The organism is Mycobacterium florentinum, from assembly GCF_010730355.1.
Taxonomy (GTDB): domain Bacteria; phylum Actinomycetota; class Actinomycetes; order Mycobacteriales; family Mycobacteriaceae; genus Mycobacterium; species Mycobacterium florentinum.
In genome coordinates, this window is sequence record NZ_AP022576.1 from 459,497 (window position 1) to 515,474 (window position 55,978).

General features: G+C 66.4%; 54 protein-coding genes (2 of these 54 cut by a window edge). 20 read left to right on the forward strand and 34 right to left on the reverse strand.

Annotated features, from left to right (window positions below; translation table 11 throughout):
* On the forward strand, positions 1 to 787 hold the 3' portion of the coding sequence (locus G6N55_RS29445) for a PE domain-containing protein (RefSeq protein WP_085220218.1). The gene continues 8 nt to the left of window position 1, outside the view; only the last 787 of its 795 coding nucleotides appear in the window; its start codon lies beyond the left edge, outside the window; it ends in the stop codon at positions 785 to 787.
* A 5-nt stretch (positions 788 to 792) separates the two neighbouring features.
* On the opposite strand, the gene G6N55_RS02260 is transcribed toward G6N55_RS29445, so the two are convergent.
* A complete protein-coding gene (locus tag G6N55_RS02260) occupies positions 793 to 1,977 on the reverse strand; it encodes an acyl-CoA dehydrogenase family protein (RefSeq protein WP_085220217.1) in 1,185 nt (394 codons plus the stop codon).
* A gap of 112 nt (positions 1,978 to 2,089) precedes the next feature.
* Between G6N55_RS02260 and G6N55_RS02265 the strand changes: the two genes are divergently transcribed.
* Together G6N55_RS02265 and G6N55_RS02270 are read left to right on the forward strand one after the other, a co-directional pair.
* Positions 2,090 to 2,473 carry an NYN domain-containing protein gene (locus G6N55_RS02265; protein WP_085220216.1) on the forward strand — a complete coding sequence of 128 codons (384 nt, stop codon included), beginning with the start codon at positions 2,090 to 2,092 and terminating at the stop codon, positions 2,471 to 2,473.
* Positions 2,470 to 3,441 carry an NAD(P)H-dependent flavin oxidoreductase gene (locus G6N55_RS02270; RefSeq protein ID WP_085220215.1) on the forward strand — a complete coding sequence of 324 codons (972 nt, stop codon included), beginning with the start codon at positions 2,470 to 2,472 and terminating at the stop codon, positions 3,439 to 3,441. The genes G6N55_RS02265 and G6N55_RS02270 overlap by 4 nt, the downstream gene beginning before the upstream one ends.
* Here the strand turns inward: G6N55_RS02270 and G6N55_RS02275 are convergent.
* Positions 3,422 to 3,733, reverse strand: coding sequence for a DUF4333 domain-containing protein (locus G6N55_RS02275; protein WP_232078905.1), 312 nt, complete (start codon positions 3,731 to 3,733; stop codon positions 3,422 to 3,424). The two genes, G6N55_RS02270 and G6N55_RS02275, sit on opposite strands and share 20 nt — an antisense overlap.
* A 207-nt stretch (positions 3,734 to 3,940) precedes the next feature.
* Between G6N55_RS02275 and G6N55_RS02280 the strand changes: the two genes are divergently transcribed.
* The gene (locus G6N55_RS02280; RefSeq protein ID WP_085220214.1) at positions 3,941 to 4,396 is read left to right on the forward strand and encodes an MBOE_33420 family protein; all 456 of its coding nucleotides are present in this window, start codon (positions 3,941 to 3,943) and stop codon (positions 4,394 to 4,396) included.
* Positions 4,397 to 4,401: 5 nt separating this feature from the next.
* Here G6N55_RS02280 and G6N55_RS02285 read toward each other — a convergent pair whose 3' ends face one another.
* The 12 genes from G6N55_RS02285 to G6N55_RS02340 form a co-directional block, all read right to left on the reverse strand.
* A complete protein-coding gene (locus tag G6N55_RS02285; protein WP_085220213.1) occupies positions 4,402 to 5,058 on the reverse strand; it encodes a CAP domain-containing protein in 657 nt (218 codons plus the stop codon).
* Positions 5,059 to 5,078: 20 nt separating this feature from the next.
* Positions 5,079 to 6,533 (reverse strand): MCE family protein, encoded by a 1,455-nt coding sequence (locus G6N55_RS02290; protein ID WP_085220212.1) that lies wholly within the window; start codon positions 6,531 to 6,533, stop codon positions 5,079 to 5,081.
* Entirely contained in the window at positions 6,534 to 7,667 is a 1,134-nt protein-coding gene (locus tag G6N55_RS02295; RefSeq protein WP_372517626.1) for a virulence factor Mce family protein, read from the reverse strand.
* Between the two features lie 8 nt (positions 7,668 to 7,675).
* Positions 7,676 to 8,965 carry a virulence factor Mce family protein gene (locus G6N55_RS02300; protein ID WP_085220210.1) on the reverse strand — a complete coding sequence of 430 codons (1,290 nt, stop codon included), beginning with the start codon at positions 8,963 to 8,965 and terminating at the stop codon, positions 7,676 to 7,678.
* Positions 8,962 to 10,233, reverse strand: a complete 1,272-nt coding sequence (locus tag G6N55_RS02305) for a virulence factor Mce family protein (protein WP_085220209.1) — start codon at positions 10,231 to 10,233, stop codon at positions 8,962 to 8,964. Before G6N55_RS02305 ends, G6N55_RS02300 begins: the two co-directional genes overlap by 4 nt.
* Positions 10,230 to 11,258, reverse strand: coding sequence for a virulence factor Mce family protein (locus tag G6N55_RS02310; RefSeq protein WP_085220208.1), 1,029 nt, complete (start codon positions 11,256 to 11,258; stop codon positions 10,230 to 10,232). The genes G6N55_RS02305 and G6N55_RS02310 overlap by 4 nt, the downstream gene beginning before the upstream one ends.
* A 39-nt stretch (positions 11,259 to 11,297) precedes the next feature.
* Positions 11,298 to 12,647: an MCE family protein gene (locus G6N55_RS02315; protein WP_085220207.1), complete on the reverse strand. Its 1,350-nt coding sequence runs from the start codon at positions 12,645 to 12,647 to the stop codon at positions 11,298 to 11,300.
* A gap of 4 nt (positions 12,648 to 12,651) precedes the next feature.
* Entirely contained in the window at positions 12,652 to 13,503 is an 852-nt protein-coding gene (locus tag G6N55_RS02320; protein ID WP_085220206.1) for an ABC transporter permease, read from the reverse strand.
* A gap of 9 nt (positions 13,504 to 13,512) precedes the next feature.
* Positions 13,513 to 14,286, reverse strand: a complete 774-nt coding sequence (locus G6N55_RS02325) for an MlaE family ABC transporter permease (protein ID WP_085220559.1) — start codon at positions 14,284 to 14,286, stop codon at positions 13,513 to 13,515.
* A gap of 314 nt (positions 14,287 to 14,600) precedes the next feature.
* Complete coding sequence (locus G6N55_RS02330) at positions 14,601 to 14,807, reverse strand: ferredoxin (protein ID WP_085220205.1); 207 nt, start codon at positions 14,805 to 14,807, stop codon at positions 14,601 to 14,603.
* Positions 14,804 to 15,211, reverse strand: coding sequence for a nuclear transport factor 2 family protein (locus G6N55_RS02335; protein WP_085220204.1), 408 nt, complete (start codon positions 15,209 to 15,211; stop codon positions 14,804 to 14,806). Before G6N55_RS02335 ends, G6N55_RS02330 begins: the two co-directional genes overlap by 4 nt.
* Entirely contained in the window at positions 15,208 to 16,473 is a 1,266-nt protein-coding gene (locus tag G6N55_RS02340; protein ID WP_085220203.1) for a cytochrome P450, read from the reverse strand. Before G6N55_RS02340 ends, G6N55_RS02335 begins: the two co-directional genes overlap by 4 nt.
* Before the next feature lie 160 nt (positions 16,474 to 16,633).
* Between G6N55_RS02340 and G6N55_RS02345 the strand changes: the two genes are divergently transcribed.
* Positions 16,634 to 17,803: a LuxR C-terminal-related transcriptional regulator gene (locus tag G6N55_RS02345; protein WP_085220558.1), complete on the forward strand. Its 1,170-nt coding sequence runs from the start codon at positions 16,634 to 16,636 to the stop codon at positions 17,801 to 17,803.
* A gap of 3 nt (positions 17,804 to 17,806) precedes the next feature.
* Here G6N55_RS02345 and G6N55_RS02350 read toward each other — a convergent pair whose 3' ends face one another.
* Both G6N55_RS02350 and G6N55_RS02355 read right to left on the reverse strand, forming a co-directional pair.
* A complete protein-coding gene (locus tag G6N55_RS02350) occupies positions 17,807 to 19,330 on the reverse strand; it encodes an aldehyde dehydrogenase family protein (protein ID WP_085220202.1) in 1,524 nt (507 codons plus the stop codon).
* A 4-nt stretch (positions 19,331 to 19,334) separates the two neighbouring features.
* The gene (locus tag G6N55_RS02355) at positions 19,335 to 19,736 is read right to left on the reverse strand and encodes an SCP2 sterol-binding domain-containing protein (RefSeq protein ID WP_085220557.1); all 402 of its coding nucleotides are present in this window, start codon (positions 19,734 to 19,736) and stop codon (positions 19,335 to 19,337) included.
* Between the two features lie 263 nt (positions 19,737 to 19,999).
* On the opposite strand from G6N55_RS02355, the gene G6N55_RS02360 reads away from it, so the two are divergent.
* Both G6N55_RS02360 and G6N55_RS02365 read left to right on the forward strand, forming a co-directional pair.
* A complete protein-coding gene (locus tag G6N55_RS02360; protein ID WP_085220201.1) occupies positions 20,000 to 20,392 on the forward strand; it encodes a limonene-1,2-epoxide hydrolase family protein in 393 nt (130 codons plus the stop codon).
* 53 nt (positions 20,393 to 20,445) lie between these two features.
* A complete protein-coding gene (locus G6N55_RS02365; protein ID WP_085220200.1) occupies positions 20,446 to 21,648 on the forward strand; it encodes a TetR/AcrR family transcriptional regulator in 1,203 nt (400 codons plus the stop codon).
* Positions 21,649 to 21,659: 11 nt separating this feature from the next.
* Here the strand turns inward: G6N55_RS02365 and G6N55_RS02370 are convergent, their stop codons facing one another.
* The 5 genes from G6N55_RS02370 to G6N55_RS02390 are packed head-to-tail and all read right to left on the reverse strand — an operon-like array spanning position 21,660 to position 28,284.
* Positions 21,660 to 22,430 carry an SDR family oxidoreductase gene (locus G6N55_RS02370; RefSeq protein ID WP_085220199.1) on the reverse strand — a complete coding sequence of 257 codons (771 nt, stop codon included), beginning with the start codon at positions 22,428 to 22,430 and terminating at the stop codon, positions 21,660 to 21,662.
* A complete protein-coding gene (locus G6N55_RS02375; RefSeq protein WP_085220198.1) occupies positions 22,427 to 23,497 on the reverse strand; it encodes a 3,4-dihydroxy-2-butanone-4-phosphate synthase in 1,071 nt (356 codons plus the stop codon). Before G6N55_RS02375 ends, G6N55_RS02370 begins: the two co-directional genes overlap by 4 nt.
* A gap of 19 nt (positions 23,498 to 23,516) precedes the next feature.
* Positions 23,517 to 24,587 carry an alpha/beta fold hydrolase gene (locus G6N55_RS02380; RefSeq protein ID WP_085220556.1) on the reverse strand — a complete coding sequence of 357 codons (1,071 nt, stop codon included), beginning with the start codon at positions 24,585 to 24,587 and terminating at the stop codon, positions 23,517 to 23,519.
* A gap of 24 nt (positions 24,588 to 24,611) precedes the next feature.
* Positions 24,612 to 27,146 carry an FAD-binding oxidoreductase gene (locus G6N55_RS02385; RefSeq protein WP_085220197.1) on the reverse strand — a complete coding sequence of 845 codons (2,535 nt, stop codon included), beginning with the start codon at positions 27,144 to 27,146 and terminating at the stop codon, positions 24,612 to 24,614.
* Positions 27,147 to 27,174: 28 nt separating this feature from the next.
* A complete protein-coding gene (locus tag G6N55_RS02390) occupies positions 27,175 to 28,284 on the reverse strand; it encodes an LLM class flavin-dependent oxidoreductase (protein WP_085220196.1) in 1,110 nt (369 codons plus the stop codon).
* Between the two features lie 212 nt (positions 28,285 to 28,496).
* Here G6N55_RS02390 and G6N55_RS02395 point away from each other — a divergent pair, with 212 nt between their 5' ends.
* Genes G6N55_RS02395 through G6N55_RS30295 form a run of 4 tightly spaced genes read left to right on the forward strand, consistent with a single transcriptional unit; the run spans position 28,497 to position 34,915 of the window.
* Positions 28,497 to 29,438, forward strand: coding sequence for an enoyl-CoA hydratase (locus G6N55_RS02395; RefSeq protein ID WP_085220195.1), 942 nt, complete (start codon positions 28,497 to 28,499; stop codon positions 29,436 to 29,438).
* Between the two features lie 15 nt (positions 29,439 to 29,453).
* Positions 29,454 to 30,686, forward strand: a complete 1,233-nt coding sequence (locus G6N55_RS02400) for an acyl-CoA dehydrogenase (RefSeq protein ID WP_085220194.1) — start codon at positions 29,454 to 29,456, stop codon at positions 30,684 to 30,686.
* 8 nt (positions 30,687 to 30,694) lie between these two features.
* Positions 30,695 to 31,774, forward strand: coding sequence for an acyl-CoA dehydrogenase family protein (locus tag G6N55_RS02405; RefSeq protein WP_085220193.1), 1,080 nt, complete (start codon positions 30,695 to 30,697; stop codon positions 31,772 to 31,774).
* A 6-nt stretch (positions 31,775 to 31,780) separates the two neighbouring features.
* Positions 31,781 to 34,915, forward strand: a complete 3,135-nt coding sequence (locus tag G6N55_RS30295) for a long-chain-fatty-acid--CoA ligase (protein ID WP_085220192.1) — start codon at positions 31,781 to 31,783, stop codon at positions 34,913 to 34,915.
* Between the two features lie 7 nt (positions 34,916 to 34,922).
* Here G6N55_RS30295 and tpx read toward each other — a convergent pair whose 3' ends face one another.
* Positions 34,923 to 35,420, reverse strand: coding sequence for a thiol peroxidase (gene tpx, locus G6N55_RS02415; protein WP_085220191.1), 498 nt, complete (start codon positions 35,418 to 35,420; stop codon positions 34,923 to 34,925).
* Positions 35,421 to 35,528: 108 nt separating this feature from the next.
* Between tpx and G6N55_RS02420 the strand changes: the two genes are divergently transcribed.
* Together G6N55_RS02420 and G6N55_RS02425 are read left to right on the forward strand one after the other, a co-directional pair.
* The gene (locus tag G6N55_RS02420; protein ID WP_085220190.1) at positions 35,529 to 36,479 is read left to right on the forward strand and encodes a GlxA family transcriptional regulator; all 951 of its coding nucleotides are present in this window, start codon (positions 35,529 to 35,531) and stop codon (positions 36,477 to 36,479) included.
* Between the two features lie 17 nt (positions 36,480 to 36,496).
* The gene (locus tag G6N55_RS02425; RefSeq protein ID WP_085220189.1) at positions 36,497 to 37,252 is read left to right on the forward strand and encodes a DJ-1/PfpI family protein; all 756 of its coding nucleotides are present in this window, start codon (positions 36,497 to 36,499) and stop codon (positions 37,250 to 37,252) included.
* Here G6N55_RS02425 and G6N55_RS02430 read toward each other — a convergent pair.
* The gene (locus G6N55_RS02430; protein ID WP_085220188.1) at positions 37,249 to 37,728 is read right to left on the reverse strand and encodes a nuclear transport factor 2 family protein; all 480 of its coding nucleotides are present in this window, start codon (positions 37,726 to 37,728) and stop codon (positions 37,249 to 37,251) included. The genes G6N55_RS02425 and G6N55_RS02430 overlap by 4 nt on opposite strands.
* Before the next feature lie 58 nt (positions 37,729 to 37,786).
* On the opposite strand from G6N55_RS02430, the gene G6N55_RS02435 reads away from it, so the two are divergent.
* A complete protein-coding gene (locus tag G6N55_RS02435; protein ID WP_085220187.1) occupies positions 37,787 to 38,554 on the forward strand; it encodes an SDR family oxidoreductase in 768 nt (255 codons plus the stop codon).
* Between the two features lie 6 nt (positions 38,555 to 38,560).
* Here the strand turns inward: G6N55_RS02435 and G6N55_RS02440 are convergent, their stop codons facing one another.
* Genes G6N55_RS02440 through G6N55_RS02450 form a run of 3 tightly spaced genes read right to left on the reverse strand, consistent with a single transcriptional unit; the run spans position 38,561 to position 41,869 of the window.
* Positions 38,561 to 39,313 (reverse strand): YqjF family protein, encoded by a 753-nt coding sequence (locus G6N55_RS02440; protein WP_085220186.1) that lies wholly within the window; start codon positions 39,311 to 39,313, stop codon positions 38,561 to 38,563.
* 27 nt (positions 39,314 to 39,340) lie between these two features.
* Entirely contained in the window at positions 39,341 to 39,997 is a 657-nt protein-coding gene (locus G6N55_RS02445) for a hypothetical protein (RefSeq protein WP_085220185.1), read from the reverse strand.
* Between the two features lie 30 nt (positions 39,998 to 40,027).
* Complete coding sequence (locus G6N55_RS02450) at positions 40,028 to 41,869, reverse strand: fatty acyl-AMP ligase (protein ID WP_085220184.1); 1,842 nt, start codon at positions 41,867 to 41,869, stop codon at positions 40,028 to 40,030.
* A gap of 96 nt (positions 41,870 to 41,965) precedes the next feature.
* Between G6N55_RS02450 and G6N55_RS02455 the strand changes: the two genes are divergently transcribed.
* The 3 genes from G6N55_RS02455 to G6N55_RS02465 all read left to right on the forward strand — a co-directional run bounded on the left by G6N55_RS02455 (position 41,966) and on the right by G6N55_RS02465 (position 45,412).
* On the forward strand, positions 41,966 to 42,343 hold the full coding sequence (locus G6N55_RS02455) for a hypothetical protein (RefSeq protein WP_085220183.1): 378 nt from the start codon (positions 41,966 to 41,968) through the stop codon (positions 42,341 to 42,343).
* A gap of 94 nt (positions 42,344 to 42,437) precedes the next feature.
* The gene (locus G6N55_RS02460; protein WP_085220182.1) at positions 42,438 to 43,847 is read left to right on the forward strand and encodes a TIGR00366 family protein; all 1,410 of its coding nucleotides are present in this window, start codon (positions 42,438 to 42,440) and stop codon (positions 43,845 to 43,847) included.
* Positions 43,844 to 45,412, forward strand: coding sequence for an allophanate hydrolase (locus G6N55_RS02465; RefSeq protein ID WP_085220181.1), 1,569 nt, complete (start codon positions 43,844 to 43,846; stop codon positions 45,410 to 45,412). The genes G6N55_RS02460 and G6N55_RS02465 overlap by 4 nt, the downstream gene beginning before the upstream one ends.
* 26 nt (positions 45,413 to 45,438) lie before the next feature.
* On the opposite strand, the gene G6N55_RS02470 is transcribed toward G6N55_RS02465, so the two are convergent.
* Together G6N55_RS02470 and G6N55_RS02475 are read right to left on the reverse strand one after the other, a co-directional pair.
* A complete protein-coding gene (locus G6N55_RS02470) occupies positions 45,439 to 46,530 on the reverse strand; it encodes a serine hydrolase domain-containing protein (protein ID WP_085220180.1) in 1,092 nt (363 codons plus the stop codon).
* Positions 46,531 to 46,563: 33 nt separating this feature from the next.
* Positions 46,564 to 47,655 (reverse strand): serine hydrolase domain-containing protein, encoded by a 1,092-nt coding sequence (locus G6N55_RS02475; RefSeq protein ID WP_085220555.1) that lies wholly within the window; start codon positions 47,653 to 47,655, stop codon positions 46,564 to 46,566.
* Between the two features lie 234 nt (positions 47,656 to 47,889).
* Between G6N55_RS02475 and G6N55_RS02480 the strand changes: the two genes are divergently transcribed.
* Entirely contained in the window at positions 47,890 to 48,336 is a 447-nt protein-coding gene (locus tag G6N55_RS02480; RefSeq protein WP_085220179.1) for an SRPBCC family protein, read from the forward strand.
* On the opposite strand, the gene G6N55_RS02485 is transcribed toward G6N55_RS02480, so the two are convergent.
* Entirely contained in the window at positions 48,333 to 48,683 is a 351-nt protein-coding gene (locus tag G6N55_RS02485; protein WP_139826665.1) for a hypothetical protein, read from the reverse strand. The genes G6N55_RS02480 and G6N55_RS02485 overlap by 4 nt on opposite strands.
* A gap of 126 nt (positions 48,684 to 48,809) precedes the next feature.
* Here G6N55_RS02485 and G6N55_RS02490 point away from each other — a divergent pair, with 126 nt between their 5' ends.
* On the forward strand, positions 48,810 to 50,378 hold the full coding sequence (locus G6N55_RS02490) for an FAD-dependent monooxygenase (protein WP_085220177.1): 1,569 nt from the start codon (positions 48,810 to 48,812) through the stop codon (positions 50,376 to 50,378).
* Here G6N55_RS02490 and G6N55_RS02495 read toward each other — a convergent pair.
* From G6N55_RS02495 to aceA, 4 genes are all read right to left on the reverse strand, one after another.
* Complete coding sequence (locus tag G6N55_RS02495; protein WP_085220176.1) at positions 50,365 to 51,528, reverse strand: LLM class flavin-dependent oxidoreductase; 1,164 nt, start codon at positions 51,526 to 51,528, stop codon at positions 50,365 to 50,367. The two genes, G6N55_RS02490 and G6N55_RS02495, sit on opposite strands and share 14 nt — an antisense overlap.
* A 99-nt stretch (positions 51,529 to 51,627) precedes the next feature.
* Positions 51,628 to 51,918, reverse strand: coding sequence for a hypothetical protein (locus G6N55_RS02500; protein ID WP_163667138.1), 291 nt, complete (start codon positions 51,916 to 51,918; stop codon positions 51,628 to 51,630).
* Between the two features lie 143 nt (positions 51,919 to 52,061).
* A complete protein-coding gene (locus tag G6N55_RS02505) occupies positions 52,062 to 52,280 on the reverse strand; it encodes a hypothetical protein (RefSeq protein ID WP_139826664.1) in 219 nt (72 codons plus the stop codon).
* Between the two features lie 258 nt (positions 52,281 to 52,538).
* Positions 52,539 to 54,827 carry an isocitrate lyase ICL2 gene (gene aceA / locus G6N55_RS02510; protein WP_085220174.1) on the reverse strand — a complete coding sequence of 763 codons (2,289 nt, stop codon included), beginning with the start codon at positions 54,825 to 54,827 and terminating at the stop codon, positions 52,539 to 52,541.
* A gap of 302 nt (positions 54,828 to 55,129) precedes the next feature.
* Between aceA and G6N55_RS02515 the strand changes: the two genes are divergently transcribed.
* Positions 55,130 to 55,504 (forward strand): hypothetical protein, encoded by a 375-nt coding sequence (locus tag G6N55_RS02515; RefSeq protein WP_085220173.1) that lies wholly within the window; start codon positions 55,130 to 55,132, stop codon positions 55,502 to 55,504.
* On the opposite strand, the gene G6N55_RS02520 is transcribed toward G6N55_RS02515, so the two are convergent.
* On the reverse strand, positions 55,501 to 55,978 hold the 3' portion of the coding sequence (locus G6N55_RS02520) for an MBL fold metallo-hydrolase (protein WP_085220172.1). It continues 233 nt past the right edge of the window; the window shows 478 of its 711 coding nt (coding positions 234-711); the start codon falls outside the window, past its right edge; it ends in the stop codon at positions 55,501 to 55,503. The genes G6N55_RS02515 and G6N55_RS02520 overlap by 4 nt on opposite strands.

Below are 55,978 nucleotides of genomic sequence, written 5' to 3' on the forward strand. Positions count from 1 at the left end.
CATGTCGCACGACCCGGCCGTTGCGCTCATCGGCGGGCAGCTGACGGCAATGGGAGCCGCCGCCGTCGCATCCGGTGCCGCGGCGGCGCCGGCGGTGACCGCGCTGATGCCCGCGGGCGCCGAGGAGGTCTCGATGCAGGCGGCAATGGCATTCGCCGCCGAGGCCGGCAAGGCACTGGCCGCACACGCCGCGGCCCACCAAGAGATTTCGCGCACGGGCGCGGCGCTGGTGAACATCACCCGGATGTATGCCCAGACCGACGCGACGGCGGCGGGCGCCTTGCAAACCAACGCGGCGCGCAGCACCGCCGTCGGATTCGAAAGCGCCGGTGCGCCCATGTCGAGGTCGCTGGCCAGTCCGGCGCCGGCCACCCGGCTGCTGCGCGCCGAAGCGGTGCCCGGCGCGGCCGGGACGCCGGCCCGTACCCCGGCGCTGGCCAATCTGCTGGAAACGGCGGCCGTCGCGCCGACCCCCGCAGCCGCGGCCGGGACGGCCTCGATGCCCGCGGCCATGAACGCGGCGTCGACCCTGCTCAGCGCCGGCAGCGCGCCGCTGAGCACGCTGAGTTCGCTGGGCTCGTCGCTGGGATCCGTCGGCCAGGGCGGCCTGGGCGGCGCGACCGCGGGCGGCGCATCGGCAGGCGGGGCGGCCGCCAGTGCGGCGGGCGCGAGCGGAGCCGCCGCGGGCGGGGCCGGCCCGGCGCTGGCGTCCTCGCTGACCGACGACGACGGCAGCCCCGACACCAAGGACGCCGACGGCAAGCAAACGGGCGGGGAGCTGGTCTAAGCGGTTTACAACCCGGGTTGGTCGTCGATGATGCCCAGCCAGATCTGCGCGGCGTCGATGGCCACTTTCTCGCTGATGAAGGCGTGCTGGGTTCCGGTGTAGATGTCGCGGAACGCGCGCTCGAGGCGGGTGCCCTCACGGATCGAGCTGGTCCCGGCGACCAGGTGCGCCCATTCGGCACAGCTTCGGGCCGTATCGGTGGCGTAGACGGCGGCCACCCGCATATCCGCGCGCAGGCCAGGCGTCAGATCTTCGCCCGCGGCGACCGCGGCCTCGGCGGTGGTGAAGGCGTCCAGCACCAGAAGACGCGCGGCGCGCCAGGCCGCGCGATGGTGCGCCAGACCCTTCTGGAACGTGGGGCGGCTGGCCAGTGCGGCCATGTCGCTCATCCGGAATTTCGTGGCGGCAAGCTCCTGCACGTCGTCGAGCATGCTCTTGGCCACGCCCAACGCCCACGACGCGTGCCCGGCGGCGGTGACCGGCATCAGGCCCATCCGGGTGGCCGGCGACGTCCCGCGATGTGGCGCGCGGGCGAACAGTTCGAAGGTGCGGCTCTGTGGGACGAACACGTCGGTGACGCTGTAGTCGTAGGAGCCGGTTCCCTTGAGTCCCTGGACATGCCAGCCGTCGTTGAAGCTGATCTGCTCTCGCGGCAATACGGCCACGTGCATCTCGGGCAGGCCTTCGCTGATCCAGCGCATCTCGCCGTTGTCCACCGGCAGAAATCCGGCCGCGACGTATTCGGAGTGGCCGATGCCGGAACCGAAACTCCACGCTCCGTTCAGCAGATAGCCGCCGTCGACGACGGTGCCCTGGCCGTTGGGAAAGAACTGGCCGCCCATCGTCACGCGGTTGTCGTGAGCGGTGAACACCTCGGCGAAACCCTCGTCGGGCAGATAGGCCGCCGCGGCGAACGACGACGGCAGGTTCGCGATGCCGACCCACCCGAATGATCCGTCCTGCCAAGCCATTTCGATCCAGGTCTCGATCATCTCGGTGAACGACGGTTCGAGACCGCCGGCCGCTGCGGGGTTGAACGACGGCATCAGCCCGCTGGCCCACATCTCGTCCACGATCGGCGCGGAAAGCGTGCGGATCCGCTCGGACTCCGCGGCCTGCTCGGCCACGAGGTCGCGCATGCCGCGTGCCAGCGAGACCACACGGTCGCTCGTATCGGCTAACGACGTCATTGGCGCTCTCCTTGTCGAACCCGGGACGTTGATAGGGGTGACCGTACCAATTACTCAAAGTGTCCAGCCATCGAAATCGCGTGTTACCGAGCGTCGGCCCTACTGTGGGCTGGTGCGGTGGATCGTCGACGGGATGAATGTGATCGGCAGTCGCCCGGACGGTTGGTGGCGCGACCGCGAGCGCGCCATGGTCGCTTTGGTAGACAAGTTAGATGAATGGGCCTGCGCGCAAGGAGAGACGGTGACAGTGGTGTTCGAACGGCCGCCCAAGACCGCGATCACATCGACGGTGATCGAGATCGCGCATGCGCCCAAACCCGCCGCAAACTCGGGTGACGACGAGATCGTCCGCCTGGTTCGAGCCGACGCCCGTCCCAACGAAATCCGGGTGGTGACATCCGACCGGGCGCTGACTCACCGGCTGCGCGGTCTGGGCGCATCCGTTTTCGCGTCGGAGCGATTCCGCGACCTCGTCGATCCGCGGGACCACCGATGACCGCCGGGGCCGAGCCCGCAACCAATCGGGTGTGTGAACTCGCGCAGATCGACATCCCGATCATCCAGGCGCCGATGACCTACATCGCCGGCGCCCAGCTCGCCGCCGCGGTGTCCAACGCCGGCGGGTTGGGAATCATCGAGACCACCTCCGATCAGGGGCGGGCCGACATCCAGCGGGTGCGCAGCCTCACCGGTGGATCGGTGGGCGCGAACATCGCGCTGCTGTTCAACCGCGATCTGACGGTGATAGACCTGTTGGTCGCCAACGGTATTCGGTTCGTGACCACCTCGGCCGGGAGCCCCTCGCTGTTCACCGATCGGCTCCACGATGCGGGCATCACCGTGTTCCACGTGGTGGGCACCCTGGCCGCGGCCAAGAAGGCCGTCGACGCCGGCGTCGACGGGCTGGTCGTCGAGGGAGTCGAAGGCGGCGGGTTCAAGAACCGATTCGGAGCGTCGACCATGGTGCTGCTGCCACTGGTGGCCGCCCACGTGGACGTCCCGATCGTGGCGGCCGGCGGAATCTGCGACGCCCGATCGATGGCCGCCGCGCTGGTGCTCGGCGCCGAGGCGGTCCAGATGGGTACGCGGTTGCTGGCCTCGGCGGATTCGCCGGTGCACGGCAACCTCAAACAAGCCGTCGTCGCCGCCGACGAGACCGCAACGGTGCTGCTGCCACTGGACGGCAAGCGGATGATGCGCGTCATCCGCACGGCGGCCGCCGAAAAGCTGGATGAGTCAGCGTCTTTCGAGGAGGGCGGCGCGGCGCTGCAGCGGGTGCAGCGACTCTATTTCGAGGGCGACATGGACGCCAGCGTCGCCAACACCGGTCAGGTCGCCGGCCGGATCGACGACCTCCCGCCGGCCGCCGAGATCATCAAGCAAATGTGGACCGGCTGCCGCGAGGTGCTGGCCGCCACCGCGGATCGGCTCCGGCCCGGCCAGCCTAGCTCGGGTGGGTGTTGACGGCGAAGTCGACTTGTTCGCCGTTGACCTTGGTGATCTTCATGTTCGCGGTGTACTCCTTGCCCTCCGGGCCGGTGAAGTGACAGTCGAACTGCACACCGACCTTGGCCTCGACGCCGTCGGGGCAATGCACATCGTTGGGATGAAAACCGGTCTGCTTGGCGACGACGTCGACCACCGATTGCGCCGCACCGTCGGGCTTGACGGTCGACTTGCTGCTGCAACCGGCGCCCACCCCACTCATCAGGCTGACGGCTGCGGCCGCCGCGGCAACCTGGGCGATACGCATCATCGCGCTACTCCTTTGTCTGCCGAGCCCGAGGCGAACGCGACGGGAATCGACAGGCTAACACGGGTCCGCGGTGACCCCACAGCTCAGAAGGTGCGGACGACCGGCACTGCAAACCAATGTTCGCATTCTCCGGAAACCCGGTGTCGGAGCCGGATACAGTGACCGCCAATGGCTCTCAGATGTCTCTTGCGAGCCGCGTGGCCCGCCATGACCGCCGCCGCTGTCCTCGCGGCGCCGGTCGCCGCTGCGTCGCAGCCCGTCCCGCTCAACGGCGCGTACGACACCTTCCTCGACCATTCGAAGCAGATGTTCAACGGCCAACCGCGGCCCTCGGAGCCGTCGATACAGCCGGCCAGCTTCACCACCACGTGCGACGCATCCGGTTGCGTTGCGCACTGGCTGCTGGTGAACGGGCTGGCCGACAACCCCACCGCGCCCACGGCGTACGACTACCAGTGGTCCGACGACAGGTGGGTATCGAGCGCGGACTATCCGTTCCATTGCGACGACGCCAGCTTGGTCGACGCCAGGCGGTCCGATTTCCTGATGCCCAACGGTGACGGAAGTTTCCGTGGGGAGCGAACTTTTACCGTCGGCGCACCCGGATGCCCCGGCGACGGCCCCGGCGTCTACTGGCTGCCGTTTACGCTGACGCCCGGCTGATTGCCCTACTGAGGCGGAATCCCGGGCGGTGGATAGACGCCGCGCAGGATCCACGGGAGCCAGTTGATGCCGTACTCGACCTCGTCGCTCGCGTCGTAGTCGGGGCTGGGATCGAGGGGGACGTTCTCCTGCAGAGCCACCGCCGGCGGCGGCACCGCCCTTGCCGGTGCGGCGGCAGGCCGATCGGATTGGCCGTATACGGCGACCACCACGGTGCGATCCCGGGCATTCTCCGACCACACCCCGATCTGGCTGTTGGTGCAGTCGGACATGATCGCGAAATATCCGGGGTTGTAATACCACTGATTCATCACCTCGACGCCGCTGATCGCGACGGCGGGATTGATCGCGACGGTCTCTGCCACCCGCCCGTGGAAGCCGGCGGCGTTCGCGCGGTCTTGCGGGGTGGACCCGTCAGAGCCGATGTCGTCGTTGAGGTTTCGATTGTTCAGCACGTCGAGGGTGTGCCGTTGGGCGGCCAGTTGCAGCTGCGGGTTGATCTTGACGTCGTTGGTGCAGCCGGCTTGGTGCTGCACGGTGAACACGTTGGCAACCACGCCGTCGTTGAGCCGCTTGTTGTCGGCCTGTGCGGCGGGCGCAGGACATACGGCACCGGTAGCCGTGCAGAACAATGCGCCCAGCGCCAGTGATCGATACCGCATGTCATTGTTCCTTTCGATCGTCAGCTCCCCGGCGGAAGCAACATCGCTTGCCAGGTCTTGTCTTTCGGCGCGGTTTGCGCCAGGTCGGATCGCGTGTACTGACGGCCGCCGGGCCCGGTGTAGGTACCGGTGGCCGGGTCGTATTGGGCGGCGGCGATCGGTGGCGGTGCGGCGGGACTCGGCGCACGCGGCGGCGATCCGGGCGGCAACTGCGGGACATCCTGACCGGACAGCGTGGCGTTGGGATCGCCCTTCCAGTTGAAGCCGTCGTTGAGCGGCACGTACTGTTCGTTGCTCTCGCACAGCTTCACGGTCGGTGCGCGCTTGCCGGGCACGGTTTCACACGGGATGTTCCGCGCCCCACGGACATTGAGCTGTGAGTCCTGCGGCACCCGGCAGTACAGGTCTCCGGCCGGGCGGCCCGGATAGTCCTCGGCCGTGGGGATGCGCTGCTGCTGGGCCGGCAGGAACCCGGTGGCGCACGGTGGCGGCAGATTGAGGTTGAGGTTGAAGCTCAGATACTGACCCCGGTATGCCTGCTTGGTGTTGAGGTTGGCGAGGATGCCGGCCTGCTCGGCGCCGATGGCCATCGGGAACACGACCAGTAACTGCTCGAGGTCGTTTTGGTAGGTGAGTGCGACCTGGCCGACGCTGACGAGGTTGGCCAGCAGGATCGGCAAGGTGGGCTGCACGCGCTCGATCAGTTGACGCACCTCCCCCAAGGCGGGGCCGCCCGCATCGATGACATGCGCGACAGTTGGGTCGTGCGTTTGCAATTCGGTGGTGACCGTCGCCAGGTGGGCTGCCCAGCCGGCGATCGCGTCCGAGCTGCGGTTCTGCGAATCGAGCACCGGTCGCGCCTGATCGATCAGCGCCACCAGCGGATCGAGATTCGTGCGCGCGTCGCCCGCCAGATCCGACGTTCCGACGATCAGCCGGGAAAGCTCCGGCCCGAGCCCGCCTACCGCGGTATAGGACTCGTCGACGACGGTTTTCAGGTTGTCGCGCGGGATCGCCCCCAACGCGGTATTCGCCGCGCTGAGAAGGGCATTGATGTCGGGCGGCACCGAGGTAGCGGCCAGCGGAATCACGTCGCCGTCCTTCAGCGGCCGCGAAGTAGCGTTGCGGGGCAACAACTCGACATACGATTCGCCGATCGCGGTGTGGCTGTGCACCTCGGCTTTGAGGTCCGACGGAATGTCGATGCCGGACTTCAGCGAGAGCACGGCTTGCACGCCGGTGTCGGTCAGCCCGACCGATTCCACCCGGCCCACTTCGAAACCGCGATAGGTGACGTTGCCGGTGCCGTAGAGACCACCGGATTCCGGCAGCTCCATCTTCACCGTGTAGCGGCCGACGCCGAACAACATGGCCGGCAGTTTGACGAAGTGCAGGAAGGTGATCGCCAGCACGGCCAGCGCAATCACGGTGAAAACGGCCAGTTGCACGATGATTCGTCGCGGCAGATGCAGCATCTAGGGCCCCTGATCCAGGTGGTAGGGCGCGATCAGCGGATTGCCGGGGGTGCCCCGATAGCCCGACGTGCACGGGCTGGGGAATTGGCCGATGGTGCGGCCCCACTGCAGCTCGAGCTGGGTCAGGTGGCATTCCCATCGAGTGCCGGTCAACAGGCCCTGGTCGATTCGGCTGAGCGTGAGATCGACGATCGCGGTCAGGTTGGCGTAATCGCCGCGCTGGAAATTCTGGAATGTCTCGTTCGGAAACGGGAAGGTCGCCAACAGGGACAGTGATCGGGTCAGGGCGGGTCCCGCGTTGGCGAGCGACTCCAGCACCGGTCCGACCTGCTGCAGCTCCTTGACCAGGTTGGCTTTGGTCTTGTTGACCGAATCAACGGTCAGCGCACTGAATTTGCTCAACTGATCCGCCGCCTCGACGAGCTTGCCGCGCTCCTCATTGAGGACCGCGAGGGCGTCGGGGACGGTTGCCAGAGCGTGGTCCAGGACCGGTTGTTGGGCGGCGAACTTCCCCACCACGCGGTTCAGGCTTTCGGTGGCCGCGATGATGTCACCGGACTGGTCGTTGAGATACCCGGAGAACTTGTCCAGCTGTGAGATCAGGCTGCGCACGTCTTGTTCGCGGCCGCGGAAGGCCGTACTCAATGCCTCGGTGATGTCCTGTATCTGACCCAGTCCGCCGCCGTTGAGCACCAACGACAGCGCCGCCAACGTCTGCTCGGTGCTGGGGTAGGCGCCGCCGCGCGCCAGCGGAATGACCGAGCCGCCGCGCAATTGTCCCTGCGGCGCTTCATTTTTCGGAGAGCTGAGTTCGATGTGATACGAGCCCAGTAAGCTGGTGGTGCCGATCTTGGCCGTTGCGTTAGCGGGTAACGTGACGCCCCGGTCGAGCTGCATGGTCACCAGCGCATGCCAGCCCTGACGCTCGATCTTGGTCACATGGCCGATCGTCACGTCGGAAACCCGGACCCGCGAGTTCGGTTGAATGTTGTTGACATCCGGCATCTGCGCCTGGACCACAAACGACCCCGGCCCCTCGCCCTGGGTTCCGGGCAGCGGCAGCGAATTCAGCCCATGCCAACCGCAGCCGGATATCCCGGCCGCGAGCAGGACCGTAAGCAGGCTCACCGCCACGCGTTTCATCAGCCACCCCCCGGCGGCGTCATCATGCCGCGCAGGCCCGCGGCCGGGTCGCTCGCGACCGTCTCGCTCGCCGGCGCACCGGGAGCCGGTGGTGGCGCGTTCGCGGCGGGCGGAACGTAGTCGGGTCGCATCGAATCCTCGCTGTAGGTAACCTCATTGGGCCGCGCCTGCGCGCCGACGAAGAGGTTCTCGCCGATCGGCGGGTAGTTGTACTGGCGGTTCTTCACGATCGGCGCCATGTATTGCGCGCAGAGTTTCGCCGCCTGCTCGCCCCCCAATCGGGAGGCGGCCTGAATTGCGCCGCACAGGAACGCGATTGGGTTGGACATGTTGCTGCCGGCCAGTGCACCGGTCAGCGCGCCGTTGGCCGGCTCGAAGATGTTGTTGAAGTTCTGCAACACCGTCGGGCTGATGTGCAGTGTCTGCTTGATGTCGTCGAGGCTGTCGACGAGCACCTTGCTGATCGACGTGAGCTTGTCCGATGCGGTGCCGATCACCTCGCGGTTCTCGGCGGCGAAGCTCTGCACGTCGCCGACCACCGCGTTGAGGTCCTCGGCCGCGTGGGCGACCTTGTTGGGATCGTCGCCCAGCAGCGAGGAGACCACGGCCAGGTTGTGGTTCAGCTGCTCGAGCAGATCGGCGCTGTCACGCAGCGCCGTCACCAGCGTCGACAGATTCTTCAAGGTGGAGAAGATGTCTCTGCTGTGGTCGCCGAGCGCCGAAATCGCCTGTGAGAGCTTGATAATGGTGTCGCGGATGGTGGGGCCCTGTCCGCGCAGGTTGTTCGCGGCGGTATTGATCAAGGCGCCGAGTGTGCTGACCCCGCCCGGCTGGGTGGGCTTGAGCAGTTCGGTCAACCGCTGAACTTGCGTGCGGAGGTCATCCCACTCGACCGGTACCACGGTGCGATCCTGGCCGATGACCGCCCCGTCGGCCATGATGGGACCGCCGGTATAGGGCGGCGTCAACTGAATGGCCCGGCCCGATACCAATTGCGGCGACAGGATCGCGGCCTTGGCGTTGGCGGGAACCTTGTACTTGCGGTCGAACGAGAACGTGATTTTGGATCGCAAGGGTTCCGGCTCGATCTTGAGGATGGTGCCCACCGGCACACCCCGGATGCGGACGTCATCACCGGCGAACACGCCATTGCTGTTGTCGAAGTACGCGACCACGACGGTGCGGGCGGCCTCGCCCGCGGTGCGCATCGCGACGATCACGCCCGCGACGAGCACCAAAATGAGGCTGGTCGCCAGCACCGACCGAGACCGTCGGAGTTTCGTTGTCACGGTTGGCCTCCCGGTGCCAGCGCGGGCGGCCCGGGCGGTGGACCACCGGGCGGCGGGGCCGGCGGCGGCTCCCGATAGGGGTAGCAGCCGGGACCGGGCAACGGCACGCCGGGCGGACCGCACGGATGATCGCCGGGGTTGCCGGTGATGGCGTCGGGCAGATTCAATCGCGGCTCGCCACCCTGGCCGGTCCGCGGATATGGGACCGGCAACGGCGGCGTTGCGGGCTGGCCGGTCGGGGGATCCGTCAGCTGCGACGGGAGCAGGGTCGCCGGGTCCAGCCCCAGGTCGGAGAACGCGGCACTGATGAAGGGCTGAACGAACTGGCCCGGTAACAGATTCACCACATACGCCTTGAAGAAGGGGCCTGACGACAGGGACTCGCCCAGCGACATGACGTAGGAGTTGATCAGCGGAATAGCCTTCTGCACGCGCTCTTTTCGGTTCTCGACGATCGCCAGCACGCCGTTGAGCTTGTCCAGCGCCGGTCGCAGTTGCTGTCGATTTTCGGCGATAAACCCTTGCAGCTGCCGCGAGACCGCCGAGATGTTCGTCCAGATCTGATCCAGGGCGGAACTCTGGGTCCGCAGCTGCGCCAGCACCGCATTGGTGTCGCGCACCAGGGTGACGATCTCGTCGGTGCGCTTGGCCAGCACGCCGGTTGCCTTGGCCGCGTTGTCCAGCAGGCTGCGCAGTTGGGCGTCGCGGTCGTCGAGCGTTTGGGCCAGTCGGGCAACCCCTTTGAGCGCGCTGCGGAAATCCGCCGGCGTATCGGCGAAGGTCTGCGACATGGTGTCCAGCGATTCGGACAGCCGGTTGGTGTTCAGCCCGCTGATCGTGGTGGCCAAATCACCCAATGCGTCCGGTAATTGGTAGGGCGACGTCGTCCGCTCGATGGGGATGGGCCCGTCGAGCCGACCCTCGCCGCGCGGGATCACGTCGAGGAACTTGCTGCCCAGTAAGCCTTTGGTTTTGATCGACACCTCGGTGCGGTTTCCGAGCCGAACATCGTCGTCGACCTTGAACGTGACCAGCACACCGGGGCCGGTGAGCTCGATGCTGGACACCTTGCCCACTGGGTAGCCCGAGACTTCGACGGTGTTGTCGGTTCGCAACCCGCCGGCGTCGGCGAAATACGCGGAAACTCTATTGCCCTGATCGAGAAAGGGCAGGTTCTGGTATTGCAATGCGCCCAGCACAATTGCGGCGATGGCCACGATGCCGACCGCACCGATGATCAGCCGCTTGCGTTCCGGCAGTGATGTCATTTCGGTGCACACCGCCCGCTGGCCTGACCGGCGACCTTGATGTAGACGGGCTGGCCGCCCTTGCCGTTGACCTTGAGCACGACGTCGCACAGGTAGAAGGCGAAGAAGTCGCCGTACATCCCCTGGCGGGTCAGCGCCTGGTATTTGTCCGGCAGCGTGTTGAGCAGATTGTCGAGGTAGTCGTGATCGGCCAGTGCGACGTCGGCCACCCGATCGGTCTCGTGAACCACCTTCGAGAACGGCGCGCGCGCCTGCGACAGCAAGTCGGTGATCGAGGCGGCCGCTGCGTTCGTGTAGGCCACCGCGTTGGAGATGTCCGTCTTGCGTTCGGCAAGCCCGTGCACCAGCTGCGACAGCGATGTGACCGCCTTGTCCAGCCGATCACTTTGGCCGCCAAGCGAACCCAGCACCACATTGAGGTTGTTGACCACTTGCCCGATGAGCTGATCGCGGTCCGCCAAGGTATTCGTTACGGCCGCGGCCTGATCGAGAAAAGATGTGATGGTGGGGCCTTGGCCCTGAAACATCTGCAGCAACTGCTCGCTGAGCGCGTTGACCTGCTCGGGGTTCAGCGCGCGAAACAACGGCTTGAAACCGCCGATCAGGGCATCGAGATCCAGCGCGGGTTTGGTGCGGGCCAGCGGAATCGTTTGGTGCGGGTTGAGTATGGCCAGCCCGCCGGCCCCTTCTTCCAGCGCCAGATAACGGTCGCCGAACAGGTTGTCGTACCGGATCACCGCCTCGGTTCCCTGGGTGAGGGTGACCGAATTGTCGGCGGTGAACTCGACGCGCACCGTCGCGTCGGGGTTGATAGAGATCTTTTCGACTTTGCCGACCTCGACGCCGGCGATGCGCACCAGCTTGCCCTCCCTGAGGTTGGACACATTGCTGAACTCGGCGTAGTACGTCTTGCCGTCACCGAAACGAATCTCGCCGAACACGGCAACCAACAAGGCCGCGGTCAGCAGGCACACCGACAAGAAGATGCCCAGGCGCACTGCGACGCCTTTCAGGTTCTCCTGCATCGTTGCTCTCCTGCTTGGTCTTTGGTGGTTCGGGTGGGATCACGGTGGCGGGGCGGGGCCGGGCGGTGGGGCCGGCGGCACTCCCGGCCAGAGCGGTACTCCGCCGGGTCCGTACAGCGCCGCCCCGTATGGCGGGCCCCCCGGGTTGGGCCCGACGGCCGGCCCGGGAATGCACTGGCGGATTGAGGGTGGTTGCGGCACGGCACGGGTCACCGGGAGGTAGTCCGCCCAACAGGGATGCCCGAGGCCGGGATTCGGCCTGATATCCAGCCCGGTCCCCCATCCGGTGTTGGTGACGAGCTCGCGCACCGGGAAGTTCTTGCTGGCATCCGGCAGTGATCCACAGCCCGGCTTGCCGCCGGGGCCGCCCTTCGCCGCGACGAGCGGCACGTTGTCGGGAAACACGTAGGGGTCGTTGCCCAGCAGCAACGCCACGTCGAGTTGCAGCGTGCGACCGTCGGCACCGCCCCACGCCGAATACCCACCGTTGTCGAGATACCACTTGGTGCCCTGCAGGAAGCAGGTGTACTCGGGGTTGTATTTGAACAGCAGGTTCGTGGTCGGCTCGAGGATGTTGACCGATGCGACGAGATTGTCCCTGCTGTACCCAAGCAGGTTGGCGCCGGAATTGGACACGCCAATGACGTTGAGCAGCAGGCTATCCAGTTGATTTGCGTGATTCACGACGGTCGTGCTGGTCGTGCTGGCGGCGTTCAGGATTGTCAGAATGTCTTGGGCGGCAGCATCATAGGTGTCGCCGAAGATCTTCAGGGATCTCCAGTCCTGACGGATGGTCTCGCTGCGCTCGTTGAGTGCCGTCAGCACCTGGTTGAGGTCGGTGGTGGTTTTGCCTATCCGCTCGCCTTGGCCGCGTACGGCATCGGCTACCGCGGTCAGCACCGCGTTCAGTTTGAGCGGATCGATCATGTTGAGCAGGTCCACGACGTTTTCGAATACGGTGTTGATCTCCGTGCTGACATTCTTCGAATGCAGGACTGCTCCGGCCGACAATCGCGCCCGGCTTGGGTTCTGCGGTATCACCAGGTCGACGAACTTGGCGCCGAACGCGGTGGTGGCGCTGATCTGTGCCTCGACATTGGCCGGGATATAACGGATTTGATCGGGATCGATCTCCAGCTTCAGGCTGGTCCCGGTTTTGTCGTCGCCGATCTGGTTGACCCGGCCCACTTGTACGCCGCGCATCATCACCTTGGCGCCGGTGTCCATCACCAGTCCCGACCGGTCCGCGGTCAGCGTCACCGGCACGAAGGACCGCAGCGTGCCGTTGAACGACATCGCCGTCACGAGGACCACCACACCGATCGCCCCCAGCAGGATCAGCGTCCACCACGCGTCGTGCAGACGGTGTTTGGTTGGCCCGCGACTCATGCCGCTAGCTCGCCAGGTGGAAGTTCGGGGACTGGCCGTAGATGGCCAGCGTCATGATGACGATCGCGATCGACGCGAGGACCATCGAGGCACGCACGGCCCGGCCGACGGCCTCCCCGACCCCGGCGGGCCCGCCGTGCGCGGTATACCCGTAGTAGGTACACACCAGCATGATCATCAGCGAGACCACGACGACCTCGAACGACGACCAGAGCACATCGGTCGGGCGCAGGAACGTATTGAAGTAGTGGTCGTACACACCGGAGCCCTGCCCGTACACAGCCGTGGTCCCGATGCGGGCGGCGAGGTAGGCCGTCATGAGCCCCACGCAAAATAGCGGGATCGCCACGACCACGCCCGCCAGCACTCGGGTGCTGGCCAGGTAGCTGACGCTGCGGATACCGATCACCTCGAGCGCGTCGATTTCCTCGTTGATCCGCATCGCCCCCAGCTGGGCGGTGGCGCCGGCGCCGACGGTGGCGGCCAGCGCGACCATGACGGTACCCGGCTGAATCTCGCGGGTGTTGAAGAACGCCGACGCGAAGCCGGTGAGGGCTTCCACGCCCACCGAGGCGAACTGGTTGTAGCCCTGTACCGCAACGATCGCGCCGGTGGTCATCGCCAAGAATCCGACGATGACGACCGTTCCGCCGATCACCGCGAGAGTCCCGACGCCCAAACCCATTTGCGCGATGACCCGCAGCAGCTCGCCGCGGTAGTGCATGACCGCGTCGGGAATCCCCGCGACGGCGCTGGCATAGAACCGTACCTGTGAGCCCATCCGATTCCACTCGCCCACAACCGAATCCGTCAAGCGTTGGACCTGTCGTGGGCCGCTCGGAACACCAACCGTCATCGGTTCACCTCACGACACCATGAACGGCATGCCGATGGCGGTGACGATGATGTTGATGACGAACAAGACGATGAAGGCAAACACCACCGTCTCGTTGACCGCCCTGCCGACGCCGGCCGGGCCACCGCCCACCGACATCCCCTTGTAGCAGGCGATCAGGCCCGCCATCAGCCCGAACAGCGTTGCCTTGATCATCGAAATGATCACGTCGATCGTGTGGGTGAGGGTGGTCAGGCCCGCCACCCATGCGCCCGCCGAGACGTGCATCAGAAAGACCGAGCAGAAGAACGCGCCGATCAAGCCTGTCGCGGTCACCACCGAACTCAGGGCGAGGGAGACCGTCGTCGCGGCCAGCACGCGCGGAACCGCCAGCGCCTGAATCGGGTTGATGCCCATCACCCGTAGCGCGTCGAGTTCCTCCCGGATGGTGCGCGCACCCAGGTCGGCACACATCGCGGTGGCGCCCGCGCCCGCTACGACCAATACCGTGACAATCGGGGCACTTTGGTCCACGGTGAAGATCGCGCAACCGGTGCCCGAGAAGTCCGCCGCGCCGATGTCGGTGAGCAGGACATTGAACAAGAAGCCCGAAATCACCGCCCAGGGGATCGTCATCAATACCCCCGGCAGTGTGGACACCCGGGCGACAAACCAGCACTGCAGCAGGTATTCCCGCCACGCGAACGGTGGCCTGAAGATGGACACGAAGGTCTCCGCCGACATCACGAAGAAATCGCCCATCGCGCGGACCGGCTTCGCCGCCTGATCGACCACCATCACCATCGCGCCGGGCACCGCCTGGATTCGACGCCGTGTCGTCGGGTGGAGTTGCTCACGTTGCCCCCCGGACAGGTCGAAGTGGACGAGTGACATCCGCGAGGGTACGCGGCACGCGGCCATGATGTCCATAGCCAATACGCATAATTTCGGATGACTCGTTCGCAAAGGACGAAGCAAAACAGCACTTATGTGTGATGATGTATCTAGATAGTACCGTCGTTGCGTCGGGCGAGTCGCCGCGTGCGCGGCCGTCCCGGGGGTTTTTTGCGGGCCCGCCTCCGGGCCGTTTCGCGTTGGCCGGGCCGAGCCTCATCCGGTCACTCCGGAACCAACTGCAGCGCCCCCGACGGGCACAGTTTGACCGCGTTATGCACCCTGCGCGCGACGTCGGATTGGGCCGCGTTCGGGACCTCGTCGGCGGCCAGCAGCACGACGCCGTCGTCGTCCTGGTCGAAGAATTCGCCGGCGGTCATCACGCACATTCCGGCGGACATGCAGATCTCGCGGTCCGCGGCGATTTTCATGAGAAGGCCTGCAGGGTCAGCGCCGAATTCATGAAGTCGCGGAAGTGCAGCCACCGACCGTCGCGCAACGTAATGATGTGCGCGAACTCGGATTCCCATTCGTGTCCGGTGGCCGGGCGCCGGAAACGTTGACGGCCCCAGGTGGCGAGTTCGTCGCCCTGGGCGATGAACTTCCACGCCTCCATCTCGACGATCTCGATGTGCTGCCCGACCGTGGCGAAGAACATCGTCGCTTCGTCGATGCCGCGGTAATCGCCAGCATACGGGATCTTTTCGGTGCCGTAGTAGGTGATTCGCACCTCGGGATCGAGGTGACGCAGCGCGGTCTCGAGGTCGCCGGCCGGCACCGCGATGTAGATGGCTTTGGTCGCCTCGATATTGCGCGACTCGATGGTGGTTGTCATGAAAGGTGAAGGGGCAGACGGACATAGGCATGCGTCAGCAGGCTGGCGGTCTGCTTGGTGCCGGGATCGTCGGTCAGGGCGATCGTCTGGTAGCGATCCAGTACGGCGTTGAGTACCGCCATGACCTCCAGCCGGGCCAGTGATGCGCCGAGGCAGAAGTGCAGTCCGTGACCGAGCGAAAGCTGCTGGCGGATGTTCGGCCGATCGATGTCGAGTCGATCCGGATTCGCAAACACCGCGGGATCCCGGTTGGCCGAACCGAAGAACAACGCCACCCACTCCCCCTTGCGGATCAGCTTGCCGTCGATCTCGACGTCGCGGGTCGCGATGCGGAACAGGCGTTGCGGCGGCCCGTCGAGCCGAAGTGTCTCCTCGACAAAGGGATTCAGCAGGGTGCGGTCGGCGCGCAGGCGTGCCTGGACCTCGGGCTCGCGCGCCAGTGCGTGCAGCAGGTTGCCAATCAGAAAGGTCGTGGTCTCGCTGCCGGCCACCACGAGGGTGACGCAGAACCGCACGATTTCCTCCGGCGTCAGCCGCTGCCCGTCCACCTCGGCGCGCAGCAGCGCCGAAATCAGGTCCTCGGCGTCCTCCACTCCTTCGCTGTCGTCACCGCTCTCCCGCTCCGCCAGCCGGGCGGTGTGCTCGGCGAGCCGGGTGGCGAACGTCGTCACCATCTCCTCATTGCTGGCGATGCGTTCTTCGGGGGTCAGCGATGACGAGAGCATGAAGGCGTTGGCCCACCGCCGAAACCGGACATGATCGCCGTCTGGCAATCCCAGCAGGCGCACCATGGCCCGGGTCGGAACCTCGGCGGCGAATTCCATCACCTCCACGGTCGGATCGCCGCCGTCATCGAGTGACGCGAGCAGCTGCGGGATCAGCTCGCCCAGCCAACCCTCGAGTTTCTTGACGCGGCGCGGCGAGAACGCCTGGCTGACCAGCTTTCGTTCCACCTCGTGCTTGGGCGGGTCGGTATTGACCAGCATCAGGCTCGGGGCCGACGAGGCCTCCTGCAGGGGATCGCGCGACGAGAAGGTGGTGCTGTCCTTGGCGGCCTCGAAGACCTGGTCGTAGCGGAAGAGCGCCCACGCGGTCACGGGCTCGTCGGCACCGGGAATGGTTCCCGGCGGCCAATCCCGATACCCCGCAACGGGTGAGAGCTTTCTCAGCTGTTCATACAGCGGATACGGATTGGCGACGCCAACTGGTGTGGGAAGCAATTCGATGGCTGAAACCGATTCCGAAACGGATGCTGAGGACATGCGATCAGCCTCTGTCACGCGCGGCGGCAAATCGATCCCCCGTTGGGGGGGACTCCTGCCCCCTTACGAGGTGAATTTCTGATTTCCGCCCTGCCACGGCGCTGCCCAGAGGAAAGTGAGCATCGTGATTGGTGTCAACGTCGACGATGTCATTTCCGGAATGTCCGATCCCCCCGCGCCCAACGCGCTCGCCGACGGTAACCATCCCGGTTGGGCGTCGCGTCCGGCCCGGGAATCGGAGGCCGCGCGCCGCTACCGCGAGGCATTTCAAGAATGCGACGTCGATCCCACCGACGACCCGTTGGCGGTGGTGGCCGAGGCCATCGACACCAAGGCGGCGATCGTACGTAATGCGTTGGAACCGCACGGGGATGAGCACGCGCTCAACGCACTCGACGGGTTGCTGGACCTGTGCTCGCTGGAGAGGGAGCTGATCGAGGACGGTGCCAAGCGGCGCACCTTCGCATTGCTGGCCGTGCAGGAAGGCTTGAGCAAGCTACGTGCCGTCGACGATGTCGCGACGATCGTCGATCGGGCGCCACGCGAGATGGTGGAATCGTGTGGATTCGACCGTGCCGTGCTCTTTCGTGTGCACGAGGGCCGAATGGTCATGGAATCAGCGTATTTCGGTGAGGACACCGAGGGCGCCGAGAAGATGGTCGCCTTCGCGCAGTCCGTCGCACCCCTGCTGGATCACATGCTGATCGAAACGCAGATGATCCGTCGCCACGCGCCCGCGATCGTGCGCGACGCCCGCAACGACCCGCGGGTCAACCGGCCGATCATCGATTTCTCGCTGACGCATTCGTACTGCGCGGCTCCGATCATGCCGACGGGCAAGGTGATTGGGTTCCTGCACGCCGACCGGCTTTACTCGGGCCGCATTGTCGACGAGATCGATCGCGACACGGTATGGGCATTCGCCGAGGGTTTCGGCTACGCCTACGAACGCACGGTCTTGCTGGAGCGAATGCGCCGCCAGCACGACGAGGTCCAGCGGGCATTGGCGTCCGCGGACCAGGCGGCTCGCGCGCTGCAGGACGCGGACCTGGACCTGCGCAAGATCGAGCCGGTCGAACGCAGCCCCGCCGCACGGTCATTGGCCGAGGTGCAGACGCGGGTGATGACGATGCTGACGCGCCGTGAGGTCGAGGTCCTCCGGCTGATGGCGGCCGGCCGCACCAATCAGCAGATCGCCGATGAGTTGGTGATCTCGGCGGGCACGGTCAAGTCTCACGTGAAAAGGGTGCTGCGCAAGCTGAACGCGACCAACCGCGCGGAGGCGGCGTCGGCGTATGTGCGCCTGGCCAGTGTGCCCGAAGTGGGTTGACACTCAGCCGATGTCGGCGTTTCCGAGCAAGACGTCGTACGGCTTGGCCTCGCGTCCGCCGGACAGGTCCAGGTGCACCGTTTTGACCTCCGTGTAGGCATCGAGCGCGTCGGGGCCCAGTTCGCGTCCGATCCCGCTTTGCTTGTAGCCGCCGAACGGCAGCCGGCAGTTGATCTGGTGTGCGTCGTTGATCCACACGCTGCCGGACCGAATCTGTTCGGCCATCGCCAATCCCCTGGCGTTATCCGATGTCCAGATGCTGGCCGCCAGGCCGTAATCGCTGTCGTTGGCGATCGCGACGGCTTGTTCGTCGTCGTCATACGGGATGACCACGAGCACCGGGCCGAAGACTTCCTCGCGCGCGATCGCCATGTCGTTGGAGACGCCGGTGAGAATTGTCGGCGCGACCCAGAACCCCTTGTCGAACGATCCACCGGTGATCGCTTCTCCACCCAGCACGACGCTGGCGCCGGCCGCTCGCGCCTCGTCGACGTAGGTCAGGATGCGAATGCGCTGCGCCGCGTCGATCACCGGACCCAGATCGGTATCCCAGTCGCGGGTCGGGCCGACCACGATCGTTTTCGCGCGCCCCACGAGGCGCTCGACGAACTCGTCGTGCAGTGCGGCGGGAACCAGTGCGCGGGTGCCGGACTCGCAGATCTGACCCGAGTAGGCGAAGCAGCCGTAGAGCACTCCGTCGACGGCCAGCTCGAGGTCGGCGTCGTCGAGAACAATCGACGGGCCCTTGCCGCCCAGCTCGAGGGTCACCTGTTTGACCGTGCTCGATGCCAGCCGCATGATTTCGCGTCCGACCGCGGTGGAGCCGGTGAACGCGATCTTGCCGACGTCGGGATGCGAGGCGAGCCGCGCCCCGGCAACGTGGCCTTCCCCCGGGACGACGTTGAGTACGCCCTCCGGCAAGCCGTTGCGTTCGGCGATGCGGGCGAATTCCAGGATCGACAGCGGGGTGTGTTCGTCGGGCTTGACGACGACGCTGTTGCCGGCCGCGAGTGCCGGCCCTATCTTCCAAATGGTCAGCAGCAGGGGGAAATTCCACGGCGTTATCGCGCCAACGACACCGATCGGCTCGCGATGCACGACGCTTTGACTGAGCACGGGGAAGGTCTCGACCGGTGCGGGCCGTTGCCATGCGTAGTTCTCGGCGAGGTCGGCGAAATAGCTGAAGTGACTCAGCGCGTACCCGATGTGAAATCCGGTCGCCAATCGGATGGTGGCACCGTTGCAGGCCATCTCCAGCTCGATGAGTTCATCGCTGGCCTGGTTGGCCGCGGCAGCGATCCGGCGCATCACCTCGGCGCGATCCTGCGGTGTCGCGCGCGACCAGGTGCCCCGCTCGAAGACGGCCTTGGCGGTCGTGACCGCCGCATCGACATGTGCCGCATCGCCTTGCGCGACGGTCGCGATCAACCTCTCGTCACCGGGGTCGAAGATCTCCATTCGCCGGTCGGAGTCGACCGGCCGGCCGCCGATCAACATCGGGTGGTGCGGGACAGTCACGGTGGTCATGGACTCAGGCCACCCCGCGATCTTTGTCGGCAATCTTGGCCCGGTACATCGGGAACAGCGGCTTGGTCAGCGGGATGAGCCGCAACAGCTTGCCGATTTGGCCCTTGGCCTTGACCTGGCCCTTGGCCAGCCCGACGGTGAGGTTGTAGTCACCGCGCCAGAATCGGTCCGCCACATCGGCGGGCATCGTCATGGTGATATCGGGCTTGAGATCGCTTGGGCCGCAGATGACTTGGAAATCTTCGCGCAGCGCGACGGTGAGTTCGTAGTCCGGATCGGTGTAGATGACCCGCAGCACGATGTTGGCGGCCCGGAATTTGGGTCCCGACTGCGGGTGTTCTCCCGCCTCGCGAAAGACGCCGCCGATGTACCTGTCGATCTCGCTGGGATCGCTGAAGAAACTCATGATCGGCAATGCAATCACCGCGGCGACGTCAGGGTTAGTCCCCAAAGGGGAAGTCTTGGTGCCCCGAACGGGGGAAGCGCGGACGGTGGCGATACGCGTCCGGGGCGACAACCGCCCGGCATATGTCCATGATCAGTATGGCTCTGCGCGCTGCCTGAAGCGATGAATTGCGGTGTTATCGCGTATATATGTCAAATGATGTATCTTGATAATCCGATACAAATTACGCCAGCGCGGCAAATGCTCAAGGAGGAGCCGTTCGCATGACCGATACCAAGGAAGCAAGCGAGAGGCTCGTCCGAGACTTTCTGGGGTCCTGGCAGGCGCGCAGCCTGGAGAACATCTGCAGCGGCTTTGCCGATGACGCGGTCTACCACAACGTGCCGGTGGCGCCGATCGAGGGCATTGCCGGCATCCGTGCGGTATTCCAGGCGTTTCTGGACGCGTTCGCCGATGCCAAGCTGGACATCCTCTCACTCGCCGCGGCGCCCGGTTTGGTGCTCGTCGAACGTATCGACTACTTCACGATGAACGACGGCCGGAAAGTCGTGCTCCCGGTGACCGGGGTGTTCGAGGTCAAGAACGGCAAGATCGCCCGGTTCAGCGATTACTTTGATCTGGCGGACTTCGAGGCGCAGAGCGGAATGAAGCTGTAGCCGATGCGTCTGGCAGGATTGGTAGTTCGCGCGCACGAAGGGGGCTCGAGTCGATGGGGACCACCAAGGCCCTAGCTCAACCCGTCAGGCGCCGGCCGAAGGACCGAAAGCAGCAGATTCTCGAGCAGGCCGTCGGGCTCTTCACCGAGCGGGGTTTCCACTCGGTCAAGTTGGAAGACATAGCCGAGGCGGCGGGAGTCACCGCGCGCGCGTTGTATCGCCACTACGACAACAAACAGGCACTGCTCGCCGAAGCGATACGAACCGGCCAGGATCAGTATCAAATTGCGCGCCGCCTCACCGCCGGCGAGGCCGAGCCGACGCCTCGACCGCTGAGCATCGAGCTACCGGACCACATCGCCGCGGCCGTCGCATCGCGATCGCTGGCGGTGTTGTGGCAGCGCGAGGCCCGTTACCTCAACGAGGGCGACCGCGCCGAGGTCCGGCGCCGCATCAACACGATCGTCGCCGGGATGCGCGACAACGTCGTGCTGGAGGTGCCGGGCCTGAGTCCGCAGCACGCGGAGCTGCGCGCGTGGGCGGTGGCCAGCACGCTGACCGGCCTGGGGCGGCACAATCTCACCCTTCCGGCCGATGAACTCAAAGACCGCCTTTACCAGGCGTGTATGGCCGCGGCGCGGACGCCTCCCGTCGCCGAGTTGACGCCGCTGGATGCGGCGCGCGACGACGGTGATGTGTTGTTCTCCCGGTACGAAACCCTGCTGGCCGGGGGCGCCCGGCTGTTCCGTGCGCAGGGCTATCCGGCCGTCAGTACCAGTGAGATCAGCAAGGCGGCCGGCATCGCGGGTCCGGGTCTCTATCGATCCTTCTCTTCCAAGCAGGCCATCCTGGACGCGCTCATCCGCCGGCTCGACGAGTGGTGGAGCCTCGAGTGCATCCGCGCTGTGCGAACCAACTCCAAAGCCGCGCAACGTCTTCGGGGCCTGGTTCAGGGGCATGTCCGGATCAGCCTGGATGCCCCCGACCTAGTTGCCGTTTCGATCACCGAGCTGCCCCACGCGTCGGCCGAGGTGCGCGACGGATACCTGAGAAATCAGGCCGACCGTGAAACCGTGTGGATCGAGCAGATCACCCGGCTGGTACCGCAGACCACCGCCGTCGAGGGGCGACTGCTGGTTGCCGCGGCAATCAGTTTTATCGAAGACGTCGCGCGCACATGGCATCTCACGCAATTCGTCGGAGTGGCCGACGAGCTCACCGCCATTGCGATGTCAATCCTGACCAGCCGGGCCTGAGGCGCGACCGCTCACCACAGTGCGGCGATGGTTCCACCGTCGGCGATCTGCGTGGTTCCGGTGATCATCGACGCGTCGTCGGACAACAGGAATGCCACGATGCTGGCCATCTCCTCGGGTGCGGCCATCCGGCCCTGCAGGCGCGCGATCATGTTGCTGGCGCCGCCTTCGCCCAGCGTCTCGTCGAATGTCGTCATCGCGATCTGTTGCATCGGGGTGTCGACGAATGCCGGCAACAGTGCGTTGGCCCGGATGTTGGACGAACGCAGCTCCGCGGCGGTGATGCGGCTGAGATGGCTGACGCCGGCCTTGGACATGCCGTATGCCCCGCTGCCGCCCACGCCGATATGGCCGGCGAGCGACGACATGCTGACGATCGCCCCGCCGCCCCGCTCGACCATCCTCGGCGCCGCGTGCTTCGTGCACAGCCAGGCGCCGCGCAGGTTGATCGCGATGACACGATCGAAGTCCTCCACGGTGGTGTCGAGTAGCGATGCCATGTGGACGACGCCGGCATTGGCGACCAGTTTGTCCACGCCGCCGAACGCCCTGACGCAGGCCTCGACCATGCCGATGACCTGCGTCTCGTCGCTGACGTCCACCCGATAACCAATTGCGCCGGGACCGATCTCGGCCGCGGCCGCATCCGCCGCGCCTCCGTTGATGTCCGCGCACAGCACGCCACAACCCTCGGTGGCAAGTCGCTGGGCCACCGCGAGGCCGATCCCGGCGCCGGCGCCGGTGACGATCGCGGCCTTACCGGCCAGGTCTGGATGGTTCAACCCACGGCCGCCAGCGCTTCGGTTGCTATGCCGTGCTCGCGAATTGCCCCGAACATCACAAGGCCGAATCCTGGCATGTCGTCGGAGAGTTGGAGGGCATACAACCCGAGGTCGCGCAGAATCCACGCCACGGTCTCCGGCATCGGGTCACCGGCAGCGTCGCGCCGGGCGAACAGGCCACAGGCCCGCGGCGGCCCGCACGGGCGCAGGTAGATCACCACGCCGCTGCCCTGCGCCGACATCCGGGCCAGTGCGGTGTTGAGTTCGCCGCCGCACCGGCACGCCTTCGAGCCGAACACGTCCCCCGTCAGGCACTCGACGTGGACGTGCAGCGGCACGGGGACTCCGGCATCCGCCGAGCCGATGATCATCGCCAGATGCTCGCCGCCATCGGTTCCGCGGAAGCCGATGACGCGTGAATCGCCCGCCCAGGTGGGCAGGACGGTCTCGGTCAGCCGGGCGACCTGAGGTTCGGTCCGGCGCCGGTAGGCCACCAGCTCGTCGATCGAGACGACCGGCAGCCCATGTTCGATGGCGAATTCGGTCAGCTCGGCACCGCGCGCCATCAGCGTGGGATTGCGCCGCGAGACGATCTCGCACACAGCGGCCGCCGGTCGGCGCCCGGCGAGGCCGGCGAGGTCGACGGCTGCTTCCGCGGGGCCGTGCCGGCCCAGCACCCCGTCGCTGCCGGCCCGCAGCGGCACCACGTGTCCCGGGCGATGGAAATCGGCAGCCGCACCGGTGCCGGACGCCAGCGCGGCGATCGTGCGGGCGCGGTCCGTTGCCGAGATTCCCGTGCCGCTCCCGCGAACGTCGACCGACACGCAGATCGCGGTATTCCGGTGGGACATCGGCGGGAGGTTCAGCCGGTCGCATTCGGATTCGGGCAGCGCGACGCGCACGTATCCGGAGGTGTGGCGAACCATGAACGCCAGCAGCGGTGGGGTGGCGGCGTCGGCGGCGAACACAAGATAGCCGTCGCCGTCCGAATCGCCCTTGACGACAACGGGTTGGCCCGTAGCTATCGCCGTGATCGCGCGCAGCACCCGCACGTCGGTGGTCTTCATCCGTGCTCCCCCGCGGTTCTCATGAACCCAGCCCGCTCAGGAAATCGAGCAATAACCGGTTGGTCTCCTCCGGCGCTTCCTGCTGAATCCAGTGCCCGACATCGGCAATCATGTGGATACCGCGGCAATCCGTCATCACGTCGGCCGTGCGCTCGACGGCCTCGGCGCCCCAGGTGGTACCGACGTCGTACTGGCCGCCGATGAACAATGCGGGCGGCGTGAGCGGTTTGCCTTCTTGATCGGCCAGGTCGTGCCAGTCGTTGTCGATGTTGTGATAGAAGCTCAACGGTCCGCCGAAGCCGGAACGCTCGAACTCCCCGGCGTAGAAGTCGGCATCGTCGTCGGTGAACCAGACCGGCATCGTTTCCGGATAGACGAAGGCGTCCTTGAGCTTTGCGCCTTCGGACATGCACAGCGGGCCGGCGCGAATCACGTCGATCGGGTCCATGGACGCCAGGTCGACTCCCGCGTCGACCGCTGCCTTGGTGGCCGCGATCATCCCCTCACCGGAGACCGTGTACGTCAGCCCCACTAGCCAGCCGCGCACGTCCTCCTCGATTTCGGCGATGATCCCGTCCTGCGCGGAGAAGTAGTCCTGATACCAAATCCGGCCCTCGCCCGCGAGCTCGATGTGGTAGTCGTTGGGACGGTGCTCGCCAAACGGGCTGCCCGGCAAGCCGATTACGCCCCGACCCGCGAACGGAACGCTGATCCCCACCACCCCCGCGCACCTTTGGGGGTGCAGCCACGCGAAGGTCCATGCGACGGGCGCACCCCAGTCATGACCGATGACGATCGCTTTGTCGGCGCCGTACGCGTCGACGACGCCGAGCACATCACCGACCAATTCCTTGATGCGGTAGGCCGATTGGACGCGGTACTTCGACGACCGTCCATAGCCGCGCTGATCGATCGCCACCACGCGATAGCCCGCGGCGGCGAGTGCGGGAATCTGGTTGCGCCACGAGTACCAGGACTCCGGAAACCCGTGCAGCAGCACAACCAGCGGGCCCTCTGGGCTGGGGGGGCCGTCTTCGACGGCATGAATGCGCGTACCCCGACAGTCCAAAAACCGATGAACCTGCGACATCATCTTCGCCTTCCTGGTCGAGTACTACAGAGTTTGGCCCGGCACGGAACCGCCCACGGCGACAAGCCGTTCCGCGGTATCCGCGACCGGTACCGTCCGATTTTCGAAATTGCGGGCGATCAGAGTCTTCTGACCCGACAATCTGGTCCGCGCCCATTTGCCGATGACACGGCTGGCAACCCCGGGCGTCATCAGCGCCAGCGGGGGCTTGACGAGGTGGACGACCGCCAAGAACTCGCGATAGGCGTCGAGATCGTCGTGCACCAATTCCATCAGGCGATCCATGTACCAGGTGAGGATCCGGAAATAGAAGGGGCGCTTCTTGTCGACGTCTTTCATCCAGTCGAAGCGCAGGTTCTGTTCGCGGATCACGAACCACGCCGTGTGGGCCAACTTCGCGATCTTCTTGTAGTAGCGGCGCGGCAGATCTTGGTGGTCCGGGCCGTATTTGCCCAGCAGCACCTGCATCTCCCGAACTTCCTTGAGCGCCAAACTCATACCCAAGCCGGACACCGGGTCGGCGCTGGTGTACGCGTCGCCCACGGCCAGCAGCGCACGGGGCAGGTGGCGCTTGCGCTCGTAGTGCAACCAGAGCATGTTCGGATAGCGGAAGTTGTAGATCGCCGAGGCCGGCTCGAGTCCGTCGATGTTTTCTCCGACCACCGGAGAGGGCATCAGGTTGGCGAATTCGCGGAACTCCCGGGCGGTGCGCGGTGGTGAGTAACAGTTGTATGCCACCAGCGATGTCGACAGGATGGTGCGAGAGCTGTCGGTGTAATACTGCGCGGCGTAGGTGTCCTCGAAGGGGCGATACGCGTAGCAGATCACCATGACCTTGTCCTGCCACTGCCGGTCCGGCGGAACCCGGTGCTGCATCGTCGAGTAGAAGCAGTTGATGATGTCCTGCTCGACTTCGGGTGCCCCGATGCCGATGCGATCCAGGAATTCCGGGACGCGGGTGTTCTTGCCCGATGCGTCGACCACGAATTCGGCCGGCAGCACCTCGAAACCGCCGTCCTTGCTGACGGCAACCCCGATGATGGCGTTGTTCGCCCGGTCGAAGACGAGGTCGTCGACCTCCGACTCGTAGCGGAAGTCGATCCGCGGCTCGTCGTCAAGGCGGCGCCGTACACACCACTCCAGCAACGGCCGTCCCGCACAGACGATTTCGATATCGCTGGTGCCGGGCTTCTTCCAGCTTCCGCCCAACCGGATTCGGTATTGCGCGGCCATGTCGACCTTGAACGCGCCCTCGCGCACCATGTCGTCGACGATGCCCGGAAAGAACCGCTCCAACTCGATCTGGCCGGCGGTCAGCAAGTGGTGCAGGTGCCAGCCCTGCGCGGCACCGGGTCTGCCCTCGCGGCGACGATGCGGATCGTCCTTCTCGAGCACGATCACCCGATCGAAAGTCTCGGTGAGCACCTTCGCCGCGGCGATGCCCGCAATGCTGCCGCCGATGACCACCGCGGTCCCGCGACCACGCCGGCGCACATCGGCAATGTCGATGCCGGCCTGATCGAGGTGAACCGGACCGCGGCGCCGCGCCGCCCCGGTCGGGACGAACTTCTCGTAGTAGAGCCCGACGCGATGGAACCCGTTGTTGTCCAGCCAGGTTCGGGTGGCTTCGACCATCGGGGCCGGACCGCACAGATAGACGTCGGCGTCGCCACCGGCCAGCATGTCCTCGCTCAGAAGATCCGTGACCAGGCCGGTCGAACCGTGCCATTCGGCGTCCGGACGCGCGACGATGACGTGCACCTCCACTGCCGTCACCCGGTTGCGCAGCGCCTTGAGCTCGTCGAGCTTGCACAGGTCTTCGCTAGAGGTCACGCCGTAGAGCAAGGAGACGGGGTGGGCGGTGTCGGCGCTCAGGCTCTCGGCCATCGCCAGGATCGCCGACAACCCCGTGCCGCCGGCGACCAGGATCACCGGCCGGACGACGGGACGCAGACCGAAGTTGCCCTTGCTGCACCGCAGGGCGATGTGGTCACCCGGCTTGGCGCGATCGCGCAGGTAGTTCGACATCACCCCGTCGGGCAGCAGCCGGATGATGAATTCCAGTTCACCGCTGCCGTCGGCGGGATGAGCGTAGGAGTAGTTGCGCCAGGTATTGGTGCCGGGCACCTGCAGCTGGGCGAACTGACCCGCCTGGTAGTTCAGCGCCCCGGTCGTCAACGAGACCTTCACCCGCAGCACCGCGGTGCTGGGCGACAACAAATCGACCCCGGTCACCACGCCGTCACAGGTAACCAGCAGTGCCGCGTTGTCGTCGGCCGGATACTGCAGTTCGATCCGGCAGTCGGAGGTGGCAAACGTCTGACAGGTCAGGATCTTTCGCGCATCCCGCTCCACGTCGGACAGGCCTTCGGTGCGGCCCATCTCGTACTCGCCCGCGGTGCAGGTGGCCACGCAGGTGCCACAGATTCCGCTTTGGCATTCGCTGACGATGGCCACGCCGTGTTCCTCGGCGGCATCCAGGACGGTCTGGTCCGGCCGCACCGGCATCGTCTTATGCGTTCCGTCCGAATACCCTACGGTGACTTCGCGATCCGCCATTGGTTCGCCCTCTCCCGACCTGGAGCCGTTAGACGATCGCAGCGACCGGCTTCTTGGCAATGCGCGCGTTGAGTCTGGGCATCACTTCTTCGGCCAGCAGCCGCAGCGATTCCTTCCACGGTCCCGGGTTGTCGCTGTAGTCGAACCCGAGCACCAGCAGGTGACCGAACCCGCCCACCTGGTCGTAGGTGGCTTCGAGCTTGTCGACCACCGTCTGGACCGAGCCGACCACGAAGGTGTTTTCGGCCAGGTACTCCGGTGTTACGTCGTCGTCGGGCACCGAGGGGTTGTGCTTGTAGAACTTGGTCATGCCGAACATGCGGAACGTGGGCAGCGTGTATTCGCGCATGGCGCGACCCATCGTGCCGTCGACCGCGTAGCGGAAGGCCTGCTCGTCGGTCTCGGCGACGAGAACCTCACGCACCAACCGCCAGTCGCGGCGATCGGGAGTCCGGCCGCTGCGTTCCGCGCCTTCGAGCACCGCGTCCCAGTGGGTGGCGACGTATTCGGCGTTGAGGTCGAGGCTCATCGGTAGGTAGCCGCGCTCGCCGGCAAGCTTGAGAGTCTCGGAGCCCGCGCTGAATCCGGTGACGCCGATCGGAGGGTGCGGCTTCTGGAACGGCTTGATATGACGCTTCATCAGGCCCTCGAACATCGGCGCGATCCCGTTGGCGTTCCAGTACTTTCCGCGGTGCTCCCAGGGCTCGTCTTCGGTCCAGATGCGCAACATGATCTCGAGCGCCTCACGCGTCATCTCGCGGTGCTCGCCGTTCTTTCCGTCCACGTCGTAGAGTGCCCAGTCACCCGGGATTCCACTGGCTCCCACACCCAGCATGAACCGGCCCTGGGCGAGGTGATCGAAATAGGCGACACGATGGGCTAATTCGACCGGATGGTGGTACGGCAGCAGATGCGCGCCGGGCGCCAGCTTGATGTTCTTGGTCCGCAGCAGCGCCTGCGCCAACAGCAGGTCGGGGGCGCAGATCGGCTCCCAGGGCACGGTGAAATGTTCCCCGACCCACGCTTCGACGTACCCGAGTTGATCGGCCAGCTCGATCATGTCGAGGTCCCATTGGGTGGCGTCATAGAGGCTCTGCTCCGGTGGATGGGCCGGCATCAGGAATATTCCGATCTCCATGGGGCAAACCTTCCCGTTTCTTGTTAGCCGCGTACCTGCTTCAGTAGGTATACCACAGTACTAGCAAGATACTTCGTTACTTACAAGAGCCAATTTGCATGGGAATTTACCGATACTTCGTTCATGTTAGCGCGTATTGACTATGGACATCCTGACGGAGTGCCGCGTAACCTCGCACAGGTCACCGGTTTGGCGCGCAGTAAGGAGCGGTCATGAACGTCAACGGACTCCGTCCGGTCGATCGTCGGGAGAGTTCCGGGCCGCAATTCGACTTCATCGACTACGAGACACTCGACGACGGCCGGATCGCGGCGATCACTCTGGATCGCCCGAAACAACGCAACGCGCAGACGCGCGGAATGCTGGTCGAGTTGGATGCCGCCTTCGGGCTGGCCGAGGCCGACGACGCGGTCCGGGTCGTGATCCTGCGGGCGGCGGGTCCCGCCTTCTCGGCGGGTCACGACCTCGGGTCCGCAGACGATGTGCGGGAACGCTCACCCGGCCCGGACCAACATCCCACCTATCAGTGCAACGGTGGGACGTTCGGCGGGGTGGAGTCGCGCAATCGTCAGGAGTGGCACTACTACTTCGAAAATACGAAGCGGTGGCGCAACCTCCGCAAGATCACCATTGCCCAGGTCCACGGCACAGTCCTGTCGGCGGGCCTGATGCTGGCCTGGTGCTGCGACCTGATCCTCGCGAGTGAGGACACCGTGTTCGCCGACGTGGTCGGCACCCGGCTGGGCATGTGCGGGGTGGAGTATTTCGGCCATCCGTGGGAATTCGGCCCGCGCAAAGCGAAGGAACTACTGCTCACCGGGGACTGCATCGGCGCGGACGAAGCGCACGCGCTGGGGATGGTCAGCAAGGTGTTTCCGTCCAGCCAATTAGGCTCTAGCACAATAGAATTCGCTCGACGAATCGCCAAGGTCCCCACCATGGCGGCGCTGCTCATCAAGGAGTCGGTGAACCAGACCGTCGATGCGATGGGCTTTACCACCGCGCTGGATGGCTGCTTCAAGATCCACCAGCTCAATCACGCCCACTGGGGTGAAGTCACCGGTGGCAAGCTGTCGTACGGAACGGTTGAGTACGGACTCGACGACTGGCGCGCCGCCCCGGAGATCTTGCCCGCGACCAAGCACCAACCGTGAGTCCGGACGCCATCAGTGGACATCACCTACCCACCCGAAGCGCAAGCTTTCCGGTACCGGATTCGCGCCTTCCTCGCTGAGCACCTCCCGCCCGGCTGGATGGGGCCTGGAGCACTGCCGCCGGTCGAGCGCGAGGCGTTCGGGTCGCGGTGGCGGCGGGCTCTGTTGGCCAGCGGGCTGGTCGCCGTGTCGTGGCCGACGGAATACGGCGGGGGCGGTCTCTCCGCGGTCGAACAACTGGTGCTGGCCGAGGAGTTCGCCCGGGCCGGTGCGCCCGAGCGGGCCGAAAACGACCTGCTGGGGATCGATTTGTTCGGCAACACGCTGATCGCCCTGGGCACCGAGGCGCAGAAAAAGCGTTTCCTGCCCCGGATCCTCACCGGTGAAGATCGCTGGTGCCAGGGATTCTCGGAGCCGGAGGCCGGCTCCGATCTGGCATCGGTACGGACCAGGGCCGTGCTCGATGGCCAGCAGTGGGTGATCAACGGGCAAAAGACCTGGACGTCGGCCGGTCTGACCGCCAACTGGATCTTCGTTCTGGCCCGCACGAATCCCGAGGTGCCCAAGCACAAGGGTCTGTCCTTCTTGCTGGTGCCAATGGAACAACCCGGCGTCGAGGTTCGCCCGATCGTCAACGCGGCCGGACACTCGTCGTTCGGCGAGGTCTTTTTCACCGATGCCCGCACCGCAGCCGCCAACGTCGTGGGCGGGGTGGGAAACGGATGGCCGACCGCGATGACGGCACTGGGGTTCGAACGCGCTTCGCAGCTCACCACCGCGGCCATCGATTTCGGCCGCGACTTCGAGCGGCTGTGTGCACTCGCGGCCGAACGTGGCATGAATACCGACCCGCACATCCGAGACGAGTTGGCATGGTGCTATTCCCGGATACAGATCATGCGGTACCGGGGCTACCGCGGCCTCACCTTGTCGCTCAACGGGCGACTGCCCGGCCCCGAGGCGGCGATCACCAAAGTCATTTGGAGCGAATACTTCCGGCGCTATACCGATCTCGCCGCCGAAATCCTGGAACTGGATGCGCTCGGCCCGGCGGGACCCGGAAACGGCGGGGCGCGCCTGGTCCCGGAAGCGGGCACGCCGAACTCCCCCTCGTGCTGGATGGACGAGCTGCTCTACTCCCGGGCGGCCACGGTCTACGCCGGCAGTTCGCAGATTCAACGCACCCTGATCGGCGAGCAACTACTCGGGCTCCCCAAGGAACCACGCCGGGAAGCCAGGCAAGGCTGACACCTCCAATGGACTTTGGCTACAGCACCGAACAAGACGACTTCCGCGCGTCGCTGCGCGGCTTCCTTCGCGAGCACGCCGGCGATCCGCGCAGCACCGAAGCGGCCCGGCTCTGGAAACGGCTCTGCGCCGAGCTGGAGCTGCCGGCCCTGCACACGCCCCCGGAATATGGCGGGATCGGCGCCACCCTCGTCGAAACCGCGATCGCCTTCAGCGAGCTGGGTCGCAGGCTGGCCCCCGTCCCCTTCGCCGCGACGACGTTCGCGATCGAGGCGATTCTCCGGCTGGGCGATGACGAGCAACGCAAAAGCCTGCTGCCCGGCCTGCTTTCCGGCGAGCAGATCGGCGCGTTCGCCGCCAGCGGCCACCGCGTGACCGATTCGTCCACCGCGACGGTGAGCGCGCAGCGCCACGGCGGCCGAGTCGTACTCACCGGCGAGTGCACCGCGGTGCTGCACGGCGGCATCGCCAATCTTTTTGTGGTGCCGGCCCTGGTCGACGACGCCACAGTGCGCCTGCATGTCGTTGCCGCCGACGCGCCCGGGGTCACGGTCGTCGGTCTGCCCTCGTTCGACATCACCCGCCCGGTCGCCACGCTGCGGCTGGCGCAGGCCCCGGCCGATGCCTTGACGGCCGGCTCCCCCGACGACATCCAGCGGGTGCTGGACGTGGCGCGGGTGCTGCTGGCCGCCGAGATGCTCGGCGGCGCCGAGGCGTGTCTCGAGCGTTCCGTCGAATATGCAGGTAGGCGAGAGCAATTCGGCCGTGCCATCGGATCGTTCCAGGCAATCAAGCACATGTGCGCCGAGATGCTGATCGAGATCGACGCGACTCGCGCGGCAGTGATGTTCGCCGCGATGAGTGCGGCCGGCGGCGACGAGCTGCAGGTCGTTGCTCCGCTGGCCAAGGCACAGGCCGCCGATACTTACGTGTTGTGCGCCGGCTCCGCCATGCAGGTCCACGGCGGCATCGCCTTCACCTGGGAGCACGATCTGCATCTGTACTTCCGCCGGGCCAAGAGCACCGCGGCGCTGTTCGGTAGCAGTGCGCGGCACCGCGCGCTGCTCGCCGACCGCGCGGGCCTGTAGGAATCCGTGGCTGACACCGGCATCACGTTCAGCGACGTCCTGGCGCGCCATGCCCGGGTGCGGCCCGACAATCTCGCCCTGGTCGATTCGCGCCGGCGGTGTACTTTCGCACAACTCGACGATCGGGTGACGCGACTGGCGAATGTGCTGTCCGCGAACGGAGTTCGGCCGGGCGACCGCGTCGCCGTGGCCGGCCTGAATTGCCTTGAGCTGATCGAAGTCTGGCTGGCCACCCTGCGGCTGGGAGCCGTGGCGGTGCCGGTCAACTTCCGGCTGGTCTCCGACGAGATCGCGCATGTGCTGGCCGATAGCGGTGCGGTCGTCGTGGTCGTGGACCCGGCATGTGCCACGGCCGTCGCGCAGGCGCGCGCCAAAGCGCCGACGGTCGCGGCCGTCCTGACGATCGGCGACGGCCTGGACCAACTCGTCGCCGCGGCAGACGGTCTCGCGCCCGACGTCACGGTCGCGGACGAGGCGCCCGCGTTCATCATGTACACCTCGGGCACCACGGGCTTTCCGAAGGGCGCGGTGATCACCCATCGCAACCTGTACCTGCATGCGGTGAGCGTGATCGCCACGCTCGGCCTCGGCGGGGACGACAACTGCTGGATGGCGCATGCGCCGCTGTTCCACGTCGCGGGCGTGTCGGGGATGTTCCCGACGTTCCTGACCGGCGGCAGCGTCGTCGTTCCGCCATCGGGTGGCTTCGACCCCGAGGCCACCGTGCGGATGATCGCCGACGAGCGGGTCACCTCGTGCTGGATGACGCCGGCGCAATGGCAGCTGGTCTGTGCCCTGCCAGATCTACCGTCGCGCCACCTCGGCGGGCTGCGTCGCGTCTGGTGGGGCGCGGCCCCCGCGTCAACCACGTTGCTGCGCACGATGTTCGACACGTTTCCGGACGCCGAGGTGATCGCCGCCTTCGGGCAGACCGAGTGCAGCCCCATCACGTGCCTGCTGCGCGGCGAGGACGCGATCCGCAAGATCGGATCGGTGGGCACCCCGATGCTCAATGTCGAGGTTCGCATCGTCGACGACGAGATGAACGACGTCGCCCCGGGCGAAGTCGGCGAGATCGTCTACCTCGGGCCGTTGCTGATGAAGGAATACTGGAACCGGCCCGTCGAGACCGCCGAGGCCTTCCGGGGCGGCTGGTTTCATTCCGGCGATCTGGTCCGCCAAGACGGCGAGGGCTACATTTATGTCGTCGACCGCAGGAAAGACATGATCATCTCGGGCGGAGAGAACATCTACAGCGCCGAGGTGGAGAACGTCGTGGCAGCGCACGACGAGGTCGCCGAGGTCGCGGTCATCGGAGTGCCCGACCCGAAATGGGGCGAGATCCCGATGGCGGTGATCGTCCCGCACGATCCTGCGAATCCGCCGACCGACGGCGAAATCGAGGCGCACTGCCGCGCGCATCTCGCTGCGTACAAGCGTCCGCGCCGTGTCGTGATCGTGGAAGCCTTGCCGCGCAACGCCAATGGCAAGGTGCTCAAGAACGATCTGCGGCGCCGGTACGGCGCCCCGGATTCCTACGACGCCGGTCCGGTCGACACTGCGCTGTTGGACGAGACGATCGGGGCGAACTTCGAGCGCACCGCGCTGGCGCACCCGAATGCCGAGGCGCTGGTCGACGTGGCCGGCGGCCGCCGATGGACCTACATCGAACTCAACGCCGAGATCGATTGTGTGGCCCGCGCATTGATGGCCGTCGGCATCCGGCCCGGGGACAGAGTCGGAATCTGGTCGCCCAACTGCCCGGAATGGACGATCCTGCAGTACGCCACGGCCAAGATCGGCGCGATCCTCGTCTCGGTCAACCCCGCGTATCGCACGCACGAGCTATCGCACGTGCTGCGCGATTCGCAGACGCGGCTGTTGGTGTCCGCGACGACCTTCAAGACCTCCGACTATCGGGCGATGATCGCCGAGATACGTGCCGAGCTGCCCGGATTGGTGGACGTCGTGTTCCTGGGCACCGACGACTGGCAGCGATTGCGACAGCGGGCCAACGCCGTAACCGGCGACGAATTGCGATGCCGGCTGGCCGGACTGAACCCCGGCGACCCGATCAACATCCAATACACCTCGGGCACAACGGGTTCCCCCAAGGGTGCGGTCCTGTCGCACCGCAACATTCTCAACAACGGGTACTTCGTCACCGAATGCATCGGCCTACGGCCCGGGGACCGGCTGTGCATCCCGGTGCCCTTCTACCACTGCTTCGGCATGGTGATGGGCAACCTGGGCTGCACCACGCACGGCGCCACGATGGTGATTCCGGCGGCGGGTTTCGATCCCGCCGCGACGCTGGAAGCGATCGAATCCGAGCGCTGCACCGGTCTCTACGGCGTGCCCACCATGTTCATCGCGATCCTCGGCCACCCCGATCTGGCGCGCCGCGACATGTCGTCCTTGCGGACCGGGATCATGGCCGGCGCGTCGTGTCCGGTGGAGGTGATGCGTCGCTGCGTCGACGAACTGAACCTGGCGGAGCTGTCCATTGCGTACGGCATGACGGAGACGTCCCCGGTGTCCTGTCAGACCCGGATCGACGACGACCTCGCGCACCGGACCGCCACCGTGGGCCGGGTCCATCCGCACGTCGAGATCAAGGTCATCGACCCCGGCACCGGCGAGACCGTCAAGCGCGGCCGGCCGGGCGAGCTGTGCACGCGCGGCTACTCGGTGATGCTGGGCTACTGGCACGACGAGGCCAAAACCCGCGAGGTGATCGATCACGACGGCTGGATGCACACCGGCGATCTCGCGGTGATGCACGACGACGGCTATTGCGCGATCGTCGGGCGCATCAAGGACGTCGTCATCCGCGGCGGCGAGAACCTCTATCCGCGTGAGATCGAGGACTTCCTGCACACCCATCCCGACATCGACGACGTGCAGGTCGTCGGTGTTCCCGACGCCAAATACGGCGAGGAGATCTGTGCCTGGATCAAGATGCGGCCGGACCGCCGGCCGTTGGACGCCGACGCCGTGCGGGCCTTCTGCGCGGGGAAACTCGCGCACTACAAGATTCCCCGCTATGTCCACATCGTCGACGAGTTCCCGATGACCGTCACCGGAAAGGTGCGCAAGGTCGACATGCGGGCCGAAACGGTCCGGCTGCTTGGGTTATGACCCGAAGCTAGGCGCCCAGCGCGGCGAGCGCCGCGTCGTAATCGGGCTCCTCGGCGATCTCGGGCACCAGCTGCGCGTAGGCAACGTTGCCGTCGGCGCCGATCACCACGACGGCCCGGCCGAGCAGGCCGGCCATCGGACCGTCGGTGATCGTGATGCCGTAGTCCTCGCCGAAGCTGTCCCGGAACGCAGATGCCGTGGTGACGTTCTCGATGCCCTCCGCGCCGCAGAAGCGCTTCTGCGCGAACGGCAGGTCCTTGGACACGTTCACCACGGTCGCACCGCCTCCGGCGGCACGCTCGTTGAATTTCCGTACGCTCGTCGCACACACCGGGGTGTCCACGGACGGAAAGATGTTCAGCAGCACGGACTTACCGCTGAACTGGTCGCTGCTGACCGCGCCCAGATCGGAGCCCGTCAAATTGAAGGCTGGGGCTTTCGATCCGACGGCAGGAAGCTCGCCGATGGTGTTGATCGGGTTTCCACGCAAGGTTATCTGTGCCATGGGCACAGTCTGCCAAGGCCGACCGAGCGACCCCCGGTCAGGTCCGATGTCCTGATTTGTGGGGTACTAGGCCTAGACGACACGCCCGCTTCGGCCAACACTGAATCCATGGTTCGCAAGGTCGTTATCGTCGGCTTTCCGGGTGTGCAGGCACTCGACGTCGTCGGGCCCTACGACGTCTTCACCGGCGCCTCGCTGCTGACCGACGGTGGCTACGACGTCGTTCTGGCCTCGGTTGACGGCCGGCCGATCACCACCGCGACGGGCCTCGGGTTGGTCGGCGCGCCACTGCCCGACCCCGGCGGACCGATCGACACCGTCGTGTTGCCCGGCGGCAGTGGCGTCGACGCCGCTCGGCGAGACGCCGACCTGCTGGCCTGGATCAAAGCCGTCGCGGGCAGTGCGCGCCGCGTCGTCACCGTCTGTACGGGCGCCTTCCTGGCCGCCGAGGCGGGCCTGCTGGACGGCTGCCGCGTGACCACACACTGGGCCTTCGCCGAGCGGCTGGCCCGTGAGTTCCCGGCCGTCGAGGTCGATCCCGATCCGATCTTCGTCCGGAGTTCCGACACGGTATGGACGGCCGCGGGTGTCGCGGCGGGTATCGACCTGTCGCTGTCCCTGGTCGAAGACGACCACGGAACCGAGACCGCGCAGACCGTCGCCCGCTGGATGGTGCTGTATCTGCGCCGCCCCGGCGGGCAGACCCAATTCGCGGTGCCGGTGTGGACGCCGCGCGCCAAGCGCACCTGCATCCGCGAGGTGCAGGAGGCCATCGAGTCGCAACCCGGTGCCGCGCACAGCATCGGTGATCTGGCCCGCCGGGCCGCGATGAGCCCGCGGCATTTCACCCGGGTGTTCACCGACGAGGTCGGCGAGGCGCCGGGCCACTACGTCGAACGGGTCCGCACCGAAGCCGCGCGCCGGCAGTTGGAAGAGACCGGCGACACCGTCGTCGCGATCGCGGCCCGATGCGGCTTCGGCACCGCGGAAACCATGCGGCGCAACTTCATTCGTCGTATCGGGGTTTCTCCCGATCAGTACCGCAAGACGTTCGCCTAGCTGAAAGGACCGCACCGATGACCCAAATCGCTTTTGTGGCCTACCCCGGATTCACCGCGCTGGACATGATCGGCCCGTACGAGGTGCTGCGCAACCTGCCGGACACCGAGGTGCGATTCGTGTGGCACGAACCCGGGCCGATCACCGCCGACTCCGGGGTTCTGGTCATCGGCGCTACGCATTCGCTGGCCGAAACCCCGACGCCCGATGTCGTTCTCGTGCCGGGCGGTCCGTCGACTCCGGTGCACGCCCGCGACGAGGTGCTGCTGGACTGGCTGCGCAGGGCGCATCGGACCGCGAGCTGGACGGCATCGGTGTGCTCGGGCTCGGTCATCCTGGCCGCCGCCGGACTGCTCGAGCGTCGGCGGGCGACGTCGCATTGGCTGGCGCTGCCCCTGCTGAAAGGGTTCGGCGCCACCGCGGTCAGCGACGAACGAGTGGTACGCGCGGACAACGTCATCACCAGTGCGGGGGTGTCCGCGGGACTCGACCTCGCGTTCTGGCTGGCCGGTGAGATCGGCGGCGAGGGCCGCGCCAAGGCGATCCAGCTCGCCATCGAATACGACCCGCAGCCGCCGTTCGACTCCGGGCACATGTCGAAGGCGTCGGCAACCACGAAAGCCGCTGCCACCGCCTTGCTCTCGAAGGACAGCGCCAAGCCGGCCAACCTCAAGGCGACGACGATGATCGCCTGGGATCAGGCGCTGTCGGCGGTCCGGTCCCGCCGGCGCAAGCGCCAGCCGGACCTCGCCGCGGTTTCTCCGAAGGCCTAGTGCGAGTTCGGTTGCAGGAACTCGGTGGACGCGAACTGCCCGCCGGCCTGCATCCAGGCCGCCACGGCGCCGGGCGCATCGCGGTTCGGGTTGTAGATGTCTTCCTCGCTGGAGAACAGGCCGTTGCCGGCGTAGACCAGTCGAGTCCAGTTCGGGAACCAGAACGGCTCCCCGTTGGGGTCGGTCGGGTGGTCGAGCAGGTTCTTGATCATGATGACGACGGCATCGTTGTCGTCATCGTAGGCAATCCAGTCGCTGGGAAAGCGCATGTGCGGGAACGGGGCCATCACGGCGACGATCCATTCCCGTACCGCTTCGCGGCCGTGAAAGACGCCGTAATGGTGTTCGATGTAGACAACGTCCTCAGTGAATAGATCCGCGAAAGGCGCCCAGTCGCCGGAGGCGCTGCACCCTTCCGCCACGGTGGTGTAGTGCTCGACGGCTTGCTCGATTTCGGCCCTGCTGAACTTGCCCATAGCGGACACACTAGAACGTGTTCTGGTTTTTGGTGGCCCGTCTGGATGGGGATATCGAATGAGCGTCTTGGACTTGTTTGATCTGCGCGGCAGGACGGCTTTGGTGACCGGGGCGTCTGCCGGTATCGGCAAGAAGGTCGCGGAGGCATACCTGCAAGCGGGTGCCCAAGTGGCCATCGCGGCGCGGCATACGGAGGTCTTGGAAAAGGTCGGCGCGGAGCTTGCCGCGGCCGGAGGCACGGTCCTGCCGATCACGTGCGACGTCACCCAACCCGATCAGGTGAACCGAATGGTCGAGCGGGTGACCACGGAGTTGGGTGGCATCGACATCGCCGTTTGCAACGCCGGGATCATCACCCTGAAGGCCATGCTGGACATGTCGCCGGAGGAGTTCCAGGCCATCCAGGACACCAATGTGAACGGCGTATTCCTCACCGCGCAGGCGGCGGCCCGGGCGATGGTCGGCCAGGGCCGCGGCGGCGCGATCATCACCACGGCCTCGATGTCGGGCCACATCATCAACGTCCCGCAGCAGGCGGGCCACTACTGCACCTCCAAAGCCGCGGTCATCCACCTGACCAAGGCGATGGCCGTCGAGCTCGCGCCGCACAACATCCGGGTGAACAGCGTCAGCCCGGGCTACATCCTCACCGAACTCGTCGAACCGATGGTGGAGTACCACCGGCTATGGGAGCCGAAAATCCCGCTCGGCCGCATCGGCCGGCCGGAGGAACTCGTCGGCCTCTACGTCTATCTGGCCAGCGACGCATCCAGCTACATGACCGGTTCGGACGTCGTCATCGACGGCGGCTACACCATCCCGTGAGATCCGTTACCGAACCAGGCAGGGGCGGCCGAAGCGGGTTCGCACGCCCGGTGAATACAGGCCGCGCAATCGATCGCCGGCCGGGCGCACCCCGCTGGCGTCGATCAACTCGTCGCTGAGTTCGACGACGTGCGCAGCGCGCAACGGCCACGGGCCGTGCTCGTTGGGCACCCACCACGTCCGGCCGGCCCGGCGCGTATGGGCGCCCCAGCGAGCGGTGAGCCAGACCTCCAGCGCTGTCGGCTCCACCGCGTCCCCGATGGCGACGGTCAGCCGGCTGCACAGGCCGCGGCGCGGCCACCGGCGCACGCTGCCATACGTGATGTGGTCGCCGTCGCGCGTCAGCCGCATCTTCGCCCAGGCGTAGGGGACGCCGAGGCCGATCCGGGTGACGGGTACGACGGCCAGGCGAGCGGTTTCCAGCGACCGGAACAGGACGCCGTGCCGGCCGGCGTCGTCGATCGAATACAGCCGGACGTTGGTCTCGGCGAACCTGCCGAAGTACGGAAGCGGAAGCGCGGTACCGACTTTGGTGCTCGTCATCATGAACGGGACCAACGCCACGTAGGTCAGCCCGTCGGCGAAGACGTCGGGCCGCGTCCCCGGTGGGTACAGGTGCGCGACGCTGTCGGGTTGGACCGGCCAGTGCACGAACGTCAGGTCGCTCCACTGCTGGTCGAAGGTGACCGGGCCGGGCAGGGGCGGCGGGGTGACGGGGTAGCCGGCGAGCGCCCCATCGGGTTGGCCGGGTGCGGTCATCTGGTCATGGTGACATGCCGGCGCGGCCTATCCCTCAATCTCGCCCGAGATCCCGCGCTCGATGCTGGCCTGTGTGGTGGCCGGCAACACGATCAGGCCGTCGAGTTCCTTGCGGGCCGACTCGTAGGCGTGCTGACGCTCCTGCGGGGCGGCGGCGGCGTCCGACGCCATCCGCAACAGGTTCTGGGCCCGGGCGATCCGCTGTTGTTCGTCGCGGGAGAAGTCGTTGCGGCGGCGCCGCATTGCCTCCGCCTCGGCGACGTTGAACGCGGTCACGTAATCCTCCACGGCGGCCTGATAGCGCGCGGCGGCCTCGCGGTCGTCGAGCAGGTCCTCGGCCTTGACGGGCCGCAACAGGTCGGCGCGCAGCTTGGCCTTGTGAAAGGCGACGGTCAGCGGATCGCGCAGATTCGTCATCAGCGGGAAGTCGAGCAGCTTGGCGAAGTCGAGTTCGTATTCGAGCCAGCGGGTGTCGGTGCGGTGGTGCTCGTCGAGGATTCGGCGCAGCGATCGCCATTGCGCGGCCGAGGTGTTGGCGATGGGTTCGGGCGGCGCGGCCGCGGGCTCCGTCGCTTGCTGGGCGCGGCGTTTGTTGGCACCGAACGCGCGCATGGCGCCGATGGCCAGGCCCACGAACGGCAGCAGCAGAATGAGCAATTCCACCAGCCGGATGAGCAGACCCATACGGCCAGAATGCCACCGGAGGATGAGGTTTTAACGCGAACCGAGTGCGCCGCCGAGGTATTGCGCGCGGCAGGCCAGGCGGGCCAGCTTCCCGCTGGTGGTGCGCGGAATCGCGCCGGCCGGCAGCAAGCGCACATCGGCGACCGTCAGGCCATGTCGGTGCGATACCGCGGCCTTGATCGCCTCGATCGCGGGCCGCGGATCGTCGCGACCGGTACCGGCGGCGCGCTCGGCAATGATCACCACGGCACCGGCGGGCTCCTCGCCGGCCGGCACCGAGAACGCCGTCACGTAACCGCGTCGCACCATCGGCGACGCCTCGGCGGCGGTGGCCTCGATGTCTTGCGGGTAGTGGTTGCGGCCGTCGACGGCGACCAGATCCGCGATGCGGCCGGCGATGTAGAGCTCGCCGTCCAGATACACGGCCAAGTCGCCGGTCCGCAGCCACGAGCTTTCGACCGCCGAACCCTCGGCCCGGCTGCCCTGGGCCAGCCGCGAGCGCAGGCGGGCGTGGAATGCCCGCTCGGTCTCCTCGGGGCGTCTCCAATAGCCCCGACCGACGTTGTCGCCCTGTAACCAGACCTCGCCGACCGTGCCGTCGGGCAGCTCCGCGGCGCTGTCGGGGTCGACGATCACGGCCCGCAGGCTGCAGGCGGGCCGGCCGCACGATACGTGCGCGACGGCATTGGGCGCATCCGCGCCGACGCGTACCGCACGCCCGGCGCCCAGCTGTTCGCGATCGAGGTAAACCACCTTCGCCTCGGCGCTCGGTTCGATCGTGGAGATCAACAGCGTCGCCTCGGCGATGCCGTACGAGGGCTTGAATGCCGTGCGCGGCAACCGGTATGGCGCGAACGCCTTGTTGAATGTCGCGATCGCCTCGATGCTGACCGGCTCGGAACCGATGATCAGCACGACGTTGCTCAGGTCGATGTCGTCGCCCGCGGCGGGCAGGCCGCGCTGCGCCGCCCACTCGTAGGCGAAGTTGGGCGCGGCCGTGACGACGTTGCCCTCCTTCGACCCCGCGGACAGCGCCTGAATCCACCGCTGCGGCCGGCGCACGAACGCGGTCGGCGACATCAGGGTGGAATGGCCGCCGTACACCGCGGGAAAGCCGATCATCGACAGCCCCATGTCGTGGTAGAGCGGCAGCCAACTCACGCCGTGCGTGTTCCGGTTCAGCAGATCGATCGACAGAATCATCTGCGTGAGGTTGGTGCCCACCGCGCGGTGCGTGATCTCCACGCCGACCGGCGGCCGGGTCGAACCGGAGGTGTACTGCAAGTGGGAAACCCGGTCGACATCCACCTGCACGGGGACGAACGACGCCCCCGCCGAATCGGGGATCTGATCGATGACGACGATCTGCGGTTTGCTCAGCTGCGTGCACTGGTTGAGGAAATCTTCGACCGCGTCCTTGGCCGACCCGGTCGTCAGCACCACGGCCGGCTCCGAATCGCGCAGCGCCGTCTCCAGTCGTTCGGCATGGCCGGGCAGTTCGGGTGCGAACAACGGCACCGCGATGGTTCCCGCCTTGATCGCGGCGTAGAAGCCGGCGACGTAATCGATGCCTTGCGGAGCGAGAACCGCCACCCGGTCACCGTCGCCCGCGAACTGCTGAACGCGCGCCGCTATGGCTTGCAATCGCACACCAAGCTGGGCCCAGGTCACTTCGAGGGCGTGCCCCTCGGAGCGGGCGTAGTCCAGATAGCGGTACGCGATCGAATCGCCCACATTTCTGATGTTGCGCTCGATCAGAGAAATCAGTGTGGTGCCCGGCGGCAGCGCGACGTTGCCGTCGGCATCCAGGCAATCCTCTATTCGTAGCAGGCCTTTTGGAGCCACGGTGGCCTGTCGGGAACCGTCATCCATACCCGCAAGTCTAGGTGCGCCGCGATACTGCCCTTCGGATCCAGCCGTCGGCTAGAGTCCGAGTCGATACCGCCGCGGGGGCGACAAGGAGCAGCCGTGGACACTCGCGACCAGCAGCCCGGGACCCGCGACGACGCACTGGCCCGAGTGCTCGACTACCGGACCCGGGGGCGGGCCAGGCCGATGCCGGTTCGAATGAGCCTCGCCGTGCTGGGCGGCGTGCTGCTGCTGGCATCTGTTCCGCTGATCGTGTTGCTCCCCGAAGTCGGGATCCCGGCGCTGCTGGTCGCTTTTCGGCTGCTGGCGGTCGAAGCGCTATGGGCCGCGCGTGCCTACGCGTGGACCGACTGGCGCTTCACCCAACTGCAGCACTGGTTCCATCGCCAGTCCCGAGCGGTTCGCGTCGTCATCATCGGGGGTTTGATTCTGCTGGCCGTGGCAATCGTCGTTGTCTTTGTCTACGAGTTCATTTAAAGCCACGCGGCGGCAACCAATCTAGAGTTACCTGAGCGCTTCCACTATTCAACGAGAGCACAACGCGGGCGCTGCATCGCGGTAAAGGCGGGCTATGACGACCACGAAAAGCGAACATGTCGAGCGTCGCGGCGGCCTCATGCAGCGCCTCACGATGCTCTGCGTCCGGTATGTCGAACGCTTGATGCCGGACCCGTATTTGTTCGCGGTCATTTTGACTCTGATCGTGGTCGGACTTGTTGCGTTACTCGTCCGGGGGGCGACACCTTCCGGCGTTCTCAAGGCGTGGTACGGCGGCGTCTGGGGAGCGCAGAACATCTTCACCTTCGCGTTCCAGATGGTGCTGATCCTGGTCACCGGTTACACGCTGGCCGAGGCGCCCGTCGTGAAGCGGGCCATCATTCGTCTCGCCAGCAAGCCGACGAACCAGGTTCAGGGCGCCCTGCTGTGCTTCGGCGTCAGCAGCGTCTTCTCGTTGTTGAACTGGGGGCTGGGCCTGGTGGCCGGTGCGCTGGTTGCGCGCCAGGTGGCAAAGCGGCTGTCCGGTGTGCATTTCGGCTACCTGATCGCGACCGGGTTTATGGGCTACCTGGTCTGGACGCAGGGTTTGTCCTCGTCGATCGCGCTGGCCAACACCGATACGACCAGTCCTATCAACGTGATTCACAAGATGACCGGAATGACCGTGCCGTTGGGGATGACGATCTTCCAGCCCTATAGCTGGGTCGCCGTGATCGCCATGGTCGCACTGGTCGGCGTCACGATCTGGCGGATGGAGCCGGATGAAAGTCTCGAGCCCGATCCCGCGGTGTTCGACGAAGAGCCCGTTGCGGATCCGCCGCAGGGCACGCCGACCTTCGCCGAGCGGCTGGAAAACCTCTGGATCCTCAACGTTCTTGTATTTGCCGCGGGCATAACGTATTTCGTACTGAGCGGCTTCGCGCTGAACATCTCGTCGATGATCATGCTGTTCACCGTCACCAGTGCCTTGCTGCATGGTACGCCGATCCGGTTCATCCGCGCGTTTTCCGGCGCGGCGAAGGTGTCCGGCCCGCTGCTGCTGCAATATCCCCTGTACGGCGGAATCGCCGGTCTGCTCGGCTATTTGCCGGCCGGCTCGGGCCGAGCGTTGCAGACCGTGCTCGCCGAGGCCCTGGTGCGCGGCGCCGATCAGTACACTCTCCCATTCCTGACATTCGTCGGCTCCGTACTCATCTCGTTGTTCGTACCTTCCGGCGGCGGGCACTGGGCGGTGCAGGGGCCGATCGCGGTGGGCTCGGCGCTGGCCATCGGCCAGCACTCGCCGGCTTACCTCGGGCTGATCTCGATGTCGGTAGCCGTCGGTGAGGGCGTCGCGAACATGATTCAGCCGTTCTGGCTGTTGCCGGTGCTCGCGATCGCGAAGCTCAATGTGCGCCAGGTGATGGGCTTTACGGTGATCGCGTTCCTGATCGGTTTCGCGGTGGCCGGCGCCTCGGTCCTCATTGCGCCCCACGTCTTGTGAAGCCGTCAGCCGCAGCGCGCCTGCCGCCCACCGCGCGGGTGCTCGACGCGTATCGCACGATCGCCGAGGTGGACCGGCCCGAGGTCTGGATCACGTTGCGTGCACAGGCCGATGTGCTCGCCGATGCCGGAGCCGTCGAACAACGTCTCGCCGCCGGAGAGTGCTTGCCCTTGGCGGGACTGGTGGTCGCGGTCAAGGACAACATCGATGTGGCGGGACTACCGACCACCGCTGGGTGCCGCGAGTTTGCGTATCAGCCGGCCACCACCGCGGTCGCCATCGAACGACTCCGCGACGCGGGAGCGGTCGTGCTCGGCAAGACGAACCTCGATCAATTCGGTTGCGGTTTGGCCGGTACCCGCAGTCCCTATGGCGCCGTGCGTAATTCGCATCATCCGGACCTGGTCTCGGGCGGGTCGAGTTCCGGTTCCGCCGTCGCCGTAGCGCTGGGCATCGCCGACATCGGCATCGGCACCGACACCGCGGGATCGGTTCGGGTTCCCGCCGCGCTCAACGGTCTGGTCGGCATCAAACCCACCCTCGGGATCATCCCCACCCACGGCGTCGTCCCGGCATGCGCGAGCTACGACGCCGTCTGCGTGCTTGCCGACGACCTCACCCTGGCCGCCGCCGCGGTCGCCGTGATGGCCGGACCCGACCAGCGCGACCCCCGCGGCCGCCCCTGGCCTGCCGACGTCCGTCTCTCGGCGCCCGATGTGCCACGGCTGGCGATCCCGCAAGCCGCGAACCTCGCTGCCCTTCGCCCCGACTACCGCGACGCGTTCGAGCAATCCGTGCGCCTGGCTCTCGATACCGGGTGCAGCGTCAAACCGATCGACATCTCCGTCCTGCTGGATGCGGCCCTGCTGCTCTACGACGGTGCGATCGTCGCCGAGCGATACATGGCGGTCGGAGAGTTTCTCGACACCGCACCGGCGAGCGCCGATCCCGTTGTTGCGTCGATCATTACCGCGGCGCGCGAGGTCACCGGTCCCGACTTCGCCGCCGACCTGAACGCGTTGACACGCGCCCGCGCCGATGCGGCTCGCCTGCTCGACGGTTTCGATGCGTTGCTGCTGCCCACCACCACCGAACATCCCAGCCGCAGTGAGGTAAGCGCCGACCCCGTCGGGATCAGCCGTCGGATGGGCACTTACACCAACTTCTGCAATCTGCTCGACATGGCCGCGGTCACCGTTCCCGTCGCGCCGACACCGGCCGGCACCCCGTTCGGCGTGACGATCGTGGTGCCCGCCTTCGACGACCAAATCGCCGCCGACATCGGCGCACGATTGACCGGCACCGAGTCCGGACTGTTGATCCAAACCGGCTGCGAGCTAGCGGTATTCGGCGCCCACCGGCGGGGACAGCCGCTGCACGGGCAGCTCGAGCAACTCGGCGCCCGATTCGTGGGGCAGGTCGCGACGACCGATGCCCGCCGCGGCGAGTTGTTCCGGATCTCCGAAGCCGGCCTGGGGCACTTCCTGTCGGCCCTGTCCGCGCCGATGGCCTTGACCCGCATCGAACTCGACGACGGCCGTACGGTCATCGGCGTGATTGGCTGATTCTCACGAAACGCGTTGGTGGCGAACTACATCCAGAGGTTTGCTATCGAGCCGGCCAGGGCTTCCGGATCCTGCTCATCGGTGTTGCAGCTGATCGCCACCGACGTCGTTCGGTCCTTGCTCACCCGAAACGCCGTGACGTAGCCGCCCCATTCGCCGTCGTGATCGAGTGTTCCGTTGGCCAGCAGGAAGATTCCCGCGCCGTACTTGTCACCGCCGCCCGGATCGGTCGGCACTGCCCCGCTCAGTTGTGCCTCGAGCAAGGTGGTGCCACCCACGCGGCCGGTCCGATAATTGTCGGCCCAATGGACGAGTTGGGTGGGTGTGGTCTGGATGCCGCCGTCGCCGACCTGTTCCCAGCCGGTGGTGGTGGCGTGGTAGTCGTCGCTGTCCGCTTCGTAGGCGACGGCCTTGCCGGGAATCGGTCCGGTTGGATCGACCACCATGGCCAGGCCGAGCGGACCGAAGATCTGTTCGGCCAGGAACTGCGGCAACGGTTCGGCCGAAACCCGGCGGACGATCTCGCCGAGCAGGAGGTAGTTGGAATTCGAGTACTCGAACCGGGAGCCGGGTGCGAACGTCAGCTTCGGCATGGCGGCCACCGCGAGTACTGCCTGCTGCTGGGTGGTGCGGTCGCCGAACGCAAACCCCTGCGCCTCGAGCAGTCCCACGTAGTCGGGTATGCCGCTGGTCTGGTGCATCAATTGCCCGACGTTGACGGTGCCGGCCCACGACGGCAGCTCGGGCAGGTGCCGGGACAACAGGTCGTCGAGCGAGAGCTTGCCGGCATCGACCAGCAACAGCAGCGCAGTCGCGGTGAACTGCTTGGACACCGACGCGATATCGAACACCGTGTCCGCGGTGAGCGGGTCTTCGGTCGCCAGGTCGGCCAGGCCGCGCACCCCCGTCCAGACGACCGTGCCCTTGACCCCCACCGCGGCCGAGCAGCCCGGTGCGCCCTCGTCGATCGCATCATTGAGCACTTTCTGACTGCCGCCCTTCGCGGCGTCAGTGTTCGCGGGGCCCGCCGGGCTGGTTTTCGGCGCCGCCTGCTGACCGCCGCCGCAGGCGCTGAGCAGCAACACGATCGCGACAAGCAGCGCCGGGCGTTTCGCCATACCGTGAATGATGGCGTTTCCGGCCGCTTTCCACTACATCCAGAGCTTCGCGATCGAGTCGGCCAGCGCTTCGGGGATCTGGTCGTCGGTGTTGCAGCTGACGGCAACCGAGGTCTGCCGGTCCTTGCTGACGCGGAACGCCGTGACGAAGCCGGGCGAGGCGCCGTCGTGGTCGAGCGTGCCGTCGGCCTTGAGGTAGATGCCGGCGCCGTAGCGCACCGGGATGCCGGGTCCAATTTCCACCGCCCCCGCCAGTTGCGCCTCGAGCAGCTTGGGCCCGCCCACGCGACCGGTCCGGTAGTTGTCGCCCCACTGCACCAGCTGGCTGGGTGAGGCCTGGACCGCGCCGTCGCCGACCTGCTCCCACGCCGAAGTGGTCATCCGGTATCCATCGCTGCCGCCCGCATAGGAGACCGCCTTGTGCGGGACCTCGCCGACCGGATCCATCACCATTCCCAGACCCAGCGGGTCAAAGATCTGCGCGCTGAGGAACTGCGGCAGCGGCTGGCCCGACACCCGATGGACGATCTCGCCGAGCAACAGATAGTTGGAGTCGGAATACCGGAATCCGCTGCCAGGCTTGAAAGCCAGCTGCGGCACCGCCGCCACCGCCTGCAACGCCTGCTCCTGCGTGGTCCGGTCACCGATGCCGAACCCCTGCTTCACCAGCAGGCCTTCGTATTCGGGGATGCCGCTGGTTTGGTGGATCAACTGGGCGATCGAGACGGTGGACGCCCAGTTGGGGAATTCCGGCATGTGCTGGGAGAGCGGGTCGTTCAGTGTCAGCTTTCCCGCGTCGGCGAGCAACAGGATCGCGGTGGCGGTGAACTGCTTGGACACCGAGCCGATGTCGAACACGGTGTCCGCGGTGATCTTTGCGCCCGTCGCCGTGTCGGCGATCCCGCGCACGCCGGTCCACACGACGGTCCCCTGGGAACCCACCGCGGCCGAGCAGCCGGGCGTCGCGGCGTTGACCGCGTCTTCGAGCACCCGCTGACTGTCGGCCTTGGTCAGTGAGTTGTCCTTGGTCGGGACGACGGGGCTAGTCGTCGTCGGACCGGGTTTGGCCGCGGGGGCAGCGGTTGGCCTGGCGCAGCTGCAGAGCGACAACAGGACCGCGCACATCACCAGCGATGCCCGCGTGTGCCGGCGCGCGGTGCCACGCCCGCCGAAATCCGAAAGCAGGCTCGAAATCACCCGTTTACCAACATATTTCATCGCGTCTTGGAATTCCCACCCGTTGACCGCTCTCGGTCCGTGATAGCTACCCGGACCCTCTTACACGGTGAGTATGCACGCGAGGCGGCCGTCGCGTGCCGGGTTTCACCGGCCCCCACGCCGGCGGTAGGGTACGCGGCTATGTCAGGTCGCAAGTTTTCGTTCGAGATCAACCGGACCAGTAGCGCGCCCGCCGCAACGGTGTTCGGGCTGCTGGCCGACGGTGCCAACTGGGCGAGCTGGGCCAAGCCGATGGTCCTGCACTCGAGCTGGGCACGCCAAGGCGATCCGGCACCGGGCGGCGTCGGTGCGATTCGCCAGATCGGTGTGCCGCCTCTGCTGGCCCGGGAGGAGATCGTCGAGTACGAGCAGGATCGCCGGCAGGTCTACAAGTTGGTGGGGCCGTCACCGGCCAAGGATTACCTCGGCGAGGTGGTCTTGACGCCGAACGCGGCCGGTGGCACCGACATTCGGTGGTCGGGCTCGTTCGTCGAGAGAATTCGTGGAACCGGGCCGGCGACGCGCGCGGCGCTGGGCGGTGCGGTCAAGCTTCTCGCGGATCGACTCGTGAAGGCGGCCGAGCGCTAGGGATTGTTGGCCTGCTGTTCGACCTGCTGACCCTGTAGCTCGGCTTGGAGGGCCTGCTGCTGGGCCTCTTCGTTTTGTTGCTCGGCCTGCTGCTGGGCCTGCAGCATCTCCTGCTGGGCCAGTTGTTGTTGCAGTTGCGCCTCGTCGTCGCTGTCGTCGGTGGCGAGGCCCCCGCCGGCGAGGTTTGCCGGTCCCTGCGGCAACGGCGAGTCGATCGCCGTCAGGCGTACTTGTCCGGGTATGGCCGAGGCGGGAAGTGCCGCGTCGGCGAACGCCAGCATCGCGATGCCCGCGACCCCGGCAAAGATGATTCGCATGAACTGGTGATGGTGACTAGGGGTGGTCATCCCCCAGGTATGCGCCCCGTTATTAGGTCTGAGCTGGGAAGCGGCTAGCGCCGGATTATGAAAACACGCGCTGTCAGTTGAGCCCGACGTTTGCCGGCCCGCTTCTCAACTATTAAGCTGGGCTAAGTGATTGATGTCGTCATCGCCGGTGGCGGTCCCAACGGGCTGATGCTGGCCGGCGAACTGGGATTGAACGGGATCCGGCCCGTGGTGCTGGACCCGATGCCCGGCCCGAATCCCATGCGGCGAGCGAACGGCGTTATCGGCCAAGGGGTTCGGATTCTGGACCATCGCGGTCTCTACGGCACGCTTGCCGGAGCCACGGAGCCGCCCCGGCTCAACCCCCGACCGATGTTCGCGGCCTTCCCGTTGGATCTCACGTCGATCGACTCGCAGGTCTTCCTGCTGCCCGTCCAGCAGCCCAAGCTGGTGCAGGTGCTGGCCGATCGGGCCGGCGAACACGACGTCGACATCCGATGGGGCCACGCGCTGACCGGTTTCGACCAGGACGACTCCGGCGTCACGGTCGAGGTCACGGGGCCGGACGGCAGCTATGCCCTGCGGGCCAAGTACCTGATCGGCGCCGACGGCGGCACCAGCATGACACGCAAGCTGGCCGGCATCGAGTTCCCCGGGATGTCGTCGTATGACGTGGTCGCGCGGATGGGATTCGACATCGTGCCGCCGGACGAATGGATCGATCCGGTCAGCGGCGTATTGGACGTGCCCGGCTACGGACGGATCCCGCCGCTGGGGTTCCATCGGGTCGAGCGTGGCGTCTTGGCCCTCGGTGCGCTCGGGCGGCGCGCGGCCGTGATCTGTTTCGAATTGGACCCAACCGCTCGCGCGGAGCCCGCAGAGGACAATTTCGACGGGCAGCCGATGAGCCTGGAAGAACTGGAGGCCAGCGTCAAACGGGTGCTGGGTGCGGACCTGCCGCTGCGGCCGGTGTCGCCCGGGGCGGACCTCGACCTGCGGCGCTTCGCCGGCATCAATTCCCGGATCGCGTCGCGGTATCAAGCGGGACGGGTGATTCTGGTCGGCGACGCCGCGCATGTCCACTCCCCGATGGGCGGGCCGGGACTCAATCTGGGCCTGCAGGATGCGGTGAACCTCGGCTGGAAGCTCGCCGCGGTTGTGCGCGGCCGCGTCGAGCCCGCGTTGCTCGCCACCTACGAAGCCGAGCGCCGGCCCGCGGCCGAGCGGGTCATCATGCACAGCCGGGCACAGCTGGCACTGGTGCGGCCCGGGCCCGAGGTCAGCGCGTTGCGGCAGCTGTTCTCCGAGCTGCTGACCGATTCCGAAATCGCCCGTCGTCTCGGTGATCTGATATCCGGGGCCGAAAACCGCTATGGCACAGACCCCGACGCGCATCCGCTGACCGGGCACTGGGTGCCCGACTTCGGCGTGACGGACGGCGACGTGACCAGACGCGTCGCGGAGCTGGCCCGCACCGGACAACCGATGCTGATCGATCTCACCGACTCCGGCTGCGTGGCTGCCGCGGTGGCCGATGCCGCCGACGAACTCACCGTCGCCGTCGGACGTCCCGATCGCGAGCTGCTGGCCACCGCGCTGCTGGTACGTCCCGACGGCTACGTGGCGTGGGCATCCTCGGCGGCGTCACCCGACGTCGTCGAACTTCGCCGGGCGCTCGCGCGCTGGTTCGGACTGGGCGCGACTACTTGGCGTTGAGTTCGTCCTGGTACTTCTTGGTCATGTGCGCGACGGCCTGATTCTGCGACTCCGCGAGCCCTTCGCGCGCCTCGCTGGCGCGCGCGGCCGCATCCAGCGTCGGCTGCGCCTGGCCCTGGAAATGCGGCATAACTTCGGCGGCGAACAATTCGGCCGACCGTTTGGTGGCCGCCGGGTTGGCCCACTCATGGCCCATCTGCAGCATGCAGCCGAAGCCACCGGACTGATCCCACATCCGCTGCACCTGGGCCCGCGCCCGCTCCGGGGTGCCGATCACGCCGGCGCCGTTCTCGTTGATGACATCGATCATCTCGTCGATCTGCTCGCCCGGCATGGTCATCTGCGGGAACGCGGCGACCTTCTGGAAGTACCGGAACCATGGCTCGAGGCCGAACTTGACGTCCTCGCGCGCCTGCTTGTCGGTTTCGGCGATATGGAACGGCCCGACCAGGCTCCAGTTCCTGCGGTCGACCCTGGTGCCGAACACCGCGGCGCGTTCTTCGACGATGTCCCAGTGATATTGCAGCGCGTTGAAGCCCTCGACGGTCAGGGTCGCCCCGATGGAGAGCAGGCCGATGCCGTGCTTACCGGCCAGCCGCGCGCCGGTCGGCGAGGCGACCGCGGCGACCGCGAGCGGGATGCCGTCTTCGGAGTAGGGCGATAGCTGCAGCTGGGCGTCGTGCAGCTCGTGCGTCGGCGTCTTGGCGCTCACGGTCTCCCCTGCCAGCAGGCGCACGATGATGTCGAGGTTGGTCTCCAGCAGTTCGCGGGTGTCGGTCGGGGTCAGGCCGATCATCGACGAATCGCTGGGCAGCGAACCGGGACCCATCCCGCCGATCACGCGGCCGTGGGTGAGGTGATCCAGCATCATCAACCGGTCGGCGACCCACAGCGGGTTGTGATACGCGACCGAGATGACGCCGGTGCCGAGCTTGATCCACTTGGTCCGCTCCGCCGCGGCGGCGATGAAGATCTCCGGTGAGGCGATGAGCTCACTACCCGCCGAGTGATGCTCGCCGATCCACGCTTCGTCGAAGCCCAGCGCGTCGAGGTGTTGGACGAACTCGAGGTCCCGCTGCAGTGCCAGCGTCGGGTTGGTGCCCGCGCGGTGAAACGGCGCGATGAAATACCCAAACCTGAGCTTCGCCATTGGAGGTCTCCTTGCAGTCGCGTTGCGGAGAACCATAACTCAGGCCGGCGGGCCTCAGAATAGATCAGCGGCACCGACGTCGCCGATTGTCTGGCGCGATCAGTTGCCGCCGCAGATGTTGCCGATGCAGCCGCCCCCGCCGCCGGGTCCGCCACCGCCGGTCGGGCCGCCGGGGACGGTGCCGCCTCCGCCGCCCGGCCCGCCGCTGCCGGTCGGACTGCCGGTATCCGGCGCCGTCGAGGGCGCGACGCCGGACGTCGTGCCGGTTGTCGTAGTGGTCGTCGTCGTGGTGCTGCTAGGTGCTTTGTTGCCTCCTGCGCAACCAACCGTGACGACGAGCATCGCCGCCCCGCCGAAAACCGCGACTGCCGTCCGAGCTTGCGTCCTCATCAGACTCCCTTCCGTAACCCTGCGAACTCTTTCGTTCGTGCCCGCCGGTGTCTGTCGCAAACCGGGCGAATTGGGGTGGACATGCCGGTGGCCCATCTCGTATGCGAGACGGGCCACCGGTTGCTTGGGTGCGGGGTTGCCGCTTAGCAGTTGAGTCCCGAGATGCAGGTGGTAAGGACCGCCTTGTGCACGCCGTTGGCCGACACGTTCGGAGTCGCGGGTGCGACGCTCGACGAAGCGTGGGTGGGTGCGGCCGGCGTCGGCACGACCTGGCTGGGGCTGATGCCGCCGAGTCCGACGATGAAGGCGACTGCGCCCGCCGCGCCGAAGGTCGTGATCGTCATCTTGGTCTGAGACTTCATCGGAGTGTCCTTTCGCCGTTCTGCCCGGTCTGCTGCATATATCCAATAGCTACTGTACACGTATGCAACTATTGCTGGAAGGGAAATTATCCGGCGTGACCACTTTCACGTTTTGGCAGGTGAGAGCGCGATCGGGGCGCGGTCTAGCGCCGTCGGCGTGCCGAAAAGCGGCCGCGGGTGGATCGCGGCGAGCCAACGAGCGACGTCACGAAATATGAAGCCTGCCAAGCGGTTTCGTGAACCTATTGGCGCAGATGGCTAGTCTTCCTTGGTGATCAGCTTCCGCAGCGCCACCCGGTCGGGCTTGAGCAGCTCGGCGATGCGCGGCTTGTTGACCTCGGCGACGATGATCTCGCCGACCTCCGGGTAGACCTCGCTGAAGATCCCGTGGGACTTCATCTTCTCGGTCTGATACAGGTTGTCCTCGGTCGGCGTGACGTAGTAGACCGCGTCGGCCTTGAAGCGGTTCACCAGCCACAGGTGGATCAAGGTCATCAACCGCTTCTGGCGAAGCTTCTCGCTGAAGGTGTTCTGGTCGCGCACCTGCAGGATGCTGCGGCCATGCCGGTCCTTGATCGGATCGACGACGACGTTGGCCAGTTGCTCGTCGTCGTTGCCGAAAATCCCGAGTTCGAGCACGTCGGAGCCGGCGCGGCGGGGCCGCAGCGTCACCCGGAGTTTCTCGCCCAGTTGGTAGTGCTCGCTCCACAGCGCCAGCCACTCCTCCAGCAGCTTCTTCGGCACCTCGGTCTGGACCAGGTGCTGATGCTGGGTCGAGCCCTTGCCCATCGCCTTCGTGGTCGCGGTGCGGCCCGACGAGGCGGCCAGGGCGGCGTCGCTGCGTGGGCCGCCGACCAGCGTCTGCGGCGTCCGGTACGGCGACTCGACCAGGCGCATCTTGCGCTGCAGCCGAGCCAGCGCCAGCATGCCGTCCTGTCGGAGGTTGGTGGCGAACTCCTCGGCGGCGACGCCGTCGATCTGGTGTCCGCCGTAGGTGATGAAGTTGAAGACGAAGCCCATCTTGCCGAGCTCGACGGGGAACTGCTTCATCTCCTCATCGGTCATCCCGGTGGTGTCCCAGTTGAACGACGGCGACAGGTTGTAGGCCAGCATCTGGTCGGGGAATTCGGCGTGGATCGCGTCCGCGAACTGTTTGGCGTCGGCCAGATCCGCGGTCTTGGTTTCCATCCAGAGGATGTCGGCGAACGGTGCGGCCGCGAGCGACTTCGCGATCGCGTACGGGATGCCGCCGCGCACCTGGTAGTAGCCCTCGGGGGTCCTGGCCAGCTCGGGGCTCCATTGCGGATCGGCGCCCAGTTCCCGGGCCTTCTCGCGGGCCGCGTAGTGCGACGTCCGCGCCGCGAACTGCCGCCACTCGTCGGGACTCATGCTGGCCGGCTCGCCTTCGCTTTCGCCGAAGGCCAGCACTTCTGCGACGGCATCGCTGTAGGTCATCAGCCCGGCATCGTTTTCCCAGGCGGCCACGAACCGCGACTCGACCTGGTCGAACATGTCGTTGATCGAGTCTTTTCCGTTCTCCCGCCACTGGTTGACCGCATCGGAGACCAGGCCCAGGATTCCCTGCCGCTCGAGCCAGGCGTTGGCGATGCCGTACTCGCCATCGGCGAGGGCATACAGCAGATGGCCGTTGAGCTCCTTGACGCCCAGCTCGTAGAAGCGCCGCATCAGCGCCAGGAAGCAGCCTTTGTAGGACGGAATGTCCAAGTTGGTGGCCCCGAGCAGGAACGCCTGGTCGCGCTCGTCGGAGTTGCTGTCGATCAGGTTCGCCGCCTCGGCGTCGGTGCGCGCGACGATGATGCCGGGCACCCGCATGACGTCGAGCTGGAAGCGGGCGGCATTGAGGCGCTTGATCTGTTCGTCGGACGGCACCAGAACCTTGCCGCCCTGATGACCGCACTTCTTGGTACCGGGACGCTGGTCCTCGATGTGGTAGCCGGGCACCCCCACTTCCACGAAGCGGCGGACCAGGTTACGGACATGCGGGTCACCGCCGTGGCCGGTGTCGGCGTCGGCGATGATGAACGGCCGGTAGTCGTACTCCTTGGCCGTCGCGCGTTGCTGCTCGCTCATCTGCAGCCGCTGGTACTGCTGATTGCGGTCCGCCGTCAGCAGCGCACGCACCAGCACCGCGGCATCTTCGGGCACCTGGCTCAGCGGGTAGCTCGCCAGGTCGGGCCCCGGATCTTCGGTGGTGGAGCCCTTGGCGGAGGTCGCCCAGCCGCCGAGGTAGATAGCCTCGATGCCCATTCGCTTCATGCTCACGGCCTGCCCGGGCGAGTACGGGCCAAAGGTCGTGATGCTCTTCTTCGCCGCGAAAAGCTCGCGCAGCCGGGGATAGAAGGCCTTCGCCGCTTCCCGGGCCACGGTGTAGTCGGTCGGAATCGTGCCGCGTTGTTCTACTACTTGGCGGGCCGAATAGAGGCGAATAATCCCGGTAAAGCGTGGATCGTCGAAGTATCGCTGCGTGGCGGCGACGTCTTCGTCGAACGGTGTGGGGACCTCGGTGTCCGCGTCGATGATGGCCATGGCTTTACGCTCCCCTTCCAGCGCGATTCCGCTGCACGTGAGTCTAGCCCCGGACCCGACTTTTCAATCATGAGTTTTGACCGGCTGCCGAGCCGGGCCAAATCTGTTGCCACACGGGGAACTCCGGGCGACCGCGGCCAGCACGGGTATCGGTTGGACGGCCCTAAGAGATTGCGGTGCAATGCTTTTCGGCACGAGCCGGGTTGCGGTTGCCCATCCGCTGCCCCCGACAGCAAACTGCGTGGCCGGATGGATGAAAAGAAGCTTAACCCCGCCAGCAAACTTCGAGTACTCTCGGATCGGTGCAGACGGAATTGCGCTACGAGCGTTGGTATGTGCTGTTGTCCACCCCGCTGGGGCTCGGGCCCAGCACCAGCGAGGTGCGGGTCGAAGACGGGACGCTTCACGTGAAGATGGGCTGGGCGTTCGATGCCCATATCCCGGTCTCGTCAATCAAAAGTGCCGAAGCGTCCGACGAGCGCACCTTCACCGCGGGCGTGCACTATTCGAACGGTCGCTGGCTGGTCAACGGTTCGGGCAAGGGACTGGTGGCGTTGACGATAGACCCGCCGGTGCGGGCGAAAGTCCCGCTGAGGTCGGTGGCGCTGCGCTCACTGGTGCTCAGCGTCACCGATCCGGGCGCGCTGATCGCCGCGTGCACGGTCGCGGCCGGCTAGCCCGAACGTTGTAGTAACCAAGCCCGTTGGCGGCGGATGAACTCGGCGTCGACGACCTTCCCGTGACCCGGGACGTAGATGGCTTCTCGACCACCGATCGCCCGCACCCGATCGAGTGTCGCCGGCCAGGCCGCCACGTCGGAGTCGGCATCGATCCACGGGTCGCCGGACTCTTCGACGAGGTCGCCGGTGAACGTCACGACGTGGTGATCATGATCGTCGAGCCCGGGCACCACCACGATCAGGTCCGACGTGGTGTGGCCGCGACCCGGATGGGTGATCCGCACATCGCGGTCGCCGAGATCGATCACGGCGTCGTAGAGGCCGTGCTGCGGCGGTTGCAGCGCCGCGATCGCCCGGTCGATCTCGGCGGCGTCGGCGCCATAACTCAGCGCATGAGCACGGATCTCGTCGTGGGCCGACGATAGGTAGTCGACCACCTCGGGCGCGCAGTAGATCTCGGCGTCGGTGAAG

Bases quoted from the DNA above. Each gene is read 5' to 3' on its own strand.
- G6N55_RS02260 (WP_085220217.1), bottom strand. From the start codon at position 1,977: ATGACGTCGTTAGCCGATACGAGCGACCGTGTGGTCTCGCTGGCACGC.
- G6N55_RS02270 (WP_085220215.1), top strand. From the start codon at position 2,470: ATGACCGCCGGGGCCGAGCCCGCAACCAATCGGGTGTGTGAACTCGCG.
- G6N55_RS02275 (WP_232078905.1), bottom strand. From the start codon at position 3,733: ATGATGCGTATCGCCCAGGTTGCCGCGGCGGCCGCAGCCGTCAGCCTG.
- G6N55_RS02280 (WP_085220214.1), top strand. From the start codon at position 3,941: ATGACCGCCGCCGCTGTCCTCGCGGCGCCGGTCGCCGCTGCGTCGCAG.
- G6N55_RS02285 (WP_085220213.1), bottom strand. From the start codon at position 5,058: ATGCGGTATCGATCACTGGCGCTGGGCGCATTGTTCTGCACGGCTACC.
- G6N55_RS02290 (WP_085220212.1), bottom strand. From the start codon at position 6,533: ATGCTGCATCTGCCGCGACGAATCATCGTGCAACTGGCCGTTTTCACC.
- G6N55_RS02305 (WP_085220209.1), bottom strand. From the start codon at position 10,233: ATGACATCACTGCCGGAACGCAAGCGGCTGATCATCGGTGCGGTCGGC.
- G6N55_RS02310 (WP_085220208.1), bottom strand. From the start codon at position 11,258: ATGCAGGAGAACCTGAAAGGCGTCGCAGTGCGCCTGGGCATCTTCTTG.
- G6N55_RS02315 (WP_085220207.1), bottom strand. From the start codon at position 12,647: ATGAGTCGCGGGCCAACCAAACACCGTCTGCACGACGCGTGGTGGACG.
- G6N55_RS02320 (WP_085220206.1), bottom strand. From the start codon at position 13,503: ATGACGGTTGGTGTTCCGAGCGGCCCACGACAGGTCCAACGCTTGACG.
- G6N55_RS02325 (WP_085220559.1), bottom strand. From the start codon at position 14,286: ATGGTGATGGTGGTCGATCAGGCGGCGAAGCCGGTCCGCGCGATGGGC.
- G6N55_RS02330 (WP_085220205.1), bottom strand. From the start codon at position 14,807: ATGAAAATCGCCGCGGACCGCGAGATCTGCATGTCCGCCGGAATGTGC.
- G6N55_RS02335 (WP_085220204.1), bottom strand. From the start codon at position 15,211: ATGACAACCACCATCGAGTCGCGCAATATCGAGGCGACCAAAGCCATC.
- G6N55_RS02340 (WP_085220203.1), bottom strand. From the start codon at position 16,473: ATGTCCTCAGCATCCGTTTCGGAATCGGTTTCAGCCATCGAATTGCTT.
- G6N55_RS02345 (WP_085220558.1), top strand. From the start codon at position 16,634: ATGTCCGATCCCCCCGCGCCCAACGCGCTCGCCGACGGTAACCATCCC.
- G6N55_RS02350 (WP_085220202.1), bottom strand. From the start codon at position 19,330: ATGACCACCGTGACTGTCCCGCACCACCCGATGTTGATCGGCGGCCGG.
- G6N55_RS02355 (WP_085220557.1), bottom strand. From the start codon at position 19,736: ATGAGTTTCTTCAGCGATCCCAGCGAGATCGACAGGTACATCGGCGGC.
- G6N55_RS02360 (WP_085220201.1), top strand. From the start codon at position 20,000: ATGACCGATACCAAGGAAGCAAGCGAGAGGCTCGTCCGAGACTTTCTG.
- G6N55_RS02365 (WP_085220200.1), top strand. From the start codon at position 20,446: ATGGGGACCACCAAGGCCCTAGCTCAACCCGTCAGGCGCCGGCCGAAG.
- G6N55_RS02375 (WP_085220198.1), bottom strand. From the start codon at position 23,497: ATGAAGACCACCGACGTGCGGGTGCTGCGCGCGATCACGGCGATAGCT.
- G6N55_RS02380 (WP_085220556.1), bottom strand. From the start codon at position 24,587: ATGTCGCAGGTTCATCGGTTTTTGGACTGTCGGGGTACGCGCATTCAT.
- G6N55_RS02385 (WP_085220197.1), bottom strand. From the start codon at position 27,146: ATGGCGGATCGCGAAGTCACCGTAGGGTATTCGGACGGAACGCATAAG.
- G6N55_RS02390 (WP_085220196.1), bottom strand. From the start codon at position 28,284: ATGGAGATCGGAATATTCCTGATGCCGGCCCATCCACCGGAGCAGAGC.
- G6N55_RS02395 (WP_085220195.1), top strand. From the start codon at position 28,497: ATGAACGTCAACGGACTCCGTCCGGTCGATCGTCGGGAGAGTTCCGGG.
- G6N55_RS02405 (WP_085220193.1), top strand. From the start codon at position 30,695: ATGGACTTTGGCTACAGCACCGAACAAGACGACTTCCGCGCGTCGCTG.
- tpx (WP_085220191.1), bottom strand. From the start codon at position 35,420: ATGGCACAGATAACCTTGCGTGGAAACCCGATCAACACCATCGGCGAG.
- G6N55_RS02420 (WP_085220190.1), top strand. From the start codon at position 35,529: ATGGTTCGCAAGGTCGTTATCGTCGGCTTTCCGGGTGTGCAGGCACTC.
- G6N55_RS02425 (WP_085220189.1), top strand. From the start codon at position 36,497: ATGACCCAAATCGCTTTTGTGGCCTACCCCGGATTCACCGCGCTGGAC.
- G6N55_RS02430 (WP_085220188.1), bottom strand. From the start codon at position 37,728: ATGGGCAAGTTCAGCAGGGCCGAAATCGAGCAAGCCGTCGAGCACTAC.
- G6N55_RS02435 (WP_085220187.1), top strand. From the start codon at position 37,787: ATGAGCGTCTTGGACTTGTTTGATCTGCGCGGCAGGACGGCTTTGGTG.
- G6N55_RS02440 (WP_085220186.1), bottom strand. From the start codon at position 39,313: ATGACCGCACCCGGCCAACCCGATGGGGCGCTCGCCGGCTACCCCGTC.
- G6N55_RS02445 (WP_085220185.1), bottom strand. From the start codon at position 39,997: ATGGGTCTGCTCATCCGGCTGGTGGAATTGCTCATTCTGCTGCTGCCG.
- G6N55_RS02450 (WP_085220184.1), bottom strand. From the start codon at position 41,869: ATGGATGACGGTTCCCGACAGGCCACCGTGGCTCCAAAAGGCCTGCTA.
- G6N55_RS02460 (WP_085220182.1), top strand. From the start codon at position 42,438: ATGACGACCACGAAAAGCGAACATGTCGAGCGTCGCGGCGGCCTCATG.
- G6N55_RS02470 (WP_085220180.1), bottom strand. From the start codon at position 46,530: ATGGCGAAACGCCCGGCGCTGCTTGTCGCGATCGTGTTGCTGCTCAGC.
- G6N55_RS02475 (WP_085220555.1), bottom strand. From the start codon at position 47,655: ATGTGCGCGGTCCTGTTGTCGCTCTGCAGCTGCGCCAGGCCAACCGCT.
- G6N55_RS02480 (WP_085220179.1), top strand. From the start codon at position 47,890: ATGTCAGGTCGCAAGTTTTCGTTCGAGATCAACCGGACCAGTAGCGCG.
- G6N55_RS02485 (WP_139826665.1), bottom strand. From the start codon at position 48,683: ATGACCACCCCTAGTCACCATCACCAGTTCATGCGAATCATCTTTGCC.
- G6N55_RS02495 (WP_085220176.1), bottom strand. From the start codon at position 51,528: ATGGCGAAGCTCAGGTTTGGGTATTTCATCGCGCCGTTTCACCGCGCG.
- G6N55_RS02500 (WP_163667138.1), bottom strand. From the start codon at position 51,918: ATGAGGACGCAAGCTCGGACGGCAGTCGCGGTTTTCGGCGGGGCGGCG.
- G6N55_RS02505 (WP_139826664.1), bottom strand. From the start codon at position 52,280: ATGAAGTCTCAGACCAAGATGACGATCACGACCTTCGGCGCGGCGGGC.
- aceA (WP_085220174.1), bottom strand. From the start codon at position 54,827: ATGGCCATCATCGACGCGGACACCGAGGTCCCCACACCGTTCGACGAA.